Origin of the sequence: Stutzerimonas kunmingensis, from assembly GCF_900114065.1 — a bacterium.
GTDB classification, from domain to species: Bacteria; Pseudomonadota; Gammaproteobacteria; order Pseudomonadales; family Pseudomonadaceae; genus Stutzerimonas; species Stutzerimonas kunmingensis.
The window spans coordinates 517982-573923 of sequence record NZ_FORS01000002.1 but is presented as its reverse complement, the minus strand read 5'-3'; the positions used below and the strand labels follow the sequence as shown (position 1 = coordinate 573923).

Annotated in this window: 55 protein-coding genes, 2 tRNA genes and 1 pseudogene (2 of these 58 cut by a window edge); 31 read left to right on the top strand and 27 right to left on the bottom strand. The window is 62.4% G+C overall.

The window, feature by feature from the left end; all coding sequences use genetic code 11:
* Nucleotides 1-1739 carry the 5' portion of a malto-oligosyltrehalose trehalohydrolase gene (treZ, locus tag BM275_RS07165; protein WP_014820213.1) on the bottom strand. Its footprint begins 34 nt before the window's first position, so only the first 1739 of its 1773 coding nucleotides appear in the window; it begins with the start codon at nucleotides 1737-1739; its stop codon lies beyond the left edge, outside the window.
* A 12-nt stretch (nucleotides 1740-1751) separates the two neighbouring features.
* Nucleotides 1752-3302 (bottom strand): glycogen synthase GlgA, encoded by a 1551-nt coding sequence (gene glgA / locus BM275_RS07160; protein WP_041013780.1) that lies wholly within the window; start codon nucleotides 3300-3302, stop codon nucleotides 1752-1754.
* A gap of 297 nt (nucleotides 3303-3599) precedes the next feature.
* On the opposite strand from glgA, the gene BM275_RS07155 reads away from it, so the two are divergent.
* Entirely contained in the window at nucleotides 3600-4106 is a 507-nt protein-coding gene (locus BM275_RS07155) for a CinA family protein (protein ID WP_090520252.1), read from the top strand.
* Here the strand turns inward: BM275_RS07155 and BM275_RS07150 are convergent, their stop codons facing one another.
* A complete protein-coding gene (locus tag BM275_RS07150) occupies nucleotides 4107-5219 on the bottom strand; it encodes a mechanosensitive ion channel family protein (protein ID WP_090520250.1) in 1113 nt (370 codons plus the stop codon).
* Nucleotides 5220-5423: 204 nt separating this feature from the next.
* On the opposite strand from BM275_RS07150, the gene BM275_RS07145 reads away from it, so the two are divergent.
* Together BM275_RS07145 and BM275_RS07140 are read left to right on the top strand one after the other, a co-directional pair.
* Nucleotides 5424-5954, top strand: coding sequence for a ferritin-like domain-containing protein (locus BM275_RS07145; RefSeq protein ID WP_023445378.1), 531 nt, complete (start codon nucleotides 5424-5426; stop codon nucleotides 5952-5954).
* A gap of 105 nt (nucleotides 5955-6059) precedes the next feature.
* Entirely contained in the window at nucleotides 6060-6344 is a 285-nt protein-coding gene (locus BM275_RS07140; RefSeq protein WP_090520248.1) for a DUF2061 domain-containing protein, read from the top strand.
* Between the two features lie 7 nt (nucleotides 6345-6351).
* Here BM275_RS07140 and BM275_RS07135 read toward each other — a convergent pair whose 3' ends face one another.
* Entirely contained in the window at nucleotides 6352-6627 is a 276-nt protein-coding gene (locus tag BM275_RS07135; protein WP_090520246.1) for a DUF1652 domain-containing protein, read from the bottom strand.
* Nucleotides 6628-6902: 275 nt separating this feature from the next.
* Here BM275_RS07135 and BM275_RS07130 point away from each other — a divergent pair, with 275 nt between their 5' ends.
* The 3 genes from BM275_RS07130 (at nucleotide 6903) to BM275_RS07120 (ending at nucleotide 10984) form a co-directional block, all read left to right on the top strand.
* Nucleotides 6903-7199 (top strand): hypothetical protein, encoded by a 297-nt coding sequence (locus BM275_RS07130; RefSeq protein ID WP_090520244.1) that lies wholly within the window; start codon nucleotides 6903-6905, stop codon nucleotides 7197-7199.
* A 26-nt stretch (nucleotides 7200-7225) separates the two neighbouring features.
* Nucleotides 7226-9790: a DNA ligase D gene (gene ligD, locus BM275_RS07125; protein ID WP_090520242.1), complete on the top strand. Its 2565-nt coding sequence runs from the start codon at nucleotides 7226-7228 to the stop codon at nucleotides 9788-9790.
* Nucleotides 9791-9955: 165 nt separating this feature from the next.
* Nucleotides 9956-10984, top strand: a complete 1029-nt coding sequence (locus BM275_RS07120; protein WP_090520240.1) for a hypothetical protein — start codon at nucleotides 9956-9958, stop codon at nucleotides 10982-10984.
* A 142-nt stretch (nucleotides 10985-11126) separates the two neighbouring features.
* Here the strand turns inward: BM275_RS07120 and BM275_RS07115 are convergent, their stop codons facing one another.
* The 7 genes from BM275_RS07115 to BM275_RS07085 form a co-directional block, all read right to left on the bottom strand.
* Entirely contained in the window at nucleotides 11127-12287 is a 1161-nt protein-coding gene (locus BM275_RS07115) for a DUF1615 domain-containing protein (protein WP_090520238.1), read from the bottom strand.
* Between the two features lie 191 nt (nucleotides 12288-12478).
* Nucleotides 12479-12715, bottom strand: coding sequence for a DUF2790 domain-containing protein (locus BM275_RS07110; protein ID WP_090520236.1), 237 nt, complete (start codon nucleotides 12713-12715; stop codon nucleotides 12479-12481).
* A 287-nt stretch (nucleotides 12716-13002) separates the two neighbouring features.
* Entirely contained in the window at nucleotides 13003-13938 is a 936-nt protein-coding gene (locus BM275_RS07105; RefSeq protein ID WP_090520234.1) for a LysR family transcriptional regulator, read from the bottom strand.
* A gap of 19 nt (nucleotides 13939-13957) precedes the next feature.
* Complete coding sequence (locus BM275_RS07100; RefSeq protein WP_090520232.1) at nucleotides 13958-15430, bottom strand: efflux transporter outer membrane subunit; 1473 nt, start codon at nucleotides 15428-15430, stop codon at nucleotides 13958-13960.
* Entirely contained in the window at nucleotides 15427-16326 is a 900-nt protein-coding gene (locus tag BM275_RS07095) for an efflux RND transporter periplasmic adaptor subunit (protein ID WP_090520230.1), read from the bottom strand. Before BM275_RS07095 ends, BM275_RS07100 begins: the two co-directional genes overlap by 4 nt.
* Before the next feature lie 3 nt (nucleotides 16327-16329).
* Nucleotides 16330-16533 (bottom strand): DUF1656 domain-containing protein, encoded by a 204-nt coding sequence (locus tag BM275_RS07090; protein WP_090520228.1) that lies wholly within the window; start codon nucleotides 16531-16533, stop codon nucleotides 16330-16332.
* Nucleotides 16530-18605, bottom strand: coding sequence for an FUSC family protein (locus tag BM275_RS07085; RefSeq protein ID WP_090520226.1), 2076 nt, complete (start codon nucleotides 18603-18605; stop codon nucleotides 16530-16532). Before BM275_RS07085 ends, BM275_RS07090 begins: the two co-directional genes overlap by 4 nt.
* Nucleotides 18606-18768: 163 nt before the next feature.
* Here BM275_RS07085 and BM275_RS07080 point away from each other — a divergent pair, with 163 nt between their 5' ends.
* Both BM275_RS07080 and BM275_RS07075 read left to right on the top strand, forming a co-directional pair.
* Nucleotides 18769-19704, top strand: coding sequence for a helix-turn-helix domain-containing protein (locus tag BM275_RS07080; protein ID WP_090520224.1), 936 nt, complete (start codon nucleotides 18769-18771; stop codon nucleotides 19702-19704).
* A 239-nt stretch (nucleotides 19705-19943) separates the two neighbouring features.
* Nucleotides 19944-20330 (top strand): diacylglycerol kinase, encoded by a 387-nt coding sequence (locus BM275_RS07075; RefSeq protein ID WP_048512741.1) that lies wholly within the window; start codon nucleotides 19944-19946, stop codon nucleotides 20328-20330.
* A gap of 95 nt (nucleotides 20331-20425) precedes the next feature.
* Here the strand turns inward: BM275_RS07075 and BM275_RS07070 are convergent, their stop codons facing one another.
* From BM275_RS07070 to BM275_RS07060, 3 genes are all read right to left on the bottom strand, one after another.
* Nucleotides 20426-22462, bottom strand: a complete 2037-nt coding sequence (locus tag BM275_RS07070; protein ID WP_090520222.1) for an LTA synthase family protein — start codon at nucleotides 22460-22462, stop codon at nucleotides 20426-20428.
* 74 nt (nucleotides 22463-22536) lie between these two features.
* The gene (locus BM275_RS07065; protein ID WP_090520219.1) at nucleotides 22537-23124 is read right to left on the bottom strand and encodes a hypothetical protein; all 588 of its coding nucleotides are present in this window, start codon (nucleotides 23122-23124) and stop codon (nucleotides 22537-22539) included.
* On the bottom strand, nucleotides 23124-24419 hold the full coding sequence (locus BM275_RS07060) for a sialidase family protein (protein WP_208607447.1): 1296 nt from the start codon (nucleotides 24417-24419) through the stop codon (nucleotides 23124-23126). The genes BM275_RS07065 and BM275_RS07060 overlap by 1 nt, the downstream gene beginning before the upstream one ends.
* 451 nt (nucleotides 24420-24870) lie before the next feature.
* On the opposite strand from BM275_RS07060, the gene BM275_RS07055 reads away from it, so the two are divergent.
* Nucleotides 24871-25377, top strand: a complete 507-nt coding sequence (locus tag BM275_RS07055) for a copper chaperone PCu(A)C (RefSeq protein ID WP_023445397.1) — start codon at nucleotides 24871-24873, stop codon at nucleotides 25375-25377.
* A gap of 40 nt (nucleotides 25378-25417) precedes the next feature.
* Here the strand turns inward: BM275_RS07055 and gorA are convergent, their stop codons facing one another.
* Nucleotides 25418-26776, bottom strand: coding sequence for a glutathione-disulfide reductase (gene gorA / locus BM275_RS07050; protein WP_090520217.1), 1359 nt, complete (start codon nucleotides 26774-26776; stop codon nucleotides 25418-25420).
* Between the two features lie 71 nt (nucleotides 26777-26847).
* Here gorA and BM275_RS07045 point away from each other — a divergent pair, with 71 nt between their 5' ends.
* The gene (locus BM275_RS07045) at nucleotides 26848-27270 is read left to right on the top strand and encodes a VOC family protein (protein ID WP_090520215.1); all 423 of its coding nucleotides are present in this window, start codon (nucleotides 26848-26850) and stop codon (nucleotides 27268-27270) included.
* 46 nt (nucleotides 27271-27316) lie between these two features.
* Here the strand turns inward: BM275_RS07045 and galU are convergent, their stop codons facing one another.
* Nucleotides 27317-28156, bottom strand: a complete 840-nt coding sequence (gene galU / locus BM275_RS07040; RefSeq protein WP_014820237.1) for a UTP--glucose-1-phosphate uridylyltransferase GalU — start codon at nucleotides 28154-28156, stop codon at nucleotides 27317-27319.
* Between the two features lie 606 nt (nucleotides 28157-28762).
* On the opposite strand from galU, the gene BM275_RS07035 reads away from it, so the two are divergent.
* The 9 genes and pseudogenes from BM275_RS07035 (at nucleotide 28763) to BM275_RS06995 (ending at nucleotide 39340) form a co-directional block, all read left to right on the top strand.
* Nucleotides 28763-30385 (top strand): methyl-accepting chemotaxis protein, encoded by a 1623-nt coding sequence (locus BM275_RS07035; protein ID WP_014820238.1) that lies wholly within the window; start codon nucleotides 28763-28765, stop codon nucleotides 30383-30385.
* Nucleotides 30386-30606: 221 nt separating this feature from the next.
* Nucleotides 30607-31995 (top strand): oxygen-independent coproporphyrinogen III oxidase, encoded by a 1389-nt coding sequence (hemN, locus tag BM275_RS07030; protein WP_090520213.1) that lies wholly within the window; start codon nucleotides 30607-30609, stop codon nucleotides 31993-31995.
* Nucleotides 31996-32150: 155 nt separating this feature from the next.
* Entirely contained in the window at nucleotides 32151-33788 is a 1638-nt protein-coding gene (locus BM275_RS07025) for a VRR-NUC domain-containing protein (protein WP_090520211.1), read from the top strand.
* Complete coding sequence (locus tag BM275_RS07020; protein WP_090520209.1) at nucleotides 33785-36064, top strand: ATP-dependent DNA helicase; 2280 nt, start codon at nucleotides 33785-33787, stop codon at nucleotides 36062-36064. The genes BM275_RS07025 and BM275_RS07020 overlap by 4 nt, the downstream gene beginning before the upstream one ends.
* 97 nt (nucleotides 36065-36161) lie before the next feature.
* Nucleotides 36162-36248, top strand: a tRNA-Leu gene (locus BM275_RS07015).
* A 279-nt stretch (nucleotides 36249-36527) separates the two neighbouring features.
* The gene (locus BM275_RS07010; RefSeq protein ID WP_090520208.1) at nucleotides 36528-36932 is read left to right on the top strand and encodes a hypothetical protein; all 405 of its coding nucleotides are present in this window, start codon (nucleotides 36528-36530) and stop codon (nucleotides 36930-36932) included.
* Nucleotides 36932-37618: an RES family NAD+ phosphorylase gene (locus BM275_RS07005; RefSeq protein ID WP_090520206.1), complete on the top strand. Its 687-nt coding sequence runs from the start codon at nucleotides 36932-36934 to the stop codon at nucleotides 37616-37618. The genes BM275_RS07010 and BM275_RS07005 overlap by 1 nt, the downstream gene beginning before the upstream one ends.
* Before the next feature lie 152 nt (nucleotides 37619-37770).
* Entirely contained in the window at nucleotides 37771-37953 is a 183-nt protein-coding gene (locus tag BM275_RS07000) for a hypothetical protein (protein ID WP_090520204.1), read from the top strand.
* Between the two features lie 132 nt (nucleotides 37954-38085).
* A pseudogene (locus tag BM275_RS06995) lies at nucleotides 38086-39340 on the top strand (alginate export family protein).
* A 42-nt stretch (nucleotides 39341-39382) separates the two neighbouring features.
* Here BM275_RS06995 and arsJ read toward each other — a convergent pair.
* From arsJ to BM275_RS06955, 8 genes are all read right to left on the bottom strand, one after another.
* Nucleotides 39383-40597 (bottom strand): organoarsenical effux MFS transporter ArsJ, encoded by a 1215-nt coding sequence (arsJ, locus tag BM275_RS06990; RefSeq protein ID WP_090520202.1) that lies wholly within the window; start codon nucleotides 40595-40597, stop codon nucleotides 39383-39385.
* Between the two features lie 180 nt (nucleotides 40598-40777).
* Nucleotides 40778-41782 (bottom strand): ArsJ-associated glyceraldehyde-3-phosphate dehydrogenase, encoded by a 1005-nt coding sequence (locus BM275_RS06985; protein WP_090520199.1) that lies wholly within the window; start codon nucleotides 41780-41782, stop codon nucleotides 40778-40780.
* 25 nt (nucleotides 41783-41807) lie between these two features.
* Nucleotides 41808-42134 (bottom strand): YnfA family protein, encoded by a 327-nt coding sequence (locus BM275_RS06980; RefSeq protein WP_003284967.1) that lies wholly within the window; start codon nucleotides 42132-42134, stop codon nucleotides 41808-41810.
* Between the two features lie 10 nt (nucleotides 42135-42144).
* Nucleotides 42145-42639, bottom strand: coding sequence for a cyclin-dependent kinase inhibitor 3 family protein (locus tag BM275_RS06975; protein ID WP_090520197.1), 495 nt, complete (start codon nucleotides 42637-42639; stop codon nucleotides 42145-42147).
* 18 nt (nucleotides 42640-42657) lie between these two features.
* A complete protein-coding gene (gene arsH, locus BM275_RS06970) occupies nucleotides 42658-43371 on the bottom strand; it encodes an arsenical resistance protein ArsH (RefSeq protein ID WP_090520195.1) in 714 nt (237 codons plus the stop codon).
* Between the two features lie 19 nt (nucleotides 43372-43390).
* On the bottom strand, nucleotides 43391-43861 hold the full coding sequence (locus BM275_RS06965) for an arsenate reductase ArsC (RefSeq protein ID WP_090520193.1): 471 nt from the start codon (nucleotides 43859-43861) through the stop codon (nucleotides 43391-43393).
* Between the two features lie 13 nt (nucleotides 43862-43874).
* Nucleotides 43875-44231, bottom strand: a complete 357-nt coding sequence (locus BM275_RS06960) for a metalloregulator ArsR/SmtB family transcription factor (protein WP_014820252.1) — start codon at nucleotides 44229-44231, stop codon at nucleotides 43875-43877.
* 10 nt (nucleotides 44232-44241) lie between these two features.
* Complete coding sequence (locus tag BM275_RS06955) at nucleotides 44242-44655, bottom strand: arsenate reductase ArsC (protein ID WP_014820253.1); 414 nt, start codon at nucleotides 44653-44655, stop codon at nucleotides 44242-44244.
* Between the two features lie 195 nt (nucleotides 44656-44850).
* On the opposite strand from BM275_RS06955, the gene BM275_RS06950 reads away from it, so the two are divergent.
* The 5 genes from BM275_RS06950 to BM275_RS06930 all read left to right on the top strand — a co-directional run bounded on the left by BM275_RS06950 (nucleotide 44851) and on the right by BM275_RS06930 (nucleotide 49061).
* A complete protein-coding gene (locus BM275_RS06950; RefSeq protein ID WP_090520191.1) occupies nucleotides 44851-45933 on the top strand; it encodes an ArsO family NAD(P)H-dependent flavin-containing monooxygenase in 1083 nt (360 codons plus the stop codon).
* 48 nt (nucleotides 45934-45981) lie between these two features.
* Nucleotides 45982-47061 carry an ACR3 family arsenite efflux transporter gene (gene arsB / locus BM275_RS06945; RefSeq protein WP_090520189.1) on the top strand — a complete coding sequence of 360 codons (1080 nt, stop codon included), beginning with the start codon at nucleotides 45982-45984 and terminating at the stop codon, nucleotides 47059-47061.
* 157 nt (nucleotides 47062-47218) lie between these two features.
* Entirely contained in the window at nucleotides 47219-48529 is a 1311-nt protein-coding gene (locus BM275_RS06940) for a permease (RefSeq protein ID WP_244153863.1), read from the top strand.
* An 8-nt stretch (nucleotides 48530-48537) separates the two neighbouring features.
* Nucleotides 48538-48768, top strand: coding sequence for a thioredoxin family protein (locus BM275_RS06935; protein ID WP_090520184.1), 231 nt, complete (start codon nucleotides 48538-48540; stop codon nucleotides 48766-48768).
* 110 nt (nucleotides 48769-48878) lie between these two features.
* Nucleotides 48879-49061: a PLDc N-terminal domain-containing protein gene (locus BM275_RS06930; RefSeq protein ID WP_014820258.1), complete on the top strand. Its 183-nt coding sequence runs from the start codon at nucleotides 48879-48881 to the stop codon at nucleotides 49059-49061.
* On the opposite strand, the gene BM275_RS06925 is transcribed toward BM275_RS06930, so the two are convergent.
* The 3 genes from BM275_RS06925 to BM275_RS22240 form a co-directional block, all read right to left on the bottom strand.
* Nucleotides 49062-49307 (bottom strand): hypothetical protein, encoded by a 246-nt coding sequence (locus tag BM275_RS06925; protein ID WP_090520181.1) that lies wholly within the window; start codon nucleotides 49305-49307, stop codon nucleotides 49062-49064.
* A 152-nt stretch (nucleotides 49308-49459) separates the two neighbouring features.
* Nucleotides 49460-49533, bottom strand: a tRNA-Cys gene (locus BM275_RS06920).
* 667 nt (nucleotides 49534-50200) lie between these two features.
* Nucleotides 50201-50341 (bottom strand): hypothetical protein, encoded by a 141-nt coding sequence (locus BM275_RS22240; protein ID WP_167362151.1) that lies wholly within the window; start codon nucleotides 50339-50341, stop codon nucleotides 50201-50203.
* Between the two features lie 29 nt (nucleotides 50342-50370).
* On the opposite strand from BM275_RS22240, the gene BM275_RS06915 reads away from it, so the two are divergent.
* From BM275_RS06915 to BM275_RS06885, 7 genes are all read left to right on the top strand, one after another.
* Nucleotides 50371-51126 (top strand): hypothetical protein, encoded by a 756-nt coding sequence (locus tag BM275_RS06915; protein ID WP_090520180.1) that lies wholly within the window; start codon nucleotides 50371-50373, stop codon nucleotides 51124-51126.
* Between the two features lie 118 nt (nucleotides 51127-51244).
* Nucleotides 51245-51457, top strand: a complete 213-nt coding sequence (locus BM275_RS06910) for an AlpA family transcriptional regulator (RefSeq protein WP_011804751.1) — start codon at nucleotides 51245-51247, stop codon at nucleotides 51455-51457.
* A 42-nt stretch (nucleotides 51458-51499) separates the two neighbouring features.
* Nucleotides 51500-52375: a ParA family protein gene (locus BM275_RS06905; protein WP_090520178.1), complete on the top strand. Its 876-nt coding sequence runs from the start codon at nucleotides 51500-51502 to the stop codon at nucleotides 52373-52375.
* The gene (locus BM275_RS06900; RefSeq protein WP_023907650.1) at nucleotides 52359-52607 is read left to right on the top strand and encodes a hypothetical protein; all 249 of its coding nucleotides are present in this window, start codon (nucleotides 52359-52361) and stop codon (nucleotides 52605-52607) included. The genes BM275_RS06905 and BM275_RS06900 overlap by 17 nt, the downstream gene beginning before the upstream one ends.
* Nucleotides 52600-54255 (top strand): ParB family protein, encoded by a 1656-nt coding sequence (locus tag BM275_RS06895; protein WP_090520176.1) that lies wholly within the window; start codon nucleotides 52600-52602, stop codon nucleotides 54253-54255. The genes BM275_RS06900 and BM275_RS06895 overlap by 8 nt, the downstream gene beginning before the upstream one ends.
* 15 nt (nucleotides 54256-54270) lie before the next feature.
* Entirely contained in the window at nucleotides 54271-54831 is a 561-nt protein-coding gene (locus BM275_RS06890) for a DUF2857 domain-containing protein (RefSeq protein WP_003821054.1), read from the top strand.
* A 2-nt stretch (nucleotides 54832-54833) separates the two neighbouring features.
* Nucleotides 54834-55942, top strand: partial view of an STY4528 family pathogenicity island replication protein gene (locus BM275_RS06885; protein ID WP_090520174.1) — the 5' portion only. 151 nt of this gene lie beyond the right edge of the window; only the first 1109 of its 1260 coding nucleotides appear in the window; the start codon lies at nucleotides 54834-54836; its stop codon lies off the right edge, out of view.

The following is a 55942-nucleotide window of genomic DNA, read 5'->3' as shown; positions in this document are numbered from 1 at the left end:
CGAGGCGGCAATTGGTCGGGCGTGGCATCCAACGCACGGCTGGCGAACAGCAGCTGCGCTGCGCTAGACGAGGCGGGCAGTAGAGCGGCTTGTTCGCCTAGGTTCAGCTCAAGGCGCAGCTGACTGCCATCACCCAGCTGCCAGCGTGCAAGCACAGCGGCATCGCCCAGCACGCTGCAACCGAGAAAGGCGCTACCGGGCAGGCGCGGCACGATCTCGGCATGGCGGATGCTCAGCAGCTGGCGGTACAGCGCATGCCACTCGGCGTGCCCCGGTTGCGTCTGCGCACCGAAGTCCGGCCGCGACTGCTCAAACGTGGATACGGCGTTGGGATCGGGAATGCGCTCGCGGGTGGCTTCGTCGGCGAACTCGGAAAACTCGGCGAATTCGTTGCGGCGGCCTTCACGCACTGCATCGGCCAGCTCGCCGTGATGGCTGGTGAAGAACAGGAAAGGTTGTCGCGAGCCCCATTCCTCGCCCATGAACAACAGCGGGACCATGGGGGAAAGCAGCAGGACGGCGGTGGCAGCCCTGAGCGCGTCGGCATCGGCCAGCGTAACCAGGCGATCGCCAAAGGCGCGGTTGCCGGTCTGGTCATGGTTCTGCAGGAACAGCACGAACGAGGTCGGTGACAGGTGCGCACTGGGCTCGCCACGGGATTCGCCACGGCGGTTGTTCTGCCCCTGGTAGACAAAGCCTTCGCCAAGAAAGCGCGCCAGTTTGCTGGTCGCGTCCTGGTGATAGTCGGCGTAATAGCCCTGGCTTTCGTCGGTGAGCAGCGCATGCAGCACATTGTGGCCGTCATCGTTCCACTGCGCGGTGAAGCCCTGGGTCAGCAGGCTGGCGCGATTGTCCTCGTTCTCCAGCACCAGATGCACATGACGACCGGGTTCCACGGTGGCGTGCACGCGCTCGGCCAGCTCGGTGAGGAAGCTGCGGTCGGGAATGGCATGCACGGCATCGAAGCGCAGCCCGTCGAAGCGGTAGTCCATCAGCCACATCAGCGCGTTGTCGATGAAGAAGTCGCGGACTTCGCGGCGGCGGAAATCGATGCCATCGCCCCAGGGCGTCTGCTGGTCGTGGCGGAAGAAGTGTTTGGCGTAGCGGCCGAGGTAATTGCCGTCCGGGCCGAAGTGGTTGTAGACCACATCGAGAAACACCATCAGGCCGAGGCCGTGGGCGGTATCGATCAGATGCTTTAGATCTTCCGGACTGCCATAGGCCGCTTCCGGCGCGTAGGGCAGAACGCCGTCGTAACCCCAGTTGCGGTCGCCGGGAAACTCGGCGATCGGCATCAGCTCGATGGCCGTCACGCCGAGGTCGGCAAGCCCGGCGAGGTGCTTTTCCATCTCGGCGAAACCGCCATACAGACCGACATGGGTTTCGTACAGCACCGTCTCGTGCCAGGGACGACCGAGCCAGCTGCTGTTGCGCCACAGATAGTTGTCATGGGTATCGACCACCAGGCTCGGCGCATGCACGTCACCCGCCTGCGCCCGCGAGGCGGGGTCGGGCACATGCAGTTCGTCGTCGATGAGAAACCGGTAGAGCGTACCGGCCCCGTAAGGGGCATCGATGCTGAACCAGCCTTCTTCAGTGGCGGTCATCGGCAGCGTTTGTGCGCCTACAACGATCAGACTGACGTTTTGCGCATCGGGCGCCCAGAGTCGGAAGCGGGTGGTCCCGTCTTCCAGCAACTCCGGCCCGTGATGCCCGATATGGGCACGCTGCTTCTGCATTGAACGACCTCTTCAGATTAAAAGACGAACCTCGCGGCGCTCTCCGAGCAATTTCCGGTACAGCGCGTCATAGGGTTCGATGGCGTGACGCCAGAAAAAGCCGGCCCCCATCGCCCGGCAACGCATGGCGGCCAGCAGCTGAGGATGCTGATGGATCGCCAGCGCCCGCTGAACGGCCTGCCGGTAGCTGCTGACATTGGATTCGTTGAACAGGAACCCGGTGATGCCGTCATCGATGGAGTCGGCCAGCCCGCCCGTGCGACGTGCAACGGGCAGCGAGGCATAGCGTTGGGCATACATCTGGCTGAGGCCGCACGGCTCGTAGCGCGACGGCATCAGCAGAAAATCGCTGCCGGCGAACAGGCGGCGCGCATCGGTCTCGTTGAAGCCGATGTGGGCCGCGACACGGCCGGGGTACTGGGCGGCGAGCTGGCGAACCTGATGCTCGATCTGGTGATCGCCCTGGCCGAGTATCGCCAGCTGGCCGCCGCCTTCGACGATGGCATGGGCCACGTCGAGGGTCAGGTCGACACCCTTCTGGTGCACCAGGCGCGAGACCACGGCGAACAGCGGTGCATGGCAATGCTCGAGACCGAACGAATCGCGGATATAGGCGGCATTGGCCTCTTTGCCTTCCCAGTTGCGTGCGCTGAAACCCTTCACCAGATAGGGATCGCTTTCCGGCTCCCAGCTTTCGTCGATGCCGTTGAGCAGCCCACTGAGCAGTCCCTGCCGGGCTTTCATGCTGAGGAAGCCTTCCATGCCGCAACCGAATTCCGGCGTGGTGATTTCCTCGGCGTAGGTAGCGCTCACCGTGGTCACACGGTTGGCATAGGCGATCCCGGCCTTGAGCAGGGACAGCTTGCCGTAGAACTCCATGCGCTCCGGGTCGCAGGCCTCGGCGGGGATTCCCAGCAGGCGCCGCTGCGCCATGTCGATGTTGCCCTGGTAGGCGAGGTTATGAATGGTGAAGACGCTGGGCGTGTTCAACCCGCGCCAGTGCATGTAGGCGGGCGCCAGACCGGCTGGCCAGTCGTGGGCGTGCACCAGCTCGGGCGCCCAGCGGATGCAGGCCGTACCGGCGGCGATTTCCGCAGCGGCCAGTCCGAGGCGAGCGAAACGCACCGGATTGTCCGGCCAGTCGTTGCCATCGGCGTCACCGTATGGCGAGCCTTCGCGCTCATAGAGTTCCGGGCAGATCAGCACATAGATGATCAGGCCGTCGGGCATGTCCATCCGGCCAATGCGGCAGCCGGGAATCTCGGCATAGCCGCCCAGCGAGCCGACCGTGCGGATGGCGTGACCGCTGTTGATTACCTGCGAATAGCCGGGGATCAGCACGCGCACATCGTGGCGTGCGCCCAACGCCCGGGGCAGTGCCGCCGACACGTCGGCGAGCCCGCCGGTCTTGACCAGATCGGTCAGTTCGGAGGTGACGAACAGGATCTTGCGTTTGTCATCGTGGCTACTGCGAATCTGCAGGGCAGGGCGAGTAACCAGGGGTATGGCGGGTTGCGCCTTCGGTAGTCCGACAGGCAGGGCGTTCACAGCGGCAATACTCATCACGATCTCCCCAGAGCCCCGGCGTTCCAGGTGCCGGCGCCAGCTACGAGCATATTTCTCCTATGCAACGATCTGATGACCGTCACATACCATGAACACGACCAGGCTGAAATCTAGTTCGGAGCTGCCGCGAAGGCAGGTGGGGCTCCACCGGCCCTACCAGAAACCAGACCCGGCGTCGCGGTAGAAGTTCTTGAAAACCCGATCAACTACCGCTGCCGGAACTCGCAACCAGCCAACTTGCTCCGAATACAGAGTCGTGAAGGCGTTGAACCTGGATTGGTCTGAGCAAAAAACATGCAAGAGATCGAACGAGTCGTTGACTTTCTGCAACGCGAGGAACTGACGCTGACCACCGCGGAGTCCTGTACCTGCGGTTTGATGGCTTCGCTGATGGGCGATATTCCGGGTTGCGGCCAGGTGCTCGACAGCGGCTTCGTGGTCTATTCACCCAAGGCAAAGAACCGCCTGCTCAAGGTGGACTTCGAAACCATCGAGCGATTCGGCCTGACCAGCGAGGAGGTCGCACGTGAGATGGCCATTGGTGCGCTGAACGCCAGCGTCGCCACCCTCGCCGTGTCGAATACCGGCGTTGCGGACAATGATCAGGAGGATGAGGGCGGCACCCAGTGCTATGCCTATGCACTGATGCGGGGCGAGCGACAGGTGGTTGTGAGCGAAACGGTGCAGTTTGAAGGCGACCGTATCGCGATCCGCAAGCAGGCCGCGCGCCACGGTCTCACCCAGCTGCCAGCCAAATACGTCGAGTTGCTGAAGAAGTTTGAGGAACGCCAGGGTGATTAGTCACACCGGCGGCTGGCGCTCCGGTTCGACATGTTCGGGCTGCGATGTATCGACCCGCTGCTTGTGACCGACGCTGAGGTCTGCGCGCAGTTGCGGCAGTGAGTGCGGGTATTGCCGCTGGATGAAGCTCAGCAGGCTTTCGCGAATGTGGCAGCGCAGGTCCCAGTTGCGCGACGAATCCGGCGAACTCACCAAGGCGCGCAGCTGAATGGATTTCTCGCTGGTGTCGGTGACCTGCAGGACGCAGACCCGACCATCCCACAGCTCGGGGACTTCCTTGCACAGCCGGCGCAGCTCCTCGCGCAGCGGCTCCAGCGGCAGCGAATAATCGGCCCAGAGGAAAACCGTGCCGATCAGGCTGGAGCTGCGACGGGTCCAGTTCTGAAACGGTTTCTCGATGAAGTGCTGCAACGGCACGATGAGCCGGCGGTCATCCCAGATCCGCACGACGACGTAGGTGCCGGTGATTTCCTCGATGCGACCCCATTCGTTCTCGACGATGACCACATCGTCCAGGCGGATCGGCTGGGTCATGGCGATCTGCACGCCGGCGATGAGGTTGGCCAGCACCGGCCGCGCGGCAAAGCCCACCGCTAGCCCGGCAAGGCCCGCCGACGCCAGCAGGCTGGCACCGAACTGGCGGGCACCGGGAAAGGTCATCAGCATGGCCGCCGCGCCAATCAGCAGCACAAAGAAGGTCAGGGTGCGTAGCAGCACACGTGATTGCGTCTGTATCTGGCGGGCGCGAAGGTTGTCGACCACATCCACCGGATTGCGCAGCTGAATGAACTGCTGCAGCCCACGCAGCGAGCGCATCACCAGCCACGTGAGGGTGGCGATTATCAGCAGCGTGGTGACATGCCGTGCCGCGTCGATGAGATGCAGATCGTTCGGCGCTGACGTCCATACGCCCTGCACCCCTACCAGTGGCAACAGTAGCCGGACGGGCCTTTCCAGTTGCTCGGACAGCTCCCGGGTAAACAGGAAGGCTCGCGCCAGGCGCAGCGTCAGGGCGGTCAGCAGCCGGCCGAAGAGACTCAGGACCAACGCCACGAACAGCGCCGCGGCTATGGTGCGCAGTGCCGGCTGGCTGATGTAGTGATCCCACTGCAGGAGAAAGGCTGGAAATTCGATAGCGGGCGTTCCGGTTGGCCAGAGGTCTGGGGCAGAGACAGACAGCCGGCGGCGAAAGTTCAGGGCGTGCAGCCGGGAGGTGCGCCGGACGGGTGGGCGGAACTCCTATGGGCGGGATGTTTCACAAATTCCAAGCGGGTTGCAGAGCACGACCCGATTTTCTGACCCGATTGGAGTTGAACCATGCAGAGTGCACAGACCGGCAATGACGTCCGTACCGAACGCCTGATCGAATGGCTGCGCGATGCGCACGCGATGGAGGCGCAGGCCGAAACCATGCTGAACAAGCAGGCCAGCCGCATAGAGCACTACCCCGAACTCAAGGCGCGGATCGAACAGCACATCACCGAAACCCAGAACCAGGCCAAGCTGATCGAAGGCTGCCTGCAGCGCTACGACAAGTCCTACTCCGGCCTCAAGGACCTGGGCGGCAAGATGATGGCGATGGGGCAGGCCATGGGCGGCATGATGGTCAATGATGAGATCGTCAAGGGCGCGCAGATGGGCTACGTGTTCGAGAACCTCGAGATCGCCTCCTACAAGATCCTCATCGCCGCCGCCGAAGCGGTCGGTGACATGCAGACCAAGGAAGTGTGCGAGCGCATCCTGGTGGAGGAGGTGGCCATGGCCGACTGGCTACGCGACCACCTGGCCGAGCTGACCCAGGCCTATCTCACTCGTGCGGCCGAGCCGCATGTCGAGGCCAAGCGCTAAGCGACTAGCCCGGGCGCCCGGCTGCCGCTGGCCGGGTGCATTACCCCTCCAACTTATTAGCCATGCCGTGACCACTCGCCGTCGCGCGCCTGGTGGAAGCTAGCAATGAGACAACGCCCGCTACTCAAGACCTTGACCTTCGCTGTGCTGCATTTCGCGACAGCGTTCATCGTCGTCTATGCCCTCACCGGGAGCCTGGTGATCGGCGGGGCGGTCGCGCTGATCGAGCCGCTGTGCAACACCCTGGTGTTCTATCTCCATGAACGCGCCTGGCAACGCTTCGGCCGCCAGAAGGCCACCCACAGCCACAGCTATGGCCACGACTTATTCCTGAAATACATGGCGCGCGGCCAGACCGCCAGCAGCCGGATCGTCCGCACGCCTCGCTAAGCGAGGCTCATTCGACGTGACTGAGCTGTTTGCCTTCGGCGGGCAGCGAGCTACGCGTGACGCACATTTCAATGCGCAGTTCCTGCGCCAGACGCACCAGATTGGCGGCATCGCGGCACTGATCGTAGGAAATGCCGAGAACGGTCAGTTCTTCGTCCGGCGGCTCCTGAAAAAGGCGCACGCGAAGTGAGTTGTCGGAATCGTCGCGGCATTCGCACTGGAATGGGCGAAGGTAGGTGTGCAGGATCGCTTCGATCTTGAACAGCGGAAGACGCGTATTCATAAATCCTCCCTATGTAGGAAGGTGACTTGAGCGCAGTAAAGCGGCCTCTGCGCACCTGGTTTTCCCGACGTCATTCAACCGTAGCAGTGCTTGTCCGGTTGTAAATGCGGCGATCTGTCCACCCGGCGGATTAAGTCCGGCAACTGCTCTACACGGCAGTTTCCGGCCAGTGCCGCTTGTCGGAACCCGTCGGACGGCTCGATCTGTCCCTGCTGAACTTCATACCAGCAGGGGATGACCAAATTAAGTACGTCGTCCTTAAGCGGAGAACCGAGATGAAGAAAACGATGCTCACGGCAATCCTGAGCGCCATGGTTGCGCTACCGGCCATGGCCCAGTTTCCTGCTGGCACTCCGCGGGACGACACCGGCTCACGGCCGAGCCCCATGGGCAACCCGACGCCGCAGGAGGAAGTCGAAACCCGCCAGGACGATCAGGGACGCACCGTGACCGAAGATGGCCGGCTGGTGGCGCCGCAGTCGGGAAGCGAGGAAAAATCCACTGACCCGAACCGGCATTCGGCGCCCGGCGGGGCTGACGACAGTTCCACCGACGCTGGCAAGCTCGAGTAATCGCGGGACATTGCCGGAGGTCAGCCATGGCGCTCGACGAATACCAGCGCATGCGCGATTTTGCCGCCACGCCCGAGCCGTCGGGTAAGGCGCGCGGCAGGTCACGCAAGGTCCAGAGCCTGCAGTACTGCATCCAGAAGCACGACGCCACGCGGCTGCATTACGACTTTCGCCTGGAGCTGGATGGCACGCTGAAGAGCTGGGCGATCCCCAAGGGCCCCAGCCTTGACCCGAGCGTGCGCCGGCTGGCAGTGCAAGTGGAGGATCACCCGCTGGAATATGCCACGTTCGAGGGCTCCATTCCGGCCGGGCATTACGGCGCGGGCGATGTGATCGTCTGGGATCGCGGCGTGTGGATACCGCAGGGTGATCCGCAGGAGGGCTATTGCAAGGGCAAGCTCAAGTTCAGCCTCGAGGGCGAAAAACTCGCCGGCAGCTGGAATCTGGTGCGCACGCACATGGCTGGCAAGAAGGAGCAGTGGTTCCTGATCAAGTCCCGTGACGAGGCCGCGCGCGAGGAGGGTGAGTACGACGTCGTCACCGCCGAGCCGAACAGCGTGCTCAGCGATCGCACGCTGGTCCCACGCAAACGCGGAGCGGCCAAGGCTCGCGTTGCGGAAGCGCCGGCCAAGCCAGTCAAGGCGCCGGCAAGAAAGCGAGCGTCACGCAAGAAGAGCGACGCGGTAAAGCTGGAAGGAGCCGTCCCGGCCAAGTTGCCGGAGACGTTAAAGCCGCAGCTGGCAACGCTGGTGGACGCCGTGCCGAGCGGCGACTGGCGCTACGAGATCAAGTTCGACGGCTACCGCATGCTCGCCCGTATCGACGCCGGCAAGGTCGCGCTGTTCACCCGCAACGGCCATGACTGGACGGCGAAGATGCCGCAGCAGGCGTCCGCGCTTGCCGGACTCGGGCTTGAATCCGGCTGGCTCGACGGCGAAGTGGTGGTGCCGAACGAGGAGGGCGCTCCGGACTTCCAGGCATTGCAGAACGCGTTCGAAGCCGGACGCAGTGGGAGCATTCTTTATTACCTGTTCGACGTGCCCTATCTGAACGGCATGGACCTGCGGGATGTGCCGCTGGAACAGCGTCGCGCGGCGTTGCGTGAAGTGCTGGAAGGCAGCGACAGCGAATTGCTGCGTTTCTCCGAGGATTTCACCGAGCAGCCGGACAGCATTCTGGAAAGTGCCTGCCAGATGAAGCTCGAAGGCCTGATTGGCAAGCGAGCGGGCAGCTCCTATACCTCCAGGCGCAGCAGCAGCTGGGTCAAGATCAAGTGCAGCAACCGGCAGGAATTCATCATCGTCGGCTACACCGAGCCCAAGGGCACGCGCACCGGGTTCGGCGCGTTGTTACTTGGGCTGCATGACGACAGTGGAAAGTTGCTCTATGCAGGCAAGGTCGGCACGGGCTTCAATCAGGCCACGCTGAAAAGCCTACACAAGCAGTTGAAGAAGCTGGAAACCGACAAAAGCCCTTTGGCCAAGGCAGCACCTGCTGCCGATGTGCGCGGCGCGCAATGGCTCAAACCCGAACTGATGTGCGAGGTTGCCTACGCGGAGATGACCCGCCAGGGCGTGGTCCGCCATTCGGTATTCCATGGCCTGCGCTCGGACAAACCCGCCGACGCCATTACCCATGAACGAGCCAAGCCCGCCAGTCGTAGCAGCAAAGCCGAGCAGCGGCAGACCGACCCCATCGGCAGCGGGCGGATCAAGATATCCAGTCCCGAGCGGGTCATCGACCCCAGCAGCGGCATCACCAAGATCGAACTGGCCCGCTTCTACGCGCAGATCGCGCCCTGGGCGCTGCCGCAGCTGCGAGCGCGCCCGCTGGCCCTGGTGCGCGCTCCGGAGGGCATCACCGGCGAGCTGTTCTTCCAGAAGCACGCCGACAAACTGGCCATCCCGCACCTCACCCAACTCGACCCGGCGCTAGACCCGAAGCACGGTGCGTTACTGGTGATCGACAGCGCCGAAGCGCTGGTCGGCGCCGCGCAGATGGGCACCATCGAGCTGCACTGCTGGAACGCGGTAGCGCCCGAGCTGGAGCATCCGGAACGCTTCGTGCTCGACCTCGACCCGGACCCGGCGCTGCCCTGGAAGAGCATGCTCGAAGCCACTCAGCTGACCCAGACGCTGCTGGACGAGATCGGCCTGACCTCGTTCCTCAAGACCAGCGGGGGCAAAGGCATTCACATTGTCGTGCCGCTCGATCCGGTACACGGCTGGAGTGAGGTGAAGGCCTTCAGTCAGGCCATCGCCAAGTACCTGGCCAAGCTGCTGCCGTCGCATTTTTCCGCCGTAAGCGGGCCGAAGAACCGGGTTGGGCGCATCTTCATCGACTACCTGCGCAACAGCCGTGGCGCCAGTACCGTCGCCCCATATTCGGTGCGTGCCCGCGAGGGCCTGCCGGTCTCCGTGCCGATCCACCGTGAAGAACTGGCGGACCTCAAGGGCGCCAATCTCTGGACCGTACGCAATCTGCTGGAGCGCCTGCAGGAACAGGGCGACGACGATCCCTGGGCGGATATGACGCGGGTCAGGCAGACCATTACCGCGCAGATGCGCGAACGTCTGGACATGTCGGCTTAATCCGCCGCTCGTCTAAACACTGGTCGGTCTACACCGATAGGGCGATAGCCGGGTGGCACCACCGGGGAAACAATCGGCCCGTTCAGGGGAGCGGTAATGGTGAGGGAGGCGCCAGACAAGGCCAGCATGATGTCGGCCAACACAATATTCGAAGGAGTGTCCCGCATGTTCGCGCATAAACCGCTTATCGCCTGCTTCCTGCTCGGCTCGTTGCCGGGCTTGGCCTTGGCACAGGCCGTAATGAACCAGACTGGAAACGACAACGAAATCATCCTCGAGCAGCGTGGGGGCTCGAATTCGGCCTTATTGCTGCAGCAAGGGGATGCGAACTTCTCGCGAGTAGAGCAGGGCGGCGGCGAAACCTCGCTGCAGCCCACGCAGTTGGAGCTCCTCCAGCGGGGGATGGGTAACCAGGCGACGGTGTATCAGGCAAGCGATTATAACTTCGGGCATTCGGCGGCGGTCGTACAGCTGGGAGATGAGAATGTCGCCGAAGTCGTGCAGGCCGACGGTAACGGCTCCCAAGCGACCATCCACCAGCAGGGCGCACGCAACATCCATCGGGTCCAGCAGCTGTTCTATGCCAACGGGCTGGAAAGTCGCACATTCGGCACGAACAATCTCACCGAAGTCACTCAGACCGGTGCTGCGACCGCAACTACCCAGCAGATCGGCAGCGGCAACCGGATCACCATCGACCAGAACGTGTTCGCCTATGGCGGGGGAGTCACCGTTGATCAGGACGGCGCCTTCAACGAGGCCGCGGTTACTCAGGTGGGTGGCCGTTACTACACGGGCGAGGTCGACCTGACGCAGGCCGGCAGCGCTAACAGTGCGCAAGTGGTGCAATGGGCGGGGTTCAGCAACCTCAGCTTTACCCAGAACGGAATCGGCAACGAGCTGAAGGCGAGGCAGGGCACGCGAACCGGAACGATTCGAGGGACCTCGGCCGGCAACGACAATCGCGTCAACATTGACCAGAGTTTCGACGGCCCGGTGCTCGACATCGCGCAGAACGGTTCAGCCAACGAGATCGATGTGGTGCAACATGCCGCCTATGGCACGGCTTCGATCAGCCAGACCGGCGATGCCAATGTCGCTGTGCTCAATCAACTGACGGAATTCGCCGCGCCGCCGAGCGCCGCCATCATCCAGAACGGTACTGGCAACAGCACGTCCATCACCCAGCACTGAGCCGCGCTGATGCGGCCGTCAGACGGCCGCGCTACGTTCTCAATGGTCGGTTACCGTAGCGCTCGTTATGCGCGCTACGGCCTGGGCCAGTGACAATTTCAGTGTGGTGTCATGTAGCGGTCGCCGGCCATGCAGGCTCTCGCTAGTTGCGGGCGCGCTTCATGCACGCGAGGTGGCGGTCATTGACCCGGTTGGCGAACCAGGCGGTGGTGAGGTTGCGGGTGATCTTCGGGCTTTCCAGTCGGATTCCCGGCAGCACCGCCCGAGGTAATGGCTTACCCGCGCGCTTTTCGGCCAGTGCGAAGACCTTTTCATAGAGGTCGGTTTTCTCGAAACCATGGGTTTCACCGCGCTCCAGTGCGTTGCGAATCGCCGTATCGCTCATTTCCAGCTTGCCCGCCAGCGCGCGAACTGCACGCTCGGTCTGGCCAGCATTGCTGCTGCCGTGAATGATCAGGTCGCCGTCGAGGGCCAGCTTGATGCCACTGGCACGGCTCACCGCGGCCTGAAACGCGGCGTTGCGACTGGCGTACCAGCCGGCATTGAAGTCGGCAAAGCGGTACAGCGGTTCGCGATAGCTGGTCGGGTAGTCGAGCAAGTGGGCGATGCCGAAATACATGCCACCGCGGCGCGTGAAGACTTCGTCGCGGATCGAACCTTCACGTTCATAGGGGTAGGTCCATCTGCGGTCTTCGGCAAAGGCGATGCTGACCTGCATCGGGCCGCCGGTCTTGACCGGATTAAGCGTGCCGAACAGTTGCTTGCCGAGCGGCATGATGCTGAGGAAGTCATCGAAGATCGCGCTCAGCTGCTCTTCGGTGCGCACGGCCGCGAGACGCTGGCTATAGGTCTTGCCGTTGGGTGACTTCACGTCCAGCGCCGCATCCACCACGAAACGCGGGACGTGCAGGCGGCCGGCACGACGGTAGATTTCCTCCCGCGCGATCTTCGCCAGGCCGGGGACGGGCGGGGTCGCCTGGAATGTCGACTCCTGCACCGTCACGGCCAGGACCGAGCAGATGTTCTCATCGTTCGGTGGGATATCCAGCGAATCGAAGGCTGTATAGATGTCCTGAGCCCACCCCTGACGATCGGGTATGTTGGCGGGGATCAGGCGAGCGATCTTGGCCCGGACTTCTTCCGGCTTGGGCGCTGGAGTCTCCGGCTGCTGGGTTCCACAACCGGCAAGACCGAGCAACGCCGCTGCGACCATTGCTGCCAGTAAAGGGCGAGTGTTGCCAGGAACTGGTCGGGTAGCAGCAGGGCTGCATGCCGAGCGGAAGGTTGAAATCGAAATGGTCATGCGGTCCTGAATGTAATGAGCGCCTGGGGCTCGGACAGTAAAACAGCCGAAACCGTTCTGCCTCTTTCAGAACTGCGATTCAAAAACGACTGGTTCGCTTGCCGAATCCCGGCGCGCACCTGACCTGCCGCGCACAGCCTGTGCCAGTGCCGCAAGCGGCGTACGCTTAGCTGTAGCAGCTCGCGCCGGACTCAGAAATCGTGGCAATCCGGGCCCTGACGCAGGTACGTGGTTTCGTGGGTTTCGCCCTTGGAATCCACATAGGTCATCCGCGCGGTCACGACCTCGCAGCCGCCAGCGGGCACGTCCATCGAGATGACCTTGGCGATGTCCAGCTTGTCGCCATATTGATAGGCCTTGGGTTCATCGGCGGCATACGTCAGCTGGGCACTGAGCGCCAGGCCGGCAATCCAGATCAGTTTGTTCACAGGTAACCTCCAGAGCGCCTGCGGGCCCAGGTCGCTGCGACGTGGGGCGAAGGCAGGCATTTCTTGCGTGCAGCACCTGCCGGATGGCAGACGCCGGGAAATAAACGAGGCTGCCACGAGGGAAAGCAGCCAAAAGGTGGCAGGACGACCGATCGAAGGAACGCTCGACCGACGAAGGAGCGGACTGGCTTCTAGCGTCCGTTGCCACCCGGCAATTTTAGTGAGCGACCAAGAGGGGAAAAAGCGCGCCAGCGGTGAAGCACCTTTACCCGCCGCGCAACAATCAATCAGGCCCAATGGGCCGGGTCCTGCAGGATGCGGTGATAGTTGGTGAATGCGCGCGGCAGCTCCAGCGCGAGAAAGTCGACCCAGGTCTTGATCTTCGCGTCGAGAAAACGCCGGGACGGGTAGAGCGCGTGGATCTGCTTTTCCTGCAGACGATAGCGGGGCAACAGGCGCAGCAGTGCGCCGCGCTGCAGGGCCGGAGCCGCGACATAGTCGGGCAGCAGGCAGATGCCCATGCCGGCTTCTGCCGCGCTGGCCATGGCTTCAGCCACGTTGACCTTGAACGCTTCGCCAAGGCGAATCACGTCTTCGGCACCGTCTGCGATGAAGCGCCATTCATCCGCGAAGACCGGGTCCGCCAGGCGCAGACAGCGGTGCTGTTGCAGGTCACGCGGTTGCTGCGGTACGCCATATTGTTCGAGATAGCCGGGCGCCGCGCAGACAACATTGCCAACCTCGCCCAGTCTCTGGGCGATCAGCTCGGAATCCGGCAGCTCGCGGGAAAGCGTGATGATGACGTCGAGTCCGGCTTCCAGCAGATCGGGCTGGTGTTGCGAAAGGGTCAGGTCGAGGCTCACTTCGGGGTAGCGCTCACCGTATCTTCCGGCCAGCCCTGCCAGCAGCTGGATGCCCAGACCCGTCGTCGAGTGCACGCGCAGGCGCCCGCGCGGGGTCAGATGGGCCCCGCAGGCTTCCTCCTGTGCCTGGTCCAGCTGAGCCAGGATCTCGCGCGATCGTTCGAGAAAACGTGCGCCGACCTCGGTCAGCGCCAACCGCCGCGTGTTGCGGTTGAGCAGGCGCGCGTGGAGGTGGTTCTCCAGCTCCGCCAGCAGGCGGGAAACCTGCGCGGTGGACGTGTCGGCCAGCTTCGCCGCGGCGGTGAAGCTGCCGGCGTCGACTACCCGGACGAATACCCGCATCGCTTGCAGCATGTCCATCGAGTAAGGCCTCTCTGGGTTATTGGCCAGGCACGCCCGGCGATGGATTTTCAGCGTGCGCCGATGCGGTTGGCGTGCCTTGCCATCCGCCGCCCAGCGCGAGGAACAGGTTCACCTGGTCTTGCGACAGTTGGGCTTGGGACGCCGCCAGGGCAGCTTCGGCCGTTGCGAGGGTGCGCTCGGCGTCGAGGCTGTCGAGATAGGCCAGTCGTCCTTCCTGGTACAACCGGCGCGTGTGGTCCGCGGCGTCTTGCGCGGCATCGCGCGCTTCGCGCAGCGCTTGGTCACGATGCAGGTCGTGAGCGTAGTGCGTGAGCAGGGTCTGGGTTTCCCGCAGTGCGTCGAGCACAACTCCGTCGAAGCGGGCGAGGGCGGCAGCGGCTCCGGCCTCGGTGGCGCGCATCCGCGCGTGATCGACCCGGGTCGGAAAATGCCAGCTGATCGACGGGCCGAATTCCCAGCGGCGGGTTACCGGATTACCGAGGTGTTCGAGCATTCCGGTGTAACCGGCCGCAGCGCCGAGACTGACCTGCGGATACATCATCGCCGTGGCGACGCCGATCTGTGCCGTAGCGGAGGCGAGTGCGCGCTCGGCCGCACGGATGTCCGGGCGGCGCTTGAGCAGGGCGGTGCCATCACCCAACGGAATCGCCTGGCGCAGCTGCGGTGCGTGACTGCAGGCGGTAACCGTTTCGGCAAGGGCTCCGGGCGTGCGGCCAAGCAGGGCGGCGAGCTGATACAACGCGGCCGCCTTCTTCGCTTCGAATGGCGGCAGCTCGGCGCGCAGAGCCTCCAGCTGGGCGTGGGCGCGAGATACATCGACTTCGTTGCCACGACCACCGTCGAACAGGCGCTCGGCGACATCCAGCTGTCGCAGCTGAATCGCCAGTGAATGCTCCGCTATCGTCAGCTCCTCACTGGCGTGACAGGCCGTCATGTAGCTGCGTACCACCCCGGCCACGGCAGTTATGCGGGCCGTGTCGAGCAGCGCGGCACTGGCGTCGGCATCGGCCCCCGCAGCTTCTGCGGCGCGATGCAGCTGACCGAACAGATCGAGCTGGTAACCAGCGCTGAGGCCGGCGTCGGCGAGGTTCATCACTGGAAGTTTTTCCTCCAGGGCGAGGGCTTCGCTGGACAGCTGGCCGCGTGCAACCGAGCCGTTGCCGCCGACCACGACCTCCTGCGCGTGGTGTGCCATCTGGAAGCCCTCATAGGCGCGACGCAGGTTGTGATACGCCTGGCGCACGTCGGCATTGCCGATCAGGGCTTCACTCACCAGCTGATCGAGCGTCGGGTCGTCATAAAGCTGCCACCAGTCGTCCGGCAGCGGCGCCTGTTCGACCCGTTCGTTGCCGGCCAGATCGAAGGGTTTCTGCGCAGCGGCCTGCAACGCCACGGCTTGGTCTGGCACGCGGTAGTCCGGGCCCGCCGCGCTGCATGCGGCGAGCAGCGCAGTCAGCGCGAACGGCAGTGCGTATGCCGCGCGACTCATTGGCTGACCGTGGCCGATGTGTCGCGCGACCACGGCAGCACGGACAGCGTCGCCGTACGGCCGACCACCAGGCGGATGTCGCTCTGCTGGCCGTCGTCCAGCACAACGCGAACCGGAATTCGCTGCGCCAGGCGCACCCAGTTGAAGCTTGGGTCGATATTGGGCAGCAGCGAGTTGCCGCGCACACGGTCGCGATCCTCGATGCCTGCGGCGATGCTCTGCACATGGCCACGCAGATGCTGCGCTTCGCCCATGATGTGGATGTCCACCGGCTGCCCGATCTCGATGGCGTGCAGCTTGGTTTCTTCGAAGTAGCCTTCGACGCGCAGTGAATCGGTATCGACGATCGACAGCACCGGTGTACCGGTTTTCACGTAATCGCCCACGCGCATCGTCTGGTCGCCGAGATAGCCATCCACCGGGCTGAGCACGGTGGTGCGTTCGAGATCCAGACGCGCCACGCCGAGGGCGGCCTCAGCCGTGGCCAGGGCGGCAGCGGCGCGCTTGACCTGGGTGTCGCCAATCTCGACGGTTTCCGCGGCGATCAGGTCTTTCAGCACCCGATTACGCCTGGCTTCGCGTTGCGCCTGGTCCAGCTGCGCGCGGCGTTCGAGCACTGTGGCGCGTGCTTCGTCGACCGCCAGTCCGAAGCGTGCCCGGTCGATCACGAACAGCACTTGGCCGCGGCTGACCTTCTGGTTGTCGCGCACGTGCAATTCGGTCACCAGCCCGGAAACATCCGGTGCGACCTGAATGATGTCGGCGTGCACGTGGCCGTCGCGGGTCCAGGGTGCCTCCATGTAGTAATCCCACAGGTGCAGGCTGACGACGACGGCGATGACAACCGCCAGCAACGTCAGCAGCACCGAGCCGGCGGCGGGTATCCATTTCTTCACGATTCACATCCGGGGAAGGAGATTGAACAGGGCCCCGAGCACGATGATGTACAGGGCGAGGTTGAACAGCGGCGGATGCCAGACCCAGCGGTAGAAGCCGGTACGCTGCAGCACGGTGGCGAGCAGGCTCTTGATACCGTAGGCGGCCAGCATGGCAACCGGCAGGACCGGCACATAGACGCCGTACACATCGAGGTGACCGGTCATGCGTGCGCTCCAGCGGGGGAAAGGCCGGCTTCGGGTGGCGGGCCTCCCGGTGCCGCACGCACGCTGGCCGATGCGTCGGCGAAAAGCGCCAGTCGCAAGCCGTGCACCACCTGCACCACCTGCGCCGCCTGGTGTGCGCTGGGCGAAGCATCGCGCTGCAGATCCAGCAATGCGGCCTCGAGGGCGTCGTGTAAGGGCTCCGGTGCCGGCAGTTGGCTACGCGCGGTGGCGCAGGCAAGGAAATGCGCGCGGATCATGCCCAGCACCGGCTCCAGCTTCTGCTCGATGGCGGGCGCCGGCCGCAGTTCACGCAGTTCCAGCAGGCGAAAACCGACGCGCAGCTCGCGCGTGGCGTCATTCAGCGCCAGGCGATCGTCATCCAGCTGAGCCAGGCGTGGCAGCAGCTGGGCGATACGGTCGATGAAACTCGAGGCATCATCGGCTTCGTTGCGCCAACGTCGCAGGTCTGCCAGCGCCGCCAGGCTCAGCCAGCCGCGGCGTACCAATCGCCGCGCAGCCCAGAGCGTACCGAACGGCCGGGTCAGGCGGGCCCAGACGAAGGCGAAGAGCACGCCCAGCGCAGTGGACAGTGCGATGTCGGCGAACAGCTGGAAATCGGCGCGGTAGCTGTCCTGAAGGGTGATGTTGGAGATCGTCTGCACCGCAATCACGATCACTGTCCCGGCGTGTTGCGGCCGACCGGCGAGGGTGCCGAGCAACAGCAGCGGCACGGCGAGCAGGATGGCCAGGCTGCCGAAATCGTGCACGTTGGGCATCAACGCGAAGAGGTAGACGCCGGCAGCCGTGGAGGAAATGAGCGTGGCGACCAGAAACGACTTGATGAACGGCGCCGGATTGTCCTGACTGGCGAAGAAGCAGCCTGCCACCGCGGCGATGAACACGCCGCTATAGCCGTGCTCCCAACCGGAAACGAACCACAGCATGCTCAGGCAGAACACCGACAACGCTATCGAAGCCGCGGTGAATGCCAGTAGGCCGTAGTCATAGTGGCGTGGCCCGCCGACCAGTTGCTGTACGTGATAGCGCAGCGTCGGTGCCGCCTCGGGATGGCCCTCATGGAACTGCTGGTAAAGGTCGAGGCAGTCCTGCCACAGGTCGATCAACGCGCGCAGCTGGCGCAGGCCACTGTCGATCGCCAGAGCATGCGCCGGATGGCTGTCGCCCAGCCTGGCTGCCAGCTGCAGGCTGCGTTCGCGCAAATGATCGCCGTGCCCAGCCTCGGCATCGGACTGAATCCAGCGATCCACCTCCTGCAGGTAATCCACCAGTTCCGGCAGCAAGCCCTGTAGCTCGGTTTGAAGCCGGTGTAGCGAGTCCGCGGTGGAGATCAGCTGCGGCATCAACATCGCCATGCGCGCGCGAAATTCGCGAGCATGGACCGTGGAGAGATGACTGCTGCTGTCGTGGCTCAGATGGCTGATCATTGCGTCCAACCCCATCACATCCACCAGCAGCGCATTCAGCGCACGTTGGTCGGCTTCGCCCAGGTGCTGGGTATTGAGCATCCGGCTGACGGCACCGCGCCCATCACGCAACAGCAGGTGCATCTTCGCCGCGAGGGTCGGCGCGATGCGGCTGGGAAACAGCACGGCGTTCACCACGCTGGCGCAGACGATACCGAGCAGAATTTCCTCGGAACGCGCTAGGGCGACATCGAAGATGGTCGCTGGGTGATTGACCTCGGCGAGACTGATCAGCGGCACCGTATAGGCGGCGAGTAGAAAGATGTAGCTGCGTGGCGAGCGGTCCAGCAATGAGAGAAAGAGCAGGGCGCCAATCCACAGCGAGATCGCCAGGCTCAGCATCACCGGTTGCTGAGCGAACGTTGGCAGAAGCACGACCGATGCGGCTGCACCGAGCAGCGTGCCCAGCGCGCGATAGATCGCCTTCGAACGTGTCGCCCCGGACAACGGATGCGACACGACGTAAACCGAGGCCATGGCCCAGTAAGGGTTTTCCAGCGGTATCGCCAGAGCGATGTACAGCGCAAGCAAGGCGGCAATCAGCGCCTTGGCCGAAAACAGCCATTCGCGCCAGGTTGGCATATTCATAGAGTTCGTTTTTGGGGCGCGGGCCAGAGGCGGGAGAGGGCGCGGCCGTCACGCTGCAACACAGATGGTTACATTTAACGTCAAAGACGTATGACAGACTGAACAACCACTAGGACGATTAGTGCATTTTTCGCGCCGGATACCGGCACCACGGCAGAAATTCATGAGCAAACGCATTCCCAACTACGCCTTGTACGGCCAGGCTGCATTGCCCGTATGGCAGGACCTGTTGCATCTGGAATGGATCAACGAACGCGGCGACATGCATCAGCGCGAAATCAAGCCGCACCAGCATGACTCACTGTTGCAGATCGTCTATGTACGAAGTGGCGAGGGCGAAGTTTCCCTGGAGAACAGCCGAATGGGCTTCCGTGCGCCGTGCCTGATCCTGCTGCCGCAGCGCACCGTGCATGCCTTTCGCTACAGCCCCGAAACCGACGGGCCGGTCATCACGGCAGCACAGCGACCGCTGGAGTCGATGGCGCGGATTTTGTCCAGTGAACTGCTGGCCTTGATGCAACGTCCGGCAGTGGTGCCGCTGCCGTGGGATGCAGACGGCGAAGAGCCGATATGGCCGCTGATCCAGCTGATCCAGGCGGAAGCGCACAGTCAGGAACGCGGCAATGTCGCCGCGGGGCACGCATTGTTGCTCGCGTTACTCGTACATGTCGTCCGGCTGGAACAGCCAGTGCCGAGCGGTCGCCCAGCCAATAGCAGGCGGTCCCAGCTGCTGATTCAGTTTCGCGAGTTGGTCGACACGCATTTCAGACAGCATTGGCCGCTTGGTCTGTACGCCGAAGCGCTGGGAATCACTCCAGCCACACTGGGCCGAGCCACCCGCGAAGGTCTGGGGGAATCACCGACTGCGATCATCAACGAGCGAGTCGTTCGCGAAGCACAACGTCAGCTGGCGTATACCACGCTCGACATCCAGCAGATCGCCCGCGACCTGGGGTTCGACGACGCGGCATACTTCAGCCGTTTCTTTCGCAAGCAGACCGGACTCAAACCCAGCGAATTTCGCTCGGCGTTTCGAAATGCGGGAACTAATCAGCCGAACAGCCAGCATGCGCAGGCAGAGGATTCACTTGAGAGCTGAAGTGCTTTGGAGATATTGAGGCGAAAAGCTGGAGGTGATCTGGTGGTGGGTAACGCCTAAGGCGTAAGTCGTATTTCGCATAATCTATATTATGTTAAATTACGTTTGTGATAATGGCTGTGCGTTGCCATCGCCACCTTTAGGTCCATTCCCTCTCTGGTATTCGTTTAGCCACGATCAGCACGCGCTCGCTGCCGCGGGATGCTTATACTCGCCACAATTCTGCCAGGAAGTTGAACATGAGCAGCATCGAAGAACTCAACGCGCAATCGCTCAAGGGGCACTCAGGTCTCAGGCGAATCCTGAGGGCGCTGGGATACTCCATTGCAGGTATCCGTGCTGCGATCGTCGGCGAAGCTGCCTTCAGACAGCTGCTTCTACTCAACGCTGTCCTGATACCACTGGCGTTCACGCTCGACGTCAGCCGAATCGAACGCTTGTTACTAGTGATCGTGCCGTTGTTGACACTGGTGGTCGAGCTCGTCAATTCGGCGATAGAGGCAGCAATCGACCGAATCTCGCTCGAACTTCACCCGCTTTCCAAGAACGCCAAGGACATGGGCAGCGCGGCGCAACTACTGTCGCTGGTGATGGTAGCGGTTACCTGGGTGATGATTCTCTATTGAGCCTGGCGCTGTAACTTCACGCTCATGTTCGCCCGATCTGCCCAGCCGCGCGCTGTGTCAGACAGCTCGCGGATAGGCAGTCACCGCCCTGGAACTCAGTCCTTCCTGACGTTCTGATAGAGCATCAGGCGCGATGCCTCGTGCAGTCCCCGTGTCAGGGCGACAAGTCGCTGGAATTCCTCGGGATACCGGTCGGCTACGTCGACCAGAGGCTCCGGTGATGCAATTTCGTGCAGGGACGGCTGGCTGCCGTCGTGCTGCATCTGCAGAAGAAAGTCCTTGGTCACGCCACCAATCAGCGGGAACGTGCCTTCGCGGAGCACGAGTGGAACCACGCGCTCCCCCTCAGGAGCCGACTGCTGGATGTCGCGTCCCATCGCACCGTTGCGAAACTCCATGCCGGCCATGCCCAGTACGGTCGGTAGCAGATCGGCCAGACCCACGGCCTCTTCGATCACTCGTGGCTCCAGCAGCTTGGGCGCATGGATCAACAACGGAACGTTATTGCTCTCGAGCCCCAGCTTTTCGTATGCCGGCAGCATGTGCGGAATCTGAGCGATGCGCGTGTTGTGGTCGCCAAACATGACGAAGATGGTGTTGTCGTACCAGCCGCCTTCCTTCGCAATCTCCATCAGGCGGCCGATGTTGAAATCCAGAAGGCGGACCGCGTTGTACTGCGCCACGCTGCGGGAACCGGCGCCCTGCACCTTTTCCAAAGGCAGATCGAGGGCTTCGAAGCCGTCGTTCTGCTTGGGTATGGTGAACGGACGATGGTTGCCCGCCGTCTGGATATAGGCAAAGAAGGGCTTGCCCTCCCCCTGCTCTCGCAGCAGCCGGTCACTTTCCTTGAACAGGTCCAGGTCGGATATTCCCCACACATCCACCATCGGAGAGTTCCAGTGGCGCTCCTCATATAGCTGGATGTCGTCGATGCTCTGGCGGATCAGGGCATTCATATTGGCCCAGCCGGAATTGCCGCCAATCATGTAGTACTTGTCGTAGCCCTGCAGCGCGTTGACGAGGCTGTGTTGACGGGTGATCAGCGGATTGCGCGTCGCGGTTTCCTGCCGGGAAACGTCTGGTACGCCGGATATGCTCGCCCAAACGGTCTTCGCGGTGCCGGTCACGGGAACGTAGAAGTTCTTGAAGAACCAGCTCTGCTTGGCCAGCCGATCGATATTGGGAGTTGGATTGAGCGGATTGCCGTAGGCGCCCACCGCGGTGGTTCCCAGGGATTCGAGCATGACGAAGACGACATTCGGCCGCTTTCCATCAATCGCATAGGGCTGAACGCCCTGCTCCCGGCTGAAATTAAGCGTTTTCGCATCAGGCTGGTCGACGCCTAGGTAACGGCTGACGACATCGTAATGGGCCTCGACCTGTTCCCGGTCATACGGCTGATTGGGCACCTTCAGCGTGTCGTAGAGGAAGATCACCGGATTCAGGCCAAGGGCTGCGATCTGGTTGTCGCCCGAGAAGAACGCATCACTCCAGCGCAGCGGCACCGGGTTTTCCAGGTTGATATTGTCGAAACGCCCGAGGATGGCGATGAAGACAGCCACCACCATCAGCGCACTACCCCAGATCAGTGAAAGCCGGCTGATTCGCTTTGCCGGACGATCCAGCGTGACCCGCTCGAAGCGCAGCAGCAGCCACCACACCAGAGCGGTTGCCGCCGCCCAGCCAACGCTGATCCAGACCACTGGATAGGTTTGCCAGACCATATCGGTGGATATCTGCGCGTCCTCCAGAAAGCGCAACACGGTGGCATTGATGCGCACCCCGAGATAGGCGTAGTGGCCAAAATCGATGATGTAGACCAGCAGCACTGCACCAAGCGCCAGTGCCAGATAGAGCCGCGCCACCCAGCGAAGGACGCGGGAGCGCGTCAGGTTCCAGACCGGCAGCCACGCCAACAGCGCGATCGGCAACATCAACAGGATCGCCAGGCGAAGATCGAAACGCAGGCCGATTCCGAGCGTTTCGGGTACGGCTTCGACCGTGCCGAGCGTGCTGGGCGCCAGTCCGGAAAAACCGACGAAGAAAATCCCGCGTAATGCTGCGAGCGCAATGAACAGAATCCCGACTGCACCGAACCAGTAATGCAGGCGCCGCGACTGAAGCCAACCCATTGTCCCAACCTCGAATCTATCGAATCGTCAAATAGCGCAGCCGAGCCATCACAGGTCAGCTGGAGTAATTTTCGTCACGCGGGCATTGGCTTGCGCACGAGTGCCTTGCAGGCATAGACGAGCAACGCCCCGCAGCTGAACAAGGCGATGAAGGGGTCTAGCAGATAGTCCCAGTAATTGGGCGACGGCTTGATCCCCAGGCTGAACGCCAAGGTGGCAAGGCCGAGCATGGAAGCGCCCAGCCAGTTCTTGAGCAGCAGCAATCCCAGGGCAAGCACGCCCACCACCACGATCAGCGGGCGGGGGGCGTAACCGAGCTGATAGGGGTCCAGATAGGACAGGCCCATCGTTGCCGGGTAGAGAAAAAGCGCCAGCCCCGCCATCGCGATCAACAATTGCACGCGCGCGTTCTGCGGCGGCATCGCCATCAGTCCCAAGCGCACTGCCGCGAAAAATGCCAGCGCCACCAGCGTCGTGATGGCCACGTCATCAGTGAAGCTGCGCATGTAGGCGGCCAGTGACAGACCGTCCACAGGAATGAAGCTGATCCCCAGCAGGAGGAAAAGGCGAAGCCCTTGAACCCCTCGGCCGAAGCCAAATCCAGGCGTGACGATGAAAGCGAGTAACCCGAAGGTCAGATGCGCTTGCCAGAGTTCAGGCATCAGAGCTGCTCCAGTAGCCAGGCATCATTGAAGCTGACGTGTTTGATGAATGTGTTGTTCCAGGAATAGACCAGGTGGTAGAGACCGTCGGCGCTCCTGATGAAGTAGGGATACTCGTACTCGAAATCGCAGCCGTGGGTCTTGCAGACGCGCTTATCCAGGTTTGTCAGAAACTCGTCTACCAGCGATAGCCGCCGCGGCCCGCTGGAAAGGCGAAACTTGTCGCCGATGATTTCCCGATATACCTCCGGGGTGAACGGGTTGCCCTCCGGGTCAGGCGATTCGTCCAGGTCAATCACCGGCTTCCAGAGATCGAGGCTCGAGTCGGTTTCCATCAGGCGAAGACGGAAACGTCCGTCCTCCAGATCATTCAGGGCAACCAACAGGCCATGATTGGGCGTGGCCACCGCCGCGAGCGCGGAATTGGGGTTGGCCGGGTCGATCGGATAAGGCTTGCTCCAGGTTCTGCCGGCATCCGCGGTGCGGCTTGCAAGCACGCGATGATGGCTGGCACCTGCATAGCGCAGCATGGCAACGGCATGTTGCTCGTCCATCGGCACCACTGTTGGTTGCAGTGAATCGTTGCCTTTGCTGATTCGACTTTTACCGGTCACCTCGCCGTTCGGGCTGATGTACAGATACTCGGCGAACTTGCCGAGGAACTCGTGGTAGACGGGCAGCCCTATGGTGCCGTCCTGATGGAATACCGGGGCATTGCGCACCAGTGTGCTGATGTTCAAGAAGGGGGTGGTGATCAGCTGCCTGGGAGTCGACCAGGTTTTTCCCAGATCATCCGAATACATGGCGTTGATGGCGCTTCCGGCCCAGCCACCGATCGATACCGACACATAGAACAGCCACAGCCTGTTGTCGGGAGCCAGCGCAATGACCGGATTGCCGAGCTTGCGTATGTGCTTCTGGGTCGCCTTCTGAGTCGACTCGCGAGTTGCCAGGACCAGTTCCTCGCCCCACTCCGCCGCAATCGCGTCGAATCGCGCGCCGCGCACCTGAACATCCGCAGCCCCTTCGCGTGAACCGGCAAACCATACGGCCATCAGGCCACCATCCGGCAAGGAGGTCACCGAGGAGGCATGCACAAATTCGTCGAGATCGGAGGATGCGAAGCGGGTGCTGTAAAACGGTCCCTTGCTAGCGAGCGGCAGAGCATGAGAATTGGCTACAGCGAACCCGGAAACCGCTCGTTCAGGATGAAGCCACCAGGCGGAAGTGAAAATAGCTGCAAGGGCGATGACAGACAGGCAGGTGGGAAGAAATCCGAACTTTCCAGAACTCATATAAATCATGTCCGTATAAACACATGACGCGTCCTGCGCTTTGCAAGGAAACGGCAAGCTCGTATGCCCCAAAAACCGTCGGGGCGTGAAAAAGAAAGTGTATTGATCGGTTGCCCTGACTTCTGATGGCCGGGAGTACCGAGCTTGTTTGAGCGGCCGCCGATCATGACCGAGCACCAGGGTCGGAGCAATCACTTGGTGGAGGAAGCCGATCAGCCGCGCTTGATAAACGCGTCGTTCGTAAAAAGTCAGGTGCTACAGAAATCCTCGATGGCTGCAAGTGCAGGCGTCGCAATATAGTGTCACAAACACACCTGTGGCAAATTGCTGCACCCTCCTCTCCATCGCGCGGCACGCAGGCCATGGCCGACCGATAAGTTGACTACCCAGACGTACCGCTGCAGGGCCAGCGGCGTAATATGGCGCATCTCTACAGAACGGGAGTTCTCTCATGCTGCTTCGCTTACTGGCCGCTGGTACTTTTGCGGCACTCTGCTTGCCTGCCCTTGCGCAGGAGCACCACCACGACCATCAGGCTTCGACACAAGCGGCCACCAGCGAGTTGGCTGTCAGCCAGGCGTGGTCGCGGGCGATGCCGCCCAGCGCTCCGACTGGCGCGGTGTACTTCATACTGGAAAATCGTGGTCAGCAGCCACAGCGCCTGATCGGCGCGCAGACCTCACGTGCCGAAAAGACCGAGCTGCACACCCATGTGCATCAGGGCGACATGATGAAGATGCAGCAGGTCGAGGCGGTCGACGTGCCCGCAGCTGGCAAGGTGGAGTTCAAGCCGGGTGGCAATCACGTGATGCTGTTCGGGCTCAAGCAGCCGCTGGTGGCTGGGGAGAGCTTCCCGGTGACACTGCAATTCGAGGACGGCGGCGAGATCACCACCGAGGTGAGCATCGAGGTAGACGCCCCGGCTGCCGGGGGTGCTGCGCCAGGGCATCATCACTGAGTGATCTGGCGCGCCGCCGCAGGCGGCCGCCAGCATGCTTTCAGATCGCCGCCGGCGTGCGCATGGTGACGAACTCTTCGGCGGCCGTCGGGTGGATGCCCAGCGTGTCGTCGAACACCTGCTTGGTGGCCCCGGCCTTCAGCGCCACGCCCAGCCCCTGCATGATCTCGCCGGCATCCGGTCCCGCCATATGACAGCCGAGCACACGGTCGGTCTCAGCATCCACCACCAGCTTCATCAGGCTCCGCTCGAGGCTATCGGTCATGGTCAGCTTCATCGGCCGAAAACGACTTTCGAAGATCGTTACGTTGTAGCCCTGCTCGCGCGCCTCCTCCTCGGTCAGCCCGACAGTTGCCATGTTCGGCAGACTGAACACCGCGGTTGGGATGGTCGTGTAATCGACCTTGCGATACTGCTCGGGCTTGAATAGCCGCCGCGCCACGGCCATGCCCTCAGCCAGTGCGACGGGTGTCAACTGCACGCGACCGATAACATCGCCGATCGCCAGGATCGAAGACACCGACGTGCGGTATTCATCGTCGACAGCGATGAAGCCTCGGGCATCCAGCGCTACCCCGGCCTGGTCCAGCCCTAGGTTGTCCAGCATCGGGCGACGGCCCGTCGCGTAAAAGATGCAGTCTGCTTCCAGCGTTCGACCGTCTTCCAGCGTGGCGAGCAGGCTACCGTCAGCCTGTTTGTCGATATGCACGATGTCGGCATTGAACTGCAGATCCACGCCCTTCTTGATCATCTCGTCCTTCAGGTGGTCGCGAAGCGATCCGTCGAAACCACGTAGGAACAGCTCACCGCGATAGAGCAGCTTGGTATCGGCACCGCAGCCATGGAAGATCGAGGCAAATTCGACGGCGATATAGCCACCACCGACCACCAGCACACGTCGCGGCAAGGATTCGAGGTAGAAAGCTTCATTGGACGTGATGGCGTGCTCACGCCCCGGAATCGCCGGCACGTGGGGCCAGCCGCCGGTAGCGATCAGGATGTGCTCGGCCGTGTACTGCTTGCCCTCGACTTCGACGGTATGGGCATCGACCAGGCGCGCATGCGCTTGCAGCAGGGTCACGCCGCTATCTACCAGGATGCTGCGGTAGATGCCGTTCAGTCGCTGGATTTCCCGGTTCTTGTTGGCAATCAGGGTCTTCCAGTCGAAGGTCGCGCCGTCGATGGTCCAGCCGTAGCCCTGTGCCTGGCCAATGTCTTCGGCGTAATGCGCGCCGTAGACCAGTAGCTTCTTCGGCACACAACCGACGTTGACACAGGTACCGCCCAGGTAACGGCTTTCCGCAACCGCCACCTTCGCGCCGAAACCTGCAGCGAAGCGCGCCGCACGCACGCCACCGGAACCTGCACCGATGACGAATAGATCGAAGTCGTAAGCCATGTAATGTTGTCTCCTTCTGTAGCGAACAGCATAACCCAGGCTTTCGGCCTGAATCACCGAAGAAGTGCCGCATGCGCCCTACCCTCACCCACCTGGCTCTGCACGTGCCCGATCTGGACACCTGTATCGCGTTCTATGAGCGCTTCTGCGGCATGCACGTGTTTCACGAGCGCCCCGGAAAGGGCTCACGCATCGTCTGGATGGCGGAGCCTGGAAAAGAGCGCGAGTTCATCTTCGTGATGATGCCGGGCGGCAAGGATCGATCACTGGCGATGGACGACTACAGCCATTTCGGCTTCGCGCTGGCCAGTCGAGAGGAAGTGGATGCGGTTGCCGACCTGGCGCGCAGGGAAGGCTGTCTGATATGGGAGCCGCGCGACGAACCCTATCCGGTGGGCTACTACTGCGGTTTGCGCGATCCTGCGGGCAACTATGTCGAATTCAGCTACGGGCAGCCGCTTGGACCGGGTGCCGAGGATATGCCGGAGCCTTGAAGCAGGCCCGGAAGTGACTGGGCCACCCTTAGGTGGCCCAATTGCTTCAGAACGCCTTGCCGGTCAGGTAGAAGTGCTCGTAGCAGAAGTTGGTCGCCGCGATGTAGCCCTCGGCGCTACCGCAGTCGAAGCGCTGGCCCTTGAACTTGTACGCCAGCACGCAACCATCCTGAGCCTGGCGCATCAGCGCGTCGGTGATCTGAATCTCACCGCCCTTGCCCGGCTCGGTCTGCTCGATCAGATCGAAGATGTCCGGAGTCAGGATGTAGCGACCGATGATCGCCATGTTGGACGGCGCATCTTCCGGCTTGGGCTTCTCGACCATGTGGCTGACGCGGTAGATATCGTCGCGGATCATCTCGCCGGCGATCACACCGTATTTGCTGGTCTCTTCCGGCGGCACTTCCTGAATGGCAACGATCGAGCAGCGGAACTGGTTGTAGAGCTTGACCATCTGCGCCAGGACCGGATCGCCATTGAGGTTGATGCAAAGGTCGTCAGCCAGGACCACGGCGAACGGCTCATCGCCGATCAGCGGGCGGCCGCTGAGAATCGCATGCCCCAAGCCCTTCATCTCCACCTGGCGGGTGTAGGAGAAGCTGCATTCGTCGATCAGGCGGCGAATACCGACCAGGTACTTTTCCTTGTCGGTGTTGCGGATCTGGTGCTCCAGCTCGTAGCTGATGTCGAAATGGTCTTCCAGCGAGCGCTTGCCACGCCCGGTGACGATCGCGATCTGGTTCAGCCCCGCCGCCAGCGCCTCTTCAACCCCGTACTGAATCAGGGGCTTGTTCACCACCGGCAGCATTTCCTTGGGCATGGCTTTGGTTGCAGGAAGAAAACGGGTGCCATATCCGGCAGCGGGAAAAAGGCATTTCTTGATCATGTGAGTCCTTGAAATAAAGGTTCCAGTCGATGCACTGCCATCGAGAACAGCAGCTGCCTTGCGGTGTTGCCCGGCCATGCCGGCGTAGAGCCTACGACCATCGTTTTGCAGCGGGGTTCGCAGCGACATTCACGCTCGATGCAGATTATGTGCCTGCCTCTCGGAGGCACTGGTTTCGCTGCTCCGGCGGGTCGCCACGCTAATGGCGGTCGGGGCGCTCTGTAAAGCCATCTGTCGGTGTTTTTTCACCGTGCCAGTGAGACCGAATAACCGGACGCGCAACCGCGAATACCCATAGCCAATGATCATTACACCTTGGTCGCACCTTGCACCGAAAGAGAGCCGGTCGACCCATGACCTGAGTCAGGGAAATGTGCAATTGCACTGTTGTCGGTCGCCCGAAGCACTTCTCTCGAGCCGAAAAGCAATACCATAGCGCCGCCCAATAATGGCGCATGGCTATCACCTGCGGTTGGTTTCAAGAATACGCACAGCACGCCGATATCAGCAGGTGACTGCCTGCTCAATGCTGCGTCGCAAGTATCGGCAGCGCAGCAGTGCTGCAATGGCAGCTGACCCCGCGTGGCAGTAGTACTAAGGAAAACCATGAACAACAGCTCCGCCTCCCGACAAATGTCCGTGCAGACAAAGATCAACCTGGCCCTGGTGCTGGTCCTGGTGGCGATCATGTCTGCCTCGTTGTTCTTCTCTGCCAGTACGGAGAAGCGGCTCGTGCTCCAGGTTGTGGAGCAGCAGACCAAGGATGCCGCCGACTCCTATTTCGATAGCATCAACACCATGATGCTGACCGGCACCATGGCTCAGCGAGAGGTGCTGCGGAACAAGATCCTCGCGCGCCCAGGCGTTATCGATGCGCGCATCATCCGCGGGGAAGAAGTCACCAAGGTGTTCGGCCCTGGCTATGACCACCAGGCCCCTGCCGACGCGCTGGATCGCCGCGCGCTGAGCGGCGAGGCGATCATCGAGGTCAACAAGCAGAACGGTGGCCGTGTGCTGACCGTCATCAACCCCATCCTGGCCCACGCGGACTACCGCGGTACCAACTGCCTGACCTGCCACCAGGTTGGCGAGAACACGGTAATGGGCGCTGTGCGCATCAGCTATGACCTCAAGGCGCTGGACCAGGAAGTCGACCGCAACATCATGATCAGCGGCGGGATTCAGTTGCTGCTGCTGTTCATCGGCGTGGTGGTCATGTGCCTGACCGTGCGTCACGTCATCATCCGCCGCATCACTGCCATGCGCCACACCATGAATACCATGGCCGAAGACGAAGACCTCAGCCTTAGCGTCGAGGTGGGTGCGAAGGATGAAATCGGCGCGATGGGCGATGCCTTCAACCGAATGATCGGCAAGTTCCGCCATAGCCTGGAGGCCGTCGCGGGAGTTACCCATCAGCTCAGTGATGTCTCCGAGCGGGTATCTCATGTTGCAGAGAAGACCCTGGCTGCCGTCAACGAGCAGCGCAGCGAGACCGACATGGTCGCCTCGGCGATGAACGAGATGAGCGCGACCGTGCAGGAAGTGGCACGCAATGCCAGCCAGACCGCCACGGCATCGACCGGCGCCGACAACGAGTCAAAAGCCGGCGTGAAGGTCGCCACCGAGGCATTGGACGGTATCGAAGTGCTGATCGCCGAGATCGAGAAAGCCGCCCAGGTCATCCAGCGGGTCGAGAGCGACAGCGCCAGCATCGACATGGTGCTCGGCGTGATCAACGGCATCGCCGAGCAGACCAACCTGCTGGCGCTGAACGCAGCCATCGAAGCGGCACGCGCCGGCGAACAGGGCCGCGGCTTTGCGGTGGTGGCCGATGAGGTACGTACCCTGGCTTCGCGCACGCAGAAATCCACCGAAGAAATCCAGGCCATGATCGAACAGCTGCAAAGCGGCGTTCGCAATGCGGTGCAGGCCATGAGCGAAGCACAATTGCGTGCCCGGTCGGGTTCGCAATGCGTCGAGAAGGCTGCCCAGAGTCTCGCCGTGATCGCCGACGAAGTCGGCACCATCAACGAGATGAACACCCAGATCGCAACGGCTGCCGAACAGCAGAGTGCGGTTGCCGAAGAGATCAATCGCAACATCACGACCATCAGCCGTATTGCGGACACCACTTCGGCTGACGCATCCCAGACCTCGCAGATCAGCGACGAGCTGGTGCGTCTGGCAACCGAGCTGAACCGTCTGGTCGGCCAGTTCAAGCTCTGACCACTGCGGCGCGGCCTTCCCGGCCGCGCCCGGTACGCATTTCGAATCGCCCAACGGTGCGGTTCGGAGTGCCGCCGGGGCGCTATTCTTGATCTGAGACAGTCGGCGCGCCGGACCGAATCGTCCATAATCCGCGCCCATGACCTGCCTGAGCCGGACACACCCCAGGGTGATACCGCGTTCCGCGCCCGACTCCGAATTCAACCTTAGGTAAAACGAACATGGACCAACTGCCGAGCTTCGACCGCGCCCTGGTCGAGAAATACGACCGTCCAGGTCCGCGCTACACCTCCTACCCCACGGCGCCACAGTTTCACCAGGCCTTCGCCCAGGATGATTACCGTGCCGCCGCCGCACGCAGCAATCAGGCGCAAACGCCCAAGCCGCTGTCGGTATACATCCACATTCCGTTCTGCAAGAGCCTTTGCTACTACTGCGCTTGCAACAAAATCATCACCCACAAGACCGAGCGCGCGGTCGAGTACCTTGAGTATCTCAAGCGCGAAATCGCCATGCAGGGCGAACTGTTCGATCGTTCGCGCAAGCTCACTCAGCTGCACCTCGGCGGTGGCACACCCACCTACTTCACCAGCGAGCAGCTGGCCGACCTGATGGCGTGCCTGCATCAGGCGTTCAACATAGATGACAGCGACAACCACGAGTTCTCGCTGGAGGTGGACCCGCGCACCGTCACGCCCGAGCAGATCCACGGCCTGCGCAAGCTGGGCTTCAACCGCCTGAGCTTCGGCGTGCAGGATTTCGACGAGCAGGTGCAGATCGCCGTCAACCGCATCCAGACCGAGGAGCAGACTCGCGAGCTGGTCCAGGCCGCCCGCGACGCACAGTTCAAGTCCATCAGCGTCGACCTGATCTACGGCCTGCCGCTGCAGACGGTCGCCAGCTTCGACACCACGCTGGACAAGATCATCGACATTCGTCCGGACCGCATCGCCGCTTACAGCTATGCCCACCTGCCGGAGCTGGTACGCGCACAGAAGCTGATCCGCCCTGAGGACATGCCACCGCCGGAGCGCAAGCTCGAGCTGCTGGAACTGACCATCCAGCGCCTTACCGCCGCCGGCTACATCTATATCGGCATGGATCACTTCTCCCTGCCGGAAGACGAACTGGCTCTTGCCCGCGCCAATGGCACGCTGCAACGCAACTTCCAGGGTTATTCGACCCACGCCGATTGCGACCTGATCGGGCTGGGCATTTCCTCCATAGGCAAGGTCGCCGACAGCTACAGCCAGAACGTCAAGGAGCTATCGCAGTATTACGCGCGCCTCAACGAGGGCATGCTGCCGGTGCAGCGCGGCTACAAGCTGAGCGACGATGACTGCCTGCGCCGTGACGTCATCGTGTCGCTGATGTGCCATAGCCGCGTCGACTACCGCCAGATCGAACAGAAGCACGGCATCGATTTTCGGGAATACTTCGCCGATTCGCTGGCAAAGCTCGCCGAACCGGTGGCCGATGGCCTGGTCGAGCTGCACGACGATGCGCTGGTCCTCTTGCCGCAAGGGCAGCTGATGATGCGCAACGTCGCCATGGCCTTCGACGCCTATCTCGGCGGCGAGCAGCGCGGTCGTTTTTCGCGCACGGTCTGACCTCGCCAACGACGTCACAGCAGGCGGCGCCTAGCCGCCTGCTGTAGCTGGTGAGACTTCCGCTGATCACCGGGCAATTGCCAAACGCCGCTCAAGCTGTATAAATAGCCAGTCTTTGAGCGGGCCGCGCGCGCCCCAGCTGCAGCGGATGTGCAATGCGTCAGGCCCTGGAAAATCCCTTCTACTACCTCGAAAACTTCCGACAGGTTCTGGCCTGGGTGAGCCGTCACCACAGTGATCTGCTGGATGAAACCGAGCTGGCATTTATCGAGCGTTTCGCCCTGTTGCCGCAGCCTTCCCAGGCGCTGCTGGTGCGCATGGTGATGCGCAAGGGCATGCTGTTTCGAGCAAGCAAGCTGCGCTATCCGGAGATTGGCTGCTCGCGTCGCGCGGTAGAGCCATTGATCGATCTGGGGTGGGTCGATGCGTCTTCGGCCCTGACGCTCGAGCGGCTGTTCGCTTTGCTGACCAAAGGCGAGCTGCTGCAGGTGTTCGGGTCGTCTGCATCAGCCAGCCTGCGCAAGGCCGAGCTGCTGGATAAGCTGCGCGCCGACCACCAGATGGCCAAGCCGTTTCAGGCGTGGTGCAGCCAGATCGAAGACGCTGTATTCGCGTTATGCATAGACGATCTGTGTGAGCGCCTGCGTTTGCTGTTCTTCGGCAACATCCATCAGGACTGGTCGGAGTTCGTTCTGGCTGACCTTGGCATCTATCGTTACGAGCAGGTCGTCTTCTCGCCCAGCTCACGTGCCTTCAACTGTCGCACCGAGCTGGATGCCTATCTGCATCTACATCGTTGCCGCGAGCGTTTCGATACCGGCGAGCCATTGAGCGATGTGCTGGCCGACGTGCCCGAGGTGCCTTATGCCAACGCCTGGCTGGAGAGTCGCCGCGGCAAGCTGCTGCTGCGTATCGCCCAACAGTTCGAGCGCATCGGTGACCTGGCAGAAGCCCTGCGTCTGCATGCCTCCAATGGCTATCCCGGTGCTCGCGAGCGAGCGATTCGTGTGCTCGAACGCTGTGGCCAGCCTGCAGCAGCGCTGGAGCTGCTGGATCAGGCGCAGGCTGTGCCGCAGAGTGAGCACGAACTGCAGCAACTGCAGCGAATCAAGCCGCGCCTGCAGCGCAGCCTGGGTATCCCTACGCTGCGCTCACTCAACCGCAAGCCGGAGCAGCTCGACCTGGTCCTGCCCCGGGCCGGCTGTAGCGTCGAGCATGCGGTGCGCGAGCACCTGTCGACACCAGACACGCCGGTCTACTACGTCGAGAATGCCCTGGTCGGCTCGTTGTTCGGCTTGCTTTGCTGGGATGCGATCTTCGCACCGTTGCCCGGTGCGTTCTTCCACCCTTTCCACTGGGCGCCGGCCGATCTGAATCGTGCGGATTTTCATCAACGGCGCGCCGACCTGTTTGCCGCCTGCCTGGCCTGTCTCGACAGTGACGACTACCGCGACTGCATCTGGCGCACCTTCCAGGCAAAGCTCGGCATTCATAACGCGTTCGTTGCCTGGGGGCTGCTCGACGAGGAGCTGTTGACCCATGCCCTGACGTGCATTCCCGCCGCGCATCTGAAGCTGATGTTTCAGCGCATCCTCGCCGATGTTTGCGGCAATCGTACTGGCCTGCCGGACCTCATCCAGCTGTGGCCCGAAGAACGCCGCTACCGGATGATCGAGGTGAAAGGCCCGGGCGATCGCCTGCAGGACAACCAGAAGCGCTGGATCGATTACGCCCATCAGCACGGTCTGCCGATTGCGGTCTGCCATGTGCAATGGGCTGAGGTCATGGCGTGAGCTATCGGGTCGCGGTGCGCGCGCTCTGCGAATTCACCGCCAAGGTCGGCGATCTGGACCTGCGCTTCACACCCTCGCCCACCGCGCTGGAAGGCATCGCCGGCCACGCCCAGGTCAGCGCCAGGCGCGGCGAGGGCTACGAACGTGAAGTGGCTCTGGAGGGCCAATACGGAAAACTCATGGTGCGCGGCCGCGCCGATGGCTACGACCCGGCGCGGAACCGCCTGGAAGAAATCAAAACCTTCCGCGGGGATCTGGAACGTCAGCCGGCCAACCATCGGCAATTGCACTGGGCGCAGGCGAAGATCTACGGCTGGCTGCTGTGTCAGACGCGCCAGCTCGACGAGGTCGAGCTGGCACTGGTCTATTTCGACGTCGCCAGCCACAAGGAAACCCTCTTCGTCGAACGCCACGGAGCACAGAGCCTGCGCCTTTTTTTCGAAACCCAGTGTCAGGCGTTTCTCGACTGGGCCGAACAGGAACTGGCCCATCGCGACGCGCGCAATCAGGCGCTCACCGCGCTGGGTTTTCCTCATGCCGATTTCCGCACCGGCCAGCGGCAACTCGCCGAGGCGGTGTACAAGGCAGCCTGTACCGGCACCACGCTCATGGCGCAAGCGCCGACCGGTATCGGCAAGACCCTGGGCACGCTGTTTCCGCAGCTCAAGGCGTTTCCCGGCCAGCAGCTCGACAAGCTGTTCTTTCTCGCTGCCAAGACCTCCGGCCGCCGCCTGGCGCTGGATGCACTGCAAACGCTACAGCGCAACGGCGCGGGTGAATTGCGTGTGCTCGAGTTGATCGCACGTGACAAGGCCTGCGAGCACCCGGACAAGGCCTGTCACGGCGAATCCTGCCCGTTGGCGAAGGGTTTCTATGATCGTTTGCCCGCGGCCCGAGCAGCGGCATTGCAGCACAGCATGCTCGACCAAGCGGCCCTACGAGAGGTCGCCCTCGCCCATCAGGTCTGCCCCTATTACCTCAGCCAGGAGCTGGCGCGCTGGGCGGACGCCGTGGTCGGCGACTACAACTACTATTTCGACATCAGCGCCCTGCTCTACGGCCTGACGCTCAACAATGACTGGCGTATCAGCGTGCTGGTGGACGAAGCGCACAACCTGCTCGAACGCGCGCGCGGCATGTACAGCGCCGAGCTCGATCAGCGGGTCTTTGCCGGTCTCGGCGGCAAGGCGCCGGCGCCCTTGAAACGCCCGCTGGGTCGGGTACAGCGCTGCTGGAACGACCTGCATCGCGAGCAGCTGGCTAATTATCAGGTGCAGCCCGAGCTGCCGCTCAAGCTGCTCGGCGCGCTGCAACAGGCCGTCAGCGCCGTCACCGATTACCTTGGCGAACAGCCCGGCGGGCTGGATGCAGAGCTGCAACGGGCCTATTTCGATGCCATGCATTTCTGCCGGATCGCCGAACAGTTCGGCGAGCATTCGTTGTTCGATATCAGCGTGTTACCCGCAACTGGCCGCGGCAAGACCAAGCGTTCGATGCTGTGCCTGCGCAATGTGGTTCCGGCGCCCTTCCTCGCGCCACGGTTAGAACAGGCTCGTTCGACGGTGCTGTTCTCGGCCACGCTCAACCCGCGCCGGTTCCATGCCGATATGTTGGGGCTGCCCACGGGTAGCGCCTGGATCGAGGTCGAATCACCGTTCCAGGCCGATCAGCTGCGGGTGTGCCTGGCCGAGCACGTCTCGACCCGCTATCAGCACCGCCAGGCCTCGCTGGGTGCCGTGGTCGAGCTCATCGCCCAGCAATATCGCGAGCGCGCCGGCAACTACCTAGCGTTCTTCAGCAGCTTTGATTATCTGCAACAGGTCACTACCCTGCTGCGCGTGCAGTATCCGGACGTGCCCTTCTGGGAGCAGACTCGCGGCATGCAGGAAGCGGCCCGCAGTGCATTTCTCGACCGATTCACCGAGCACAGCAAGGGCGTCGGTTTTGCGGTGCTCGGCGGCGCATTCGCCGAAGGCATCGACCTGCCAGGCAACCGCTTGATTGGCGCATTTATCGCCACCCTCGGCCTGCCACAGGTCAATCCGGTCAACGAGCAGTTCAAGGCACGCCTTGAACAGCTATTCGGCCGCGGCTTGGGTTACGACTACACCTACCTCTACCCCGGGCTGCAGAAAGTCGTGCAGGCTGCGGGACGGGTTATCCGCACACAGAGCGATGAAGGCGTCGTGCACCTGATCGACGACCGTTTCGGCCGGTCACAGATACGCCGCCTGCTGCCGAGCTGGTGGCAGCTTTCGTCAGTTTCCAGCGACTGAGGCCACGCAACGGCGCCGTTCGGGTTGCGTGGTGCCCGGAGGCTCGCTATAGTCCTGCGCCGCCGATTCCCCATCGGCGCACTGCTACGCAGCCTCCGCCCGGATGGCGAAATTGGTATACGCAAGAGACTTAAAATCTCTCATCCGAAAGGGTATGCGGGTTCGACCCCCGCTCCGGGCACCAGTCTTTACGCGGCTTTCAGCCTTCCAGCTTTCGCCCTGTCATTTGCGCATTGCTGATCTTTTGCAATTGACCCGAGCACTCCCGTCACTACTGTAACGCCTGGCAAACTCCTTACCCACCGAACGCAATGACCAGCCTGGTTGTTGGCTAAGTTCATATCGAACTTGCCGGCACTTACTGTTGCCGTTATCAATGTCCAGAAAGATAGCGTGTGCGTAATTGCGTCTACAGACACATAAGATGCTATCCTGAGTCCATGGAATTAATCGAGCAATTGCCATGACTGCGACTCTTCAGGCACCCGCGTTTACCAAAGACCAGTGCGCCGCCGGCCTTCGTACTGCGGTGAACATTCTCGATAAATGGCAGGCGTCTACCGAACAGGCCTGTCGGATATTGCGTATCTCCCGCAGTACTCACGCACGGGCCAAACTGCGCAATGCAGATTGGTCGGTCAGTCTGGACCCCGACCAGATGCAGCGCGTCAGTTTCATTCTCAACATCCACGCAGCACTGCGGCTGATCTTCGATAACCCGGAAAACACTTACGGCTTTCCGGCAATGCCCAATCACAACGAATTCTTCAACGGGCGATCGCCGCTGGAGGTAATGGCTCAGGGGGACATGATTTCCCTGTACGAGTCGTTCCGCCGTATCGACAGCCTGCGAGGCGCGCAGTGGTAGTGCCGCAGCGACTGCCGATACTGGCCGATGCCCGGTGCCAGTCGTACCGGCTGGTGAACTCCAAGTATCCTCCCATCGATCTGTTCGATGACGTAGCCGACGCTGAGGAATTTGAAATCCTCTATCAGTTGCAGGCGCTGACAAACCCGAGATTGCACAACGAAACTGGCCGCCTCGAGCTGATTCCTCGGTCAGAAATACCGTTCGGCATTCCGGGCTGCTCCTACGCTACGGCGCCGTTCACCCACGTGAATCCAGCCGGTTCTCGTTTCAGCGATGGCAGCTACGGCGTGTTGTATCTGGCTGACAGCATGGAAACGGCACTGGCCGAGGTGCGGTATCACCAGGAGCACTACTGGTCGAATGTCGTAGGCTTGAACTTCGAGCGGTTCGTTTTCCGCGGGTTGTCATGTCAATTCAACGAGGCCGGGCTGCTGGATGCCACGAGCGTGTCGATGTCGGATCCGATCTACGACGCAGATGATTACTTCCAGTCCCGCCAGTTCGGTCGCCTCGCCAGGCAAGAGGGATTCCCCGGGTTGCGGTATCACTCGGTACGTAGCCCAGGCCGGCATTGCTGGGCACTCATGACGCCGCGGCGCGTACTGTCCATCGTTCAGACCGCACACTACGAGATGATCTGGAACGCTGGCATCACCAGCGTCAGCGCGATCACCGAAGTCTGATGCTGGCGCGTTAGCCGTCTTCTCCTCCCTGCACCGGCCATCCGATTGCGCCGTGCTGCCAAACCGTTGTAACAATCATCGCGCATCGTCTGCTCATGGACTCCCCATGGCGCAAGGACGCTCCACCGAACTCACGACGTGAGGACGCGAACATGAGCAAGCGATCACTCGAAGAACTGGTTACCCGATCGGATATCAGTGCACTCCAGCCCATGGTGCATTGGCGCCGCGGGCGTCGTAACGGTCATGACAAGGCCGGGCCGAACGCTGCCGCACTGATTCAGCGCGCCGCACATGAGATCGGCATGCTGAGAACCGCTGTACACAGCAGCTGAGCTCGACTCCTGTCAGGCCTCGCGAACGGGTCGCAAGGCCTGTTCCAGAGCTTTTCTATGGCCTTGACGGCTGTCAATGGCAAAATAGTAAGCAGCCTATCTTTCGCTCCGATGTCAACCAAGGAGCGGCACATGAAGAACCTGCATCCCCATCATCTGACCCCCTACCTGCTGAGCGCTGGGCTGTTATTGCAGTCCGGCGGTTTTCGCTCAGGAAACCTTCAGCAGCTTGTTCACCGACGCGAAACCGATTCTGGATGTGCGGTATCGCTACGAGCACGTAGATCAGGACGACGCACTTGAGCACGCCAACGCCCAGACGCTGCGCACCCGCGTCGGCTTTCAGACCGGCAAGTGGTACGGCCTGTCGGCTCTGGTCGAGGCAGACAACGTAAGCCGCCTGGGGGATGCCGCCTACAACAGCACACGCAACGGCCAGACCGATTACTCCGTGGTAGCCGACCCCGACGGCAGCGAGATCAACCAGGCGCTGTTGCGCTACGACCACGCGTTCGGCAGCGCCATTGCCGGCCGTCAGCGCATCAATCTGGACAACCAGCGCTTCGTCGGTGGCGTCGGTTGGCGGCAGCACGAACAAACCTACGACGGCGTGCTGGGCCAGCTGCAACCGCTCGACAAGCTGACCCTGACTTACGCCTACATCAACAACATCAACACGATCTTCGGCCCGGGCGACAACCGTTTCGACAATCGCGCCAACCCGGCCAATATCGAAGGCCACAGCCATCTGTTCAACGCCCGCTACGCTCACTCACCGGCGCTGGCGGCCATCGCCTACAGCTATCTGCTGGGACTGGACAACATCGCCACTGCACCCGCCGCTGCGCTCGGCACCCTGTCCAGCAAGACCACAGGTCTGCGTCTGAACGGTGCCCTCCACGGCATCAGCTATGCGCTTGAATATGCACGCCGCCAGGACTACGCCGGCAATCCTCAGGAGCTGAGCAGCGAGTACTACCTGGCCGAGCTAGGCTATGCCCTCAAGGGCGCGACTCTGAAAGCGGGCGTGGAAGTACTGGACGGCGACTCGGGGCCGGGCAATCGCGCCTTCCAGACGCCGTTGGCCACCAAGCACGCCTTTCAGGGCTGGGCCGATACCTTCCTGCTGACGCCGGCGGACGGCGTGCAGGACGTCTATCTCGGCGGCACTTTGCCGCTCTTCGGCGGCACGCTGCAGGCCTGGTACCACGACTTCCGCGCCGAGCGTGGCAGCGAGCAGTACGGGGAAGAGATCAACATCGGTTACAGCCGCGCCGTCCCGCTGGTCAAAGGGCTGGTCGCAACGGTCAAGTACGCCGGCTACGACGCGGACGATTATTCGGTGGACACCGAGAAGCTTTGGGCGCAGCTGCAGTACAGCTACTAAGCGATACGGGTCGGGCGTTCGCGCCCGACCTTCCCTACTCAGCTATTGCGTGTGACGAGGCAGGCGCAGCGAGATAATCGCGGCGAGCAGCACGAAGAGTGACGATACCCACAGGCAAGCCTGCAACCCATAGGCCTGGAACACCCAACCGGAGAGCAGGGTACCGATCAACCGACCCATGGCGTTGGACATGTAATAGAAGCCCACGTCCAGCGAAACGCCGTCTTCCTTGGCGTAGCTGACGATCAGATAGCTGTGCAGCGAGGAATTCACTGCGAACAGCGCACCGAATAGCAGCAGCCCGCCGATCAGCACCCATTGCGGCGAAGCATCAGCTGTCAGGCCCACAGCGATTGCCGCCGGTAGCGCCGCCAGCAGCGCGGCCCAGATGAAGGCCGCACGTCCATCCGGCACGTTGCCGCTGCGCTTGCCGGTAATGGCCGGCGCCATCGACTGGACGATGCCATAGCCGATGATCCAGCAGGCCAGAAAGCCACCGACCATCCAGAAATTCCAGCCGAAGACGGTGCTCAGGTACACCGGTAGCGCGATGACGAACCAGACATCGCGAGCCCCGAAGAGAAACAGCCGCGCGGCCGACAGTACGTTGATTGCCGGGCTTTTGGAGAGGATGTCCTTGAACTTTGGTTTGGCCTTCGCCTTGCCAAGATCCTTTTTCAACAGGACCAGGCTGCTGATCCAGATCACGACTAGCACCGCAGCCATCGCCAGGACCGCGCCGCCGAATCCCAGCAGCGTCAGCAGTGCGCCACCGAGGAAAAATCCCACGCCCTTGAGCGCATTCTTCGAGCCGGTGAGGATGGCCACCCACTTGTACAGCGTGCCCTGCTGGCTGTCGGGCACCAGGAGCTTGATCGAGCTCTTGGCCGACATCTTGTTCAGGTCCTTGGCGATACCGGACAACGCCTGCGCACCCATCACCCAAGGCACCGTCAGCCACGCCGCTGGCACAGTGAGCATCAGCAGCGCCACCACCTGCATCGCCAGGCCAAGGTTCATCGTCCGGTTCAGGCCGAGTCGAGCGCCGAGATAGCCGCCAACCAGATTGGTGACGACACCGAACACCTCGTAGAACAGGAACAGCGCCGCGATCTGCAGTGGCGTGTAGCCCAACGAATGGAAATGCAGCACCACCAGCATGCGCAGCGCGCCGTCGGTGAGCGTGAACGCCCAGTAGTTACCGGTGACGATCAGGTACTGGCGCACCTCAGGGGACAGTCTGGCAAAGGCTTGCATGGTCGGTTCCGGATTGATTGAGCAGGTGTACTGCGCAGCTAGATTGGCGATGGCGTGGCATGCCGAGAAAAGAGTCGGGGATTCGAGTCACGGATTTGCCGTAGGGTGGGCTCCAGCCCACCCTACCTGCCCTTCTTCCATAGCCCGCACCGCTCTCAGTGAACGCCTCTCAGCGGCATCTCACCCTGCCAGCCCCACCATGCGCGCCAGTTCCACGGTGCGGTTGGCGTAGCCCCATTCGTTGTCGTACCAGGCGTAGATCTTCACCTGAGTGCCGTTGACCACCATGGTCGACAGCGCATCGATGATCGACGAGCGCGGGTCGGTGCGGTAATCGATGGAAACCAGCGGCCGCTCCTCATACCCGAGGATGCCCTTCAGCTCGCCCTCTGCTGCGGCCTTGAGCAGCTGGTTCACCTCAGCGGCATCGGTAGCGCGCTCCACTTCGAACACGCAATCGGTCAGCGAGGCATTGGCCAGCGGCACCCGCACGGCATGGCCGTTCAGCTTGCCGCGCAGCTCCGGGAAGATTTCGGCAATCGCCGTGGCCGATCCCGTGGTCGTGGGAATCAGGCTCATGCCCGAGGCGCGGGCGCGGCGCAGGTCCTTGTGCGGCTGATCAAGAATGCTCTGGGTATTGGTCAGGTCATGGATGGTGGTGATCGAACCGTGGCGGATGCCGAGCAGCTCATGGATCACCTTAACCACCGGCGCCAGGCAGTTGGTGGTGCAGGACGCTGCGGTGACGATGCGATGCTGCGCCGGATCGAACAGCCCATCGTTGACGCCCATGACGATGTTCAGTGCTCCCGGCTCCTTCACCGGCGCGCTGACCACCACGCGTTTGACGCCCTGCTCCAGATACTGCTGCAGCATCGCCACGGTCTTCATCTTGCCGCTGGCCTCGATGACCAGATCGCAGCCCGACCAGTCGGTGTCGTTGATCGCCTTGTTGGCGCTGACCTTTACCCGCTGACCGTCGATCACCAGGCAGTCGCCATCGGATCCCGCTTCGTGTTTCCAGCGACCGTGAATGGAGTCGAAGTTGAGCAGATGCGCATGGGTCGCCGCGTCGCCAGCGGGATCGTTGATCTGCACGAAGTCCAGCTCTGGCCAATCCCATGCCGCGCGCAGTGCCAGACGTCCGATGCGGCCGAAGCCGTTGATGCCAACTTTGATGCTCATGGATGACTCGCTTTTGAAAGGTGAATCAGGAAGTTCGTGGCGCAAACATGATGATCGCCATGCCTAGCATCGCCACGGCGCAGCCAAGCAGGTCCCACCAGGTCGGGCGCACGCCATCGACCAGCCACAGCCAGACCAGTGCCACGCCGACATACACGCCGCCATACGCCGCATACACGCGCCCGGCGGCGGTGGGATGCAGCGACAGCAGCCAGGCGAACAGCGCGAGGGAAAGCGCAGCCGGCAGCAGCAACCAGATACTCTTGCCCTGTTTCAGCCAGAGGTATGGCAGATAGCAGCCGACGATCTCCGCTATCGCGGTAATGACGAACAGGCCGAGCGTATTCAGCATGCGAAGCCCGTCATGCGCCGAAGCGTTCGATCCAGCCGACATGCGCCGGATGCTGGATAGCTTTGGGGCGCAACGCCTGGACGCTGGCGATGGCGCTTGCGCGCGGCACGTCGCGGTCTATCAGAATGCGCGCTGCGATCAGGCCCGTACGACCGGAGCCGCCCTTGCAGTGAATGGCGATGCGCTTGCCCGCATCCAGCAGCTCATTGATCCGATCCGTCGACTGTTCCCAAGCCTCGTCGAAGTCCGCCAGCGGCACCTGTTCGTCAGCCACCGGCAGGTGAAACCACTCGAGGCCGCGCTCGGCACAGAGCTGCGCCAGCTGCGTAGCTTCGTTGCGCGCCAGCTCTTCAGCAGGCATCAGGGTGATCAGCGCGTCAGCGCCGGCCGCTTGCAGGGTAGCCAGCGCCTCGTCGACGCTAGTGCCCTTGCTGCCGGGGCACGGTGTGAAGATCAGCTGACCGGCGCTGCCGGGTACATCGAGGATGTCGTAGGGATGGGACACGCGGGCGATTCCTGAAAGTCAGATGGAGCGTTGATTGACGCGACGGGACAGCGCTTCGGCCGACTCCTTGCGTTCCGAATAGCGATCGACCAGGTAGTCGGCCCGGCCGCGTACCAGCAGGGTGAACTTGATCAGCTCCTCCATCACATCCACCACACGGTCGTAGTAGGCCGAGGGCTTCATCCGGCCGGCGTCGTCGAATTCGAGAAAGGCCTTGGCCACCGAGGACTGGTTCGGGATGGTGATCATGCGCATCCAGCGGCCCAGCACGCGCATCTGGTTCAGCGCGTTGAACGACTGAGAGCCGCCACTGACCTGCATGATCGCCAACGTCTTGCCCTGTGTCGGCCGCACCGCGCCCATGGCCAGCGGCACCCAGTCGATCTGCGCCTTGAGCACCGCGCTCATCGAGCCGTGACGCTCCGGCGAACACCACACCTGACCTTCCGACCACTGCATCAGCTCGCGCAGCTCCTGCACCTTCGGATGGCTGTCCGGTGCATCGTCCGGCAGGGGCAATCCGGACGGATTGAATATGCGCGTCTCGGCACCGAAACGCTCGAGCAGGCGCGCAGCTTCCTGTACCAGCAGACGACTGTAGGAGCGCTCCCGGTTAGAGCCATAGAGCAGCAGGATGCGTGGCCTGTGTTCTGGACCTGCCGGCAGAGCAAGCTTGTCCAGGTCAGGCATATCCAGCAGATCTGGGTCGATATTGGGCAGATCGTCGTTCATTAGGCATGTCCTGCTAGGTTCAAAGTGTGCCGATGCGCGCCAGCTCGGTTCTCAGCGTAGCGGCATCCAGCTGAGCGAGCGGTAGCGCGAGAAACGCGGTGAAACGTAGCTTGAGCCTGACCAGCGTGGCATCGAACGCCGCTTTTATTTCCTCGGGACTACCGACGCTCTCGGAAGGATCGGCAAGCCCCCAGTGCGCCTTGATGGCCGGCCCGAAATGCACCGGGCACACTTCGCCAGCGGCCTTGTCGCAGACGGTAATGACGAAGTCGGGATTCAGCGCCTGATGCGCATCGCTGCTCTTGCTATACAAGCCATCAGCCGCAATGCCGGCCCGCGCCAGCGCCTCAAGCGTCAGCGGATTGATATCGCCTCGGGGTACGCTGCCGGCGCTGAACGCGCGCATGCCGGCCGGCGCGAGATGGTTATACAGCGCCTCGGCCAGAATGCTGCGGCAGCTGTTGGCGGTGCAGAGAAAGAGAATGTTCATGGTCGTTCTTGATTCAGGCGCATGAGCTGGCGCGTTCTGGGCGGTTGCGCATACTTTCGAGGCGCTGCACGTTATCGCCCAGCCAATTCTTGTTGGCGGCCAGGATCGGCTGCAGCATGTCGGTCACCCAGTCAGGCAGGTGCGGGTGGAGTCGGTAGTAAACCCATTGGCCCTGACGGCGGTCTTCCAGAATTCCGCATCCGCGCAGCAGCGCCAGATGCCGCGAGATCTTTGGCTGGCTTTCATCCAGAGCACAGGTCAGCTCGCAGACACACAATTCGCCTTCACGGGCGACGAGCAACGCGATCCGCACGCGAGTCTCGTCTGCCAGGCATTTGAATACGGTGGTAGGTGTCAGGTGCTCGACCATTGATATCTTCTCAGCGCTTGTTCTTGACCAACACGAACATCTTGATCCGCTCATGTATCTCGTGAAGCGTGTGCCGGTAAGCATCCGGCTGGTCGCTGGTGGCAGGGTCTTCGAAGTTCCAGGCGATGTACTCGCCCGCACCAGGCAGTGCAAGGCATTCCAACGATGACTTATCACACAGCGTGATCACGAAATCGAACGGTTGCCCTTCCACTTCCTCCAGCGATTTGCTGTGCAATCCCACTGTCGCAACGCCAAGCTGCTCGAGCGCTGCCAACGCTCGTAGATCGACCTGGGTGGGAGCAGTGCCTGCACTGAACGCCTCGAAGTGCTCCGAATCGGTATGCCGCAGCAACGCCTCGGCGAGCTGGGAGCGTGCCGAGTTGGCGACGCAGACGAACAGGACACGCGATTTGTAGGCCATGAAGCCGTTCCCCATAAGATATGCTTGGGCGAATATATTGCTTAGCGCATAAGCAAGTAAAGCTCTCTCTCTCGAGTAGCCCAGCTATTTAGTGCGCGCCGTCAAAGGCGAGTTTGTTGCGCCGGAACAAGAGGCGTATATTCCGCATCGCATATATTTATTCGAACGAATATCCGCCTTTACGGGAGCCGCTTGATGACAGCACCCAATGTTCTCGATGTCATCATCATTGGCGCAGGACAGTCCGCCCTGACGACTGCGTACTTTGTGCGCCGCACGTCGCTGTCCTATCTGCTGTTGGATGAACAGCCCAGTCCCGGCGGCGCATGGCTGCACGCCTGGGAGTCGCTGAGACTGTTCTCACCCGCCGCCTGGAGCTCGATTGCCGGCTGGCCGATGCCTGCTCCGGTCGAGCCGGGCAATCCCACGCGCAGCGATGTTATCGATTATTTGCGACGTTACGAAGATCGCTACCGGTTTCCCATTCAGCGATCGGTTCGAGTCGATACGATCAGCCGCCTCGACGATCTCTGGCGTGTGCAAGCAGGCGATCAGCATTGGCTGGCTCGCGCAGTCATCAGTGCGACGGGCACCTGGAGCAAGCCTTTCATTCCGCCTTATGAAGGGCGCGAGCTTTTTCAGGGTGCGCAGATTCACTCGGCTCACTACCGTGACCCTGGTCCCTTCGCAGGTAAACGGATGATGGTGGTAGGCGGTGGAAACTCCGGCGCGCAGGTCCTCGCCGAGCTATCCAGAGCCAGCGAGACACGCTGGGTCACTCAGGAGCCACCTGCGTTTCTGCCCGACGATGTCGACGGCCGCGTGCTGTTCGAGCGCGCCACCGCGCGCTGGAAGGCGCAGCAGAAGGGACGCAGCATCGACGAGCCGGCCGGCGGCTTCGGTGACATCGTCATGGTGCCGCCGGTGCGCGAAGCCCGCGAGCGTGGCGTTCTGGTGGCCGAGCGCCCCTTCGCGCGCTTCACCGAAACGGGAGTCGAGTGGGCGGATGGGCGTCGTGAGGATCTGGACGCGGTGATCTGGTGCACAGGTTTCCGCCCGGCACTGGATCATCTTCGTGAACTCGGCATCATCGAGGCCGATGGCAAAGTACAGGTAGAAGGCACCCGTGTCGTGAAGCAACCCAATCTCTGGCTGGTGGGCTACGGCGACTGGACCGGCATGGCATCTGCCACGCTGATCGGCGTCACCCGCACGGCGCGAAGTACCGTCGATGAGCTCGTTCAGGCACTTGCCGCAAAGGACCTGCAGCGCCCCTAGCAACCACCGATGCAATCCCGATCATCATGCGAAAAGGTGTAATTAGCGATGTCCAGTCAATGTGAAGTGGCCGGGAAGAAAGCGGCCGGCGTCCCGCTCGGATTCTTCGAGCGTTATCTGACGCTCTGGGTCTTTCTCTGCATCGTTGCCGGCACCCTCCTCGGTCTGGGACTGCCCGCTGCCGCACAAGCGGTCGGCGCGCTGGAAATCGCCCATGTGAACATTCCGGTCGGCCTGCTGATCTGGGTGATGATCATCCCGATGCTGATGAAGATCGATTTCTCGGCGCTGCGGGAGGTTTATGCACAACGGGCGAGCATGGGCATCACGCTGTTCGTCAACTGGGCGGTCAAGCCATTCACCATGGCCCTGCTCGGCTGGGTATTCATAGAGCATGTCTTCGCGCCGTGGCTCCCGGCTTCCGAGCTCGATAGCTACATGGCTGGCCTGATCCTCCTGGGCGCCGCACCCTGCACGGCGATGGTTTTCGTCTGGAGCAATCTCTGCAACGGCAACGCCAATTTCACCCTGACCCAGGTGGCGCTGAACGACGTGGTAATGGTGTTTGCCTTTGCGCCAATCGTCGCCCTGCTGCTCGGCGTGTCGTCGATTCCAGTGCCCTGGGATACCCTGTTGCTATCGGTAGTGATGTACATCGTCATTCCGCTGGCCATCGCCCAGTTCATTCGCGGCAGGCTGATGAAGCGCGGTGAGCGGGCCTTTCAGGCGGCACTGGCGAAGGTGCAGCCATTTTCCATCGTGGCGTTGCTGGCGACCCTCGTCCTGCTGTTCTCCTTCCAGGGCGAAGCGATCGTGGCCCAGCCGTTGATCATCGCCATGCTCGCGGTACCGATCCTGCTGCAAACACTATTCATCGCCGGACTGGGCTACTGGCTCAACCGTCGTTTCCTGGTTCGCCATGATGTTGCCGGCCCTTCAGCGATGATCGGTGCTTCGAACTTCTTCGAACTAGCGGTTGCCGTTGCAATCGTGCTCTATGGTTTCAATTCAGGCGCGGCCCTTGCGACCGTAGTTGGCGTATTGATCGAGGTGCCGGTCATGCTCTGGCTGGTGCGCAGCATCAACCGCAGCTGTGACTGGTACAACCGGGCGTTGCCGGCTGATTGAGCTGGAACCACTCACCTTCGCTTGACCCTGATCAGCAGGGCGGCGCGCAGGCTGACTACCATCGATGCAGACGCCTGAGAGGACCACAGACATGGACAGCCCCGCACAAGAGCAGCCTGCCTCGACCAGTGACACACCACTTTCGCTGAGAGCGCACTTGGCTAACTTCTGGCGGGGCCATCCCACCGAAGCCAAAGTGCTGCTCGGAATGTGCGCGGCATTCCTGCTGATCTTCTTCCTGCCGATGGGCCAGCCCCGTTTCGAAAACGCGGTACTGGAAGGCCTGCGCCTGACGCAGTGGTACGCCCGTGAACATGTGATTCTCTGCCTGCTGCCAGCCTTCGTCATTGCGGGCGCAATGGCCGTCTACATCAGCCAGGGTGCCGTGATGAAGCACCTGGGCCCGGCTTCGCCGAAGCCCGTGGCGTTCGGTGTGGCATCCATCGCCGGCACGCTGCTGGCGGTGTGCTCCTGCACCGTACTGCCGCTGTTTGGCGGCATCTACAGGCGCGGTGCCGGCCTGGGTGCAGCAATCGCCTTTCTCTATTCGGGGCCGGCGATCAACGTCATGGCCGTCGTGGTCACCGCCAAGGTGCTTGGCGCCGAGCTCGGGATCGCTCGAGCCGTTGGCGCCATCGTGTTCGCCTTGGTAATCGGCGCCATCATGCACCTGCTCTACCGCCGCGAGGAGGCTGCACGTGCGGCCAAAAGTGCCCGCGGTTTCGCCGGTGACGACGACGGGCACCCGCTCGGCGACATCGTCGCCTTGTTCAGCTTGATGATCGGCATTCTGGTATTCGCCAACTGGGCCAGCGCGGAGAACTCGGCCTGGATGGCCGTGCATGCCTGGAAGTGGCCAATCACCGCAACCCTCGCCATCTTGCTGGCGTCATTGCTGGTGCGTCGCTGGAACTGGTCGGTACGACCGTTGCTCATGATTGGCGCGCTGGTCGCTGCGAGCGCTCTGCTTGCGCCTCAGTGGCCGGAGCTTGCCATGGTCATAGGCATCGCGGGGTTGATGCTACAGGCCAGTCGCCAGAACGCAGCAAGCCAGGAATGGGTCGGTCAGAGCTGGGACTTCACCAAACAGATCATGCCGTTACTGCTTGGCGGGGTGCTGATCGCCGGCATGCTGCTCGGCCGCCCCGGCCACGAAGGGCTGATTCCCAGCGAGTGGGTCGTCTGGGCTGTGGGCGACAACAGCTTTACGTCCACCCTCCTCGCCTCGGTCCTCGGCGCCTTCATGTATTTTTCTACTCTGACCGAAGTACCCATCGTGGAAGGTCTGTTGGGCGCAGGAATGGGCAAGGGCCCGGCACTGGCAATCCTTCTGGCGGGGCCTGCGTTGTCGCTACCGAACATGCTGGTGATTCGTACCGTGCTCGGCACGCAGAAAACGATCGTGTACTGCTCGCTGGTAGTGGTCATGGCCACGCTCAGCGGCTATCTCTATGGCCAGCTGATGTGAGGACGACAATGAAACTGACTGTTTATGGGTCTGGCTGCGCCAAGTGCCAACAGCTTTCCGCCAACGCCGAAGCTGCCGCGCGGCGACTCGGGCTGGAGTTCGAGGTCGAGAAAGTCACCGACGTAAACGCCATCATCGACGCGGGCGTCATGCGCACCCCTGCGCTCGCAGTTGATGAGGATATTGTCGTGGAGGGCAAGGTGCCAAGCAGCGATGAGCTTGAGCAGCTGCTGGGCTGAGTGATCTCGTCGCAATGCTGCAATGCGGCACGACTGTCGAACGGAACCGTCCTGTGCAGTTCACGGCCTCATAGTTGAACTGTCAGGAGGAGCGAGAAGTGTCCGATTCGATGACGTACCTGGCCATAGCGGCCGCGGTAGCGCTGATAGCCGCGAATCTGCTTGCGATCATCAGCGTCTTCAAAAGTGAGCGAACCGTAGGCGCAAAGGCGCTTTGGGCAATCGGTATTGCCGTCTTCCCGATACTGGGACTGCTGTTCTGGCTGCTGGTCGGCTTGCGCCGGGCGCGCTGATCAGGGCTTCAGCCCCAACAGATACAGCGCTTTGCCCAGCACCCTTACCGAATCGGCATGTTTGCCAGCCTGATGCAGCTGCTCGCCCTCAGCACGCAACTCACGAACTTGCTGCAGCGTAGCGGCCTCCTTGGGCGGATTGGTTTCGAGCTGCTCATCAATCTTGGCCATGTCCATGGGACAGTGCATCGCCAGCAGCGGCGTGCTGAACAGGACGGCAAGGGTAAAAGCTGTGAGGCGTCGCATGGCTGTTCTCCTCGCGCGAAAGGCGCTCTCGAAGTATAGATAGCCTTTACGGAGTCGCTCGTTGCCAAACTAATTGGCGTATCAAGATGCCTGGCTTTTAGCCGCGTAAAAGAAAAAGCCCCAAACAACTAGTTGCTTGGGGCTTTTCAATATGGAGGCCGATGTCGGAATCGAACCGGCGTACACGGATTTGCAATCCGCTGCATAACCACTCTGCCAACCGGCCTCAAAACGAAGGCGCCGCATGATTACTGCGGCGCGATCTACAAACTGGAGCGGGAAACGAGACATTTACTAGGCGCGTAAGTCGTTGTTTCCCGAACACTTTCTTCGCCGAGGTGGCCAGCGAAGACCTTAATTGTAGCCTTGTTTTTCGTCCCCGGCAACAAGTTCGTCCAAAGAAATCCATCGACGTCCAAAGACGCACACTCCACGCACCAGACCCGCACCCCGCACATCGCCATCCGCGTGGACTCGAACTAGCACCCCATATCCCGTTCTCTGCTTCTGCATCTTTACCGCGATGCCGACTAGGCAGCAGGCTTCCGATGTCGGGGCAGTTCGGATGCCAACGTGGAAAGGCGCGCACCGCGCATCGCGGCGCCATCTGCGCAAGCCACGCCGGAAGAACGCACACCCTAGCCATGGTGCGTCGGCGCGCGATTCTTTATGGATATATCAGGATGCCGGGATGAGCATGACGGGAGCGCATTCGCTGCGTCCGGCTTGACGTTGGATGACGATTGCCATCCCCTTCGCACCCCTTGAGACCGTTGGCATATCAGGCCATACCCAGACGGTTTTGCAGGGGCCGCAACTTCTTACGACCCTGATAGCGTGAGCGTCACTGTCGAGCCTGCGTCCTGATGCTCGACCTTCTAGTCGATGAATTTTTACACATCGAGCACACGACGGCTACCAGTAGCGCCGACTGGTAAGAGGTACTCAAGCCCAATGACGAAGCCGCCCTCGGGGCTCGCTTCCTGCACAGACAACACACCGGCCATGAGGTCGGCGGCAAAGGAGTCGGCCATGTAGTTCTTCTCCTGGAAGGAGACGGAGCATGCAAGAGAACAAGAATGATGCACCCACATCAAAGGTGTTCTATCGCCCGATCGAAGCGTCCATCCGCTGGGCCGGGCTGCTGCGGTACGAGCAGGTGATTCTGGCCTCGATTTCGTCGCCCCGGAACCTGCCACTTTCGCTGGACTGCCCACGCTGGGGCGAACTGCGGCTGTACACCGAACGCATCTATGACGGCATCCTCAATGGGGAGCTGCCCTTCGGGCAGGACGGCATCACGACGCACGACACCGAACTGATCGACTCTCTCGATCTCACCGTCCGCCATGTCGATCTAAAGCGCTGGATGCGCCAGCAATACCCCGAACAGCGACCAGGCTTTCTCTTCTCCCGCAGCGAGCGCATCACCCATCCCTTCATCTCGCTAGAGACTGGGCAAGCCATGCTGGTTGAGCAGCTCGCCCTGAAATCCGCCTTGGAACAGTCCAAGCGCCAACTTCGCGAGCTGCAGGACAAGCACGACGCGCTGCTCAAGCAGTCCACGGTGATTCCCGCCTGCGCGCAGTGCCCGATCAGCGATCGGGCCGAGGCCACCTACCTGAACATCATCGGGGGCATGCTGGAGCTGATGCTCGGCCAGTCGCCCTCGGGCATGCCGTACTCCAGCTTCAAGACGCAGGAGGCCGTGGTCAGCGCACTGGTCGCCCATCACCACGGCGTCATGGGGATCGCCGAGCGGACGTTGAACGGAAAGTTCGCCACGGCCAGACGCCGGCTGCATAGCGCCACGCTCTGAGGATTGCCAGCTTGTATGTGCAGTCGCGGAGATTGCATTTGCAATGTCTTTCCGCAGCCGTGTCTATTGAATAGAGGTCACGCCAACAAACGCCACTGAGCGTTCAGGAGTGACCGCCATGTCGCAAACACCTGTACTGCCGCCGAACGAGCGCCGTATCCTGCGCCTTGATGAAGTCGAAGCCAAGTCCGGCTTCAAGCGCGCCCACATCTACAACCTGATGAAGAAGCGCCAGTTCCCGCAGGCGCTGCGCCTGGGTGTGCGCGCCGTCGGCTGGGATTCCATCGAAATCGATCAGTGGATCGCCGAGCGCGTCAACAACCGGGCCTGACCCGTTCTCCCGCGGACCTTCCATCCTCACACGGAGAACGCCATGCAGGTTGTATCCATCATTTCAACGAAAGGTGGCGTCGGCAAGACCACCACGGCCGCGAACCTGGGCGGGCTCGTCGCCGACGCGGGGCTGCGCGTGCTGCTGCTCGATCTCGACGTGCAGCCCACCTTGTCGTCCTACTACGAACTAGGACACCGCGCGCCTGGCGGCATCTATGAACTGCTGGCCTTCAACGAGCGTGACCTCGGCCAGCTCGTGTCCCGCACAATCATTTCGGGCCTGGACCTGGTGCTGTCCAACGACCACCGGGGCGAGTTGAACACCTTGCTGCTGCACGCGCCGGATGGACGCCTGCGGCTACGGCACCTGCTGCCGGTCCTGGCCCCCTTCTATGACCTGGTGCTGATCGACACCCAGGGCGCGCGCTCGGTGCTGCTGGAGATGGCGGTGCTCGCTTCCGATCTCGCGCTGTCACCCGTGACCCCGGAAATCCTCGCCGCCCGCGAGCTGCGGCGCGGCACCATGCAGTTGCTGGAGGACATCGCACCGTACCGGCACCTCGGCATCGAGCCGCCACCGCTGCACCTGCTCATCAACCGCGTCCACCCCTTGTCGGCGAACGCCCGGCTGATCCAACAGGCCTTGCGCGACCTGTTCCAGGACCACGCCGGCATCCGCGTGCTGACCACCGACGTGCCGGCCATCGAAGCCTATCCGCGCGCCGCGACGCGCGGCCTACCAGTGCATCGGGTCGAATACCGCCAACCACCGGGCAGAGTCGCCCCCGCCGCGCTCGACACCATGCGCGGCCTCGCCGGCGAGCTGTTCCCGCAGTGGCAACACCGATTTGCCGCGGTGTCCGGCCGTTCGCCAGTCCCTCTTGATACCGGGAGGCCCCATGGCGAACGCACATGAACTGGCCCGAGGGCACAAACGGCTGCGCGCCCTGATCGAGTTCGCTGTCGGTGAAGGCTGGCACGTCAAGCGCACGCCGGGCGGCCACCTCAAATTCACCAAGGCAGGCTGTGCCGCGATCTACACCAGTTCGACGGCCAGCGACCACCGGGCTGCCCTCAACGCCCGTGCGCAGATCCGCCGCGCCGAGCGCGAGGCCCGATCCCAAGCGCAGGGAGGCAGCCATGGCTGAGATCACCTCCCAGCAAATGGCAGGCAAGCTGCTCGCGGCCGGGTTCGAGCGCAGCGGCCCGGCCGCGTCGGCCTTGAGCGACCCGATCGCCGACACACCCATGGTCGTGACCCTGGACCAGTTACGCCCCTACGACCATGACCCGCGCAAGAAGCGCAATCCGGCCTATGAGGAAATCAAGGCATCCATCCGCGAGCGTGGTCTGGATGCGGCACCGGCCATCACCCGACGGCCTGGCGAGGGCCACTACATCATCCGCAACGGCGGCAACACGCGGCTGGCGATCCTGCGCGAACTGTGGTCGGAGACCAAGGACGAGCAGTTTTTCCGCATATCGTGCCTGTTCCGGCCGTGGCCCAGCCGCGGCGAAGTCGTCATGCTGACCGGCCACCTAGCCGAGAACGAACTGCGCGGCGGCCTCACCTTCATCGAGCGCGCCCTCGGCGTCGAGAAGGCGCGCGAGTTCTACGAGCAGGAAAGCGGCGCCGCCCTGAGCCAGTCCGAACTGGCCCGCCGCCTGGCCGCCGATGGCTTCCCGGTCCAGCAGTCGCACATCAGCCGCATGAACGACGCGGTGCGCTACCTCCTGCCGGCGATCCCCGCCGTGCTCTATGGCGGCCTCGGCCGCCACCAGGTCGAACGCCTGTCGGTCATGCGCAAGGCCTGCATGTTCGCGTGGGAACGCTACGCCAAGGGCCGCACGCTGGTCCAGGACTTCGACGAGTTCTTTCAAGAAGTCTTGTCGCAGTTTGATGTACAGGCCGACGAGTTCTCCGCGCAGCGCGTACAGGACGAGCTGATCGGTCAGATGGCCGAGCTGCTGGGCGTCGATTACGACGTGCTCGCGCTGGACATGACCGAATCCGAGAGCCGCCAGCGCGCCCTGGTCAGCGATCCGACGCCATCCTCGACACCGCCCGCCTTGCCGGAGCCTGGGGTTATCGGGCGCCCACCTGCCAACGCCTCTCCGCCCACCACAGGGCCAGCATCGGCAGCGCAGCCTGCAGGCCCTGCGTCTCCCACCTCAACGCGCGAGAGCGACGCAGATGCCAACGAGGCGGGCACGGCCAGTCCGACAGCGAACGACCACCTGCTTCAGAAGCACATCGTCTCACCGGCGCCAACGACCGAACGGCTCCAGTCCATCCAGCGCATGGTCGCCGACCAGTTGGGCGATGCGCTGCCGCCCGACTTCTCGGCGAACGTCTTGCAGTCCATCCCCGTGCAGGCCGGCGGGCTCTATCCGATCTCTGATGTCTGGTACATCGACGCGAGCCTGGACACGCCCGAGCGCCTGCGCATCCACGTCGCGCAGTTCGCCCGCGAGATCGCGGGCGAGGCCCGCCTGGACGAGTGCATCGATGACCGTCCAGACGGCATCGGTTTCGCCTGCCGTACCCACGCCCAAGACCCGGGGCCGCTGGGCCGTGCCGTCCTGGCGCTGCTGGCATGCCTGGCCGGTCAGCAGCCCGCCGACGTCGGCTTGGATAACAGGCAATTCGTCATCGACCTGTCGGCGCTGCTGCACGGAAAAGGCGACGCAACCCGGCGACTGAGCGACACCGCACTGGTCAAGCTGTTCCGGCTGCTGCGGCTGGCCCGCCGTCTGCTCGACCTGAACGCCGGCGCTGCGGACCCTGGAAAGTGACCGAGGGAGGCCAGCATGTCCGCACCACACCCACTCAACCAGGCCGTCATCGCCCAGGCCCTCTATGACCTGCGCAATGGGCAACTGCGCCGCTGCAAGCTGATGGGGTTTGGCGAGGAAGAGCTGGACGCCCTCAAGCATCCCGCGCTGATCAGCGTGCTGGCCAACGCCAACGTCTCGTGGTGCTCGGTGACGGTCAACCGCGAAGTGCTCCGTCGTCTGCTCAGGCAGGCGCAGGATGTGGAGAAGGAGATCGCCACGGTCGATCGCATGCTGCGCCTCGGCGCGAGCACCGAAATGGTCAGCCGCTTCTACGGCCTGACCCACCAGGAAGTGGCGCTTCGCCGCGAAATCCTCGGCCTGCCCAAGCGCAAGGGTCGCCATCCCGTGCTGGACGAGAAGCAGGACACGGAGCTGTGGCGGCAATGGAAGGCCGTGACCAGCAGCAGGAACGTCGATCTCGAAGACGAGACCTCCATCCTCGATGCCGCCATGGACTTGGCCGAAGGCATGTCGCTGCCTCTGTCGGTGGTCTGGGCCTCGATCAAGAGCTGGGTCGATCAAGGATTGGGTTGACCATGGCCGTGGACGACACCGCACCACGTCGTGGCCCCATCGCACTCGCAGACCTGTTCGACGCTGCGCTGAAAGACCTTGTGCCCAAGCCCAACGCCGACGCGCCCCCGCCCACACCCACGCCTGTCGCGATGCCCACGGGCCCGGCGTCTGGCGATGCCTTCCTGTTCAGCGGCAACCGACACGAGACCGTACCGCGACGGCTGTTCCTCGACCGTCGCCTGACGCCACTGGAGCGCAACGCCTGGCAGGTCTTCCGGCTGATGCTCAATGACGATGGCGTGACGGCGTTCCCGACGTATGAACAGGTTCGGCCTTGGCTGGCGTCGATGCCCTGCGCCGGGCAGGCCTCGCACGAAACCGTGGCGCGAGCCCTGACGCTGCTGCGGCTGACCCGATGGCTGAGCCTGGTGCGGCGACGGCGCGATGCCAAGACCGGCCGCATCCTCGGCAATCTCTATGTCCTGCACGACGAGCCGCTGACCCCCTTTGAAGCGATGCAGCTCGACCCGGATTACCTGCAGCTCGTCAGCCAGGCGCTCGGCCATTCGGCCAAAGCCGTGCAGATCGTGGGCCTGCACACCCTCAAGGAAATCGGCGAAGACCCGATGCTGGCTGGGCGCACCCTGCCGTCGAGGCTGCAAGTCCTGGCCGAACGCCTCGCCAGCCAGGGCGTCGGGGCGCACGAAGGTTATCCACAGGAGGACGCCACGCACGAATCCGAAGAAGGGGCGACGAGCCTTCTTCGGAATCCCGATGCCCCCACTTCGGAATCCGAAGCAGGGTCGAAACCCGCGCCAGACGCCTCTCTTCGGAATCCGAAGCAGGCCCGTACAGTACGTAGTAGTCGTATTAATGAAGTACGTACTACCGCGCAGACACAGGCGCAGGCGCGCGCGCTGGGCGACCTGCAATGGCCAAAACACTTCGCGGAACTGAAGGCAGAGCAGCAGACAGGTGCGCGGGTGGCATTGCAGCAGGTCGATGCTGCGCTGAGGCAGGCGGTGCTGGACGAATGGGCCGCACGATGCAGCAACCATGGCATCCGCAATCCGGCTGGGTATCTGTTCGGCATCATCCAACGGGCCATCCATGGCGAATTCAACGCCTG

What these genes read in the sequence shown, in the direction of transcription:
- BM275_RS07045 (WP_090520215.1), top strand. Translation starts at nt 26,848, where the DNA reads ATGCGCCCTACCCTCACCCACCTGGCTCTGCACGTGCCCGATCTGGAC.
- hemN (WP_090520213.1), top strand. Translation starts at nt 30,607, where the DNA reads ATGGACCAACTGCCGAGCTTCGACCGCGCCCTGGTCGAGAAATACGAC.
- BM275_RS06900 (WP_023907650.1), top strand. Translation starts at nt 52,359, where the DNA reads ATGGCGAACGCACATGAACTGGCCCGAGGGCACAAACGGCTGCGCGCC.
- BM275_RS07085 (WP_090520226.1), bottom strand. Translation starts at nt 18,605, where the DNA reads ATGAATATGCCAACCTGGCGCGAATGGCTGTTTTCGGCCAAGGCGCTG.
- glgA (WP_041013780.1), bottom strand. Translation starts at nt 3,302, where the DNA reads ATGAGTATTGCCGCTGTGAACGCCCTGCCTGTCGGACTACCGAAGGCG.
- BM275_RS06910 (WP_011804751.1), top strand. Translation starts at nt 51,245, where the DNA reads ATGTCGCAAACACCTGTACTGCCGCCGAACGAGCGCCGTATCCTGCGC.
- arsJ (WP_090520202.1), bottom strand. Translation starts at nt 40,597, where the DNA reads ATGCAAGCCTTTGCCAGACTGTCCCCTGAGGTGCGCCAGTACCTGATC.
- ligD (WP_090520242.1), top strand. Translation starts at nt 7,226, where the DNA reads ATGGCGCTCGACGAATACCAGCGCATGCGCGATTTTGCCGCCACGCCC.
- BM275_RS06950 (WP_090520191.1), top strand. Translation starts at nt 44,851, where the DNA reads ATGACAGCACCCAATGTTCTCGATGTCATCATCATTGGCGCAGGACAG.
- BM275_RS07010 (WP_090520208.1), top strand. Translation starts at nt 36,528, where the DNA reads ATGACTGCGACTCTTCAGGCACCCGCGTTTACCAAAGACCAGTGCGCC.
- arsB (WP_090520189.1), top strand. Translation starts at nt 45,982, where the DNA reads ATGTCCAGTCAATGTGAAGTGGCCGGGAAGAAAGCGGCCGGCGTCCCG.
- BM275_RS07070 (WP_090520222.1), bottom strand. Translation starts at nt 22,462, where the DNA reads ATGGGTTGGCTTCAGTCGCGGCGCCTGCATTACTGGTTCGGTGCAGTC.
- BM275_RS07075 (WP_048512741.1), top strand. Translation starts at nt 19,944, where the DNA reads ATGAGCAGCATCGAAGAACTCAACGCGCAATCGCTCAAGGGGCACTCA.
- BM275_RS07135 (WP_090520246.1), bottom strand. Translation starts at nt 6,627, where the DNA reads ATGAATACGCGTCTTCCGCTGTTCAAGATCGAAGCGATCCTGCACACC.
- BM275_RS07100 (WP_090520232.1), bottom strand. Translation starts at nt 15,430, where the DNA reads ATGAGTCGCGCGGCATACGCACTGCCGTTCGCGCTGACTGCGCTGCTC.
- galU (WP_014820237.1), bottom strand. Translation starts at nt 28,156, where the DNA reads ATGATCAAGAAATGCCTTTTTCCCGCTGCCGGATATGGCACCCGTTTT.
- BM275_RS07155 (WP_090520252.1), top strand. Translation starts at nt 3,600, where the DNA reads ATGCAAGAGATCGAACGAGTCGTTGACTTTCTGCAACGCGAGGAACTG.
- BM275_RS06965 (WP_090520193.1), bottom strand. Translation starts at nt 43,861, where the DNA reads ATGAACATTCTCTTTCTCTGCACCGCCAACAGCTGCCGCAGCATTCTG.
- BM275_RS22240 (WP_167362151.1), bottom strand. Translation starts at nt 50,341, where the DNA reads ATGGCCGACTCCTTTGCCGCCGACCTCATGGCCGGTGTGTTGTCTGTG.
- BM275_RS07080 (WP_090520224.1), top strand. Translation starts at nt 18,769, where the DNA reads ATGAGCAAACGCATTCCCAACTACGCCTTGTACGGCCAGGCTGCATTG.
- BM275_RS07025 (WP_090520211.1), top strand. Translation starts at nt 32,151, where the DNA reads ATGCGTCAGGCCCTGGAAAATCCCTTCTACTACCTCGAAAACTTCCGA.
- BM275_RS06925 (WP_090520181.1), bottom strand. Translation starts at nt 49,307, where the DNA reads ATGCGACGCCTCACAGCTTTTACCCTTGCCGTCCTGTTCAGCACGCCG.
- gorA (WP_090520217.1), bottom strand. Translation starts at nt 26,776, where the DNA reads ATGGCTTACGACTTCGATCTATTCGTCATCGGTGCAGGTTCCGGTGGC.
- BM275_RS07105 (WP_090520234.1), bottom strand. Translation starts at nt 13,938, where the DNA reads ATGGACATGCTGCAAGCGATGCGGGTATTCGTCCGGGTAGTCGACGCC.
- BM275_RS07120 (WP_090520240.1), top strand. Translation starts at nt 9,956, where the DNA reads ATGTTCGCGCATAAACCGCTTATCGCCTGCTTCCTGCTCGGCTCGTTG.
- BM275_RS06955 (WP_014820253.1), bottom strand. Translation starts at nt 44,655, where the DNA reads ATGGCCTACAAATCGCGTGTCCTGTTCGTCTGCGTCGCCAACTCGGCA.
- BM275_RS06905 (WP_090520178.1), top strand. Translation starts at nt 51,500, where the DNA reads ATGCAGGTTGTATCCATCATTTCAACGAAAGGTGGCGTCGGCAAGACC.
- BM275_RS06980 (WP_003284967.1), bottom strand. Translation starts at nt 42,134, where the DNA reads ATGCTGAATACGCTCGGCCTGTTCGTCATTACCGCGATAGCGGAGATC.
- BM275_RS06960 (WP_014820252.1), bottom strand. Translation starts at nt 44,231, where the DNA reads ATGGTCGAGCACCTGACACCTACCACCGTATTCAAATGCCTGGCAGAC.
- BM275_RS07090 (WP_090520228.1), bottom strand. Translation starts at nt 16,533, where the DNA reads ATGACCGGTCACCTCGATGTGTACGGCGTCTATGTGCCGGTCCTGCCG.
- BM275_RS06915 (WP_090520180.1), top strand. Translation starts at nt 50,371, where the DNA reads ATGCAAGAGAACAAGAATGATGCACCCACATCAAAGGTGTTCTATCGC.
- BM275_RS06985 (WP_090520199.1), bottom strand. Translation starts at nt 41,782, where the DNA reads ATGAGCATCAAAGTTGGCATCAACGGCTTCGGCCGCATCGGACGTCTG.
- BM275_RS07130 (WP_090520244.1), top strand. Translation starts at nt 6,903, where the DNA reads ATGAAGAAAACGATGCTCACGGCAATCCTGAGCGCCATGGTTGCGCTA.
- BM275_RS07055 (WP_023445397.1), top strand. Translation starts at nt 24,871, where the DNA reads ATGCTGCTTCGCTTACTGGCCGCTGGTACTTTTGCGGCACTCTGCTTG.
- BM275_RS07065 (WP_090520219.1), bottom strand. Translation starts at nt 23,124, where the DNA reads ATGCCTGAACTCTGGCAAGCGCATCTGACCTTCGGGTTACTCGCTTTC.
- BM275_RS06890 (WP_003821054.1), top strand. Translation starts at nt 54,271, where the DNA reads ATGTCCGCACCACACCCACTCAACCAGGCCGTCATCGCCCAGGCCCTC.
- BM275_RS07035 (WP_014820238.1), top strand. Translation starts at nt 28,763, where the DNA reads ATGAACAACAGCTCCGCCTCCCGACAAATGTCCGTGCAGACAAAGATC.
- BM275_RS06935 (WP_090520184.1), top strand. Translation starts at nt 48,538, where the DNA reads ATGAAACTGACTGTTTATGGGTCTGGCTGCGCCAAGTGCCAACAGCTT.
- arsH (WP_090520195.1), bottom strand. Translation starts at nt 43,371, where the DNA reads ATGAACGACGATCTGCCCAATATCGACCCAGATCTGCTGGATATGCCT.
- BM275_RS07140 (WP_090520248.1), top strand. Translation starts at nt 6,060, where the DNA reads ATGAGACAACGCCCGCTACTCAAGACCTTGACCTTCGCTGTGCTGCAT.
- BM275_RS07145 (WP_023445378.1), top strand. Translation starts at nt 5,424, where the DNA reads ATGCAGAGTGCACAGACCGGCAATGACGTCCGTACCGAACGCCTGATC.
- BM275_RS06895 (WP_090520176.1), top strand. Translation starts at nt 52,600, where the DNA reads ATGGCTGAGATCACCTCCCAGCAAATGGCAGGCAAGCTGCTCGCGGCC.
- BM275_RS07060 (WP_208607447.1), bottom strand. Translation starts at nt 24,419, where the DNA reads ATGAGTTCTGGAAAGTTCGGATTTCTTCCCACCTGCCTGTCTGTCATC.
- BM275_RS07115 (WP_090520238.1), bottom strand. Translation starts at nt 12,287, where the DNA reads ATGACCATTTCGATTTCAACCTTCCGCTCGGCATGCAGCCCTGCTGCT.
- BM275_RS07000 (WP_090520204.1), top strand. Translation starts at nt 37,771, where the DNA reads ATGAGCAAGCGATCACTCGAAGAACTGGTTACCCGATCGGATATCAGT.
- BM275_RS06930 (WP_014820258.1), top strand. Translation starts at nt 48,879, where the DNA reads ATGACGTACCTGGCCATAGCGGCCGCGGTAGCGCTGATAGCCGCGAAT.